The organism is Laspinema palackyanum D2c, from assembly GCF_025370875.1.
Taxonomy (GTDB): Bacteria; Cyanobacteriota; Cyanobacteriia; order Cyanobacteriales; family Laspinemataceae; genus Laspinema; species Laspinema palackyanum.
The window spans coordinates 310,455-360,671 of the sequence record NZ_JAMXFD010000004.1 but is presented as its reverse complement, the minus strand read 5'-3'; the positions used below and the strand labels follow the sequence as shown (position 1 = coordinate 360,671).

The following is a 50,217-nucleotide window of genomic DNA, read 5'->3' as shown; positions in this document are numbered from 1 at the left end:
CGACCGTACCTACCGTATTGAGTTCAAAATACATACTTACAAGTATCCGCCTGACTAAGTTTTGTCAGTCAACCAGGCGAGCAAGATGCTCGCACTCCACAAGAATGTACGCGAATAACTTTGGGAACCGTTATATAGCGACCCTAAATGAATTTGACAATTGCTCCAAGACTGAAAGTCTTGTAGTGCGAGCATCTTGCTCGCTATCTGTATGCCAGAATGATTTAGACGCGCTATATCAGCGATCGCCTCTAAAAGCGATCGCCCAATTGTTCTGCTGTACTAAATTGACGGACGGCGTGATAACCACCAAGCGGCGATTCCACCGCCAATCAATCCGAATAAATGACCTTCCCAGGAAACACCCGCTTGTATGGGTAATACGCCGATGATAATGCCCCCATACAATACACCGACGATGATGGATAGCAGAATTGAGGGTAAATTTCGTTCAAAAAACCCGCGCGAGAGGAGATAACCTAAATAGCCGAATACCACTCCACTGGCTCCGATATGCCATCCTGGAGAACCAAATACCCAAACCCCTAATCCACTGACTAACATGGTTATAGCAGTGACGACCCAAAAATCGCGAATTTCCCGAACCATGACGAACCAGCCGAGGGTTACAAATGGGACGGTATTGGCGATTAAATGGGGGAATCCTCCATGTAAAAACGGCATAAATAGAATGCCGCGTAGGGTGTCTGGGTGACGAGGCAAAACGCCATAAATGAGTAAGGTGTTTCGGAACAGGAAGAGGTTGAGAATTTGGACAATCCACATGATGGCGACAAAGCCACCCAAAATCAGAATTTGGGTTTTTAGGGTTTCGGCGATCGCTTTGACATTGTTTCTGCTCATTCTTCTACCTCTTAATAGACAATTGGCCTAGGTTTTGATTAGAAATTGTCGATGGGGACGGGTTCTAGTTTCTCTGCGGGTTCAAAGCCAAAAATTCTCGAATAAAAGTAAAATTCTCCATCTAAAGCCCGTTGAATATTTTCCGATCGCCGGAAACCATGCTGTTCACCTTCAAAGGGAAGATAGGCAACGGGAATACCTTTTTGTTTTAAGGCATTAACCATTGCTTCGGCTTGGTTTGGAGGAACAATTTGGTCTTCTAATCCTTGGAAAAAGATGACGGGGCAGGAAATGCGATCGCAAGCATGGATGGGAGAACGCTCGATGTAAATTTGCTTGGCTTCCGGATAGGGACCGATTAATTTATCGAGATAGCGGGACTCAAATTTATGAGTTTCTTTCGCCAAGGCTTCTAAGTCACTGACTCCATAATAGCTGGCACCGGCTTTGAAGACATCCCGGTAGGTGAGGGCGCAGAGGGTTGTATAACCGCCTGCACTGCCTCCGGCGATCGCCAGTCGGTTGCTATCTACCCATCCTTGTTCCCCGAGATATTTCGCGCCATTGGCACAGTCATCGACATCGACAATTCCCCAGCGATTCTCTAGGCGTTGCCGATACTCCCGTCCATATCCGCTACTGCCGCCATAGTTGACATCCAAGACGGCAAATCCCCGGGAGGTCCAATATTGAATGCTTAAACTGAGACTGCTGCTGGCGGAGGAAGTGGGTCCGCCATGACTTTTGACTAACAGGGGCGGTAATTCACCTTCGGGGGCCATGTAATCCTGATTATTGGGCGGATAAAAGATGCCGTATGCGGTTAATCCGTTTTCGGTGGGAAATTCTACGGGTTGGGGTTGGGAGAGGTAGGCGCGATCGACGGTTAAGGTGGTGGATTTGCGGATGATTTGCAGTTCGCTGCTGTCGAGATGGTATTGCGCGATCGCCGTGGGTTCGGTGGGGGAACCGCCGATGAATGCCACGCGATCGCCGTTGACTTGCAGGGAACTAAAGGAGGTGTAGGGCGTTTCGATTTCCTGGAGAATGCCGGTTGTTAGGTTAATACTGCCTAAATGCCAGATTCCGGATTGGGTGTAGGTGCAGATTAGGTGACTGCTGCTGGCAAATCCATAAGTAGACATCCCAAACACCCACTGGGGGAGTCCAAATTCTGCCGCCATTTCGCAGACGGGTTCAATTTTGCCGGTGGTGGGGTGCGATCGGTAGAGATTCCACCATCCTGAGCGATCCGAGACAAAATACAGAGTACCATCCGGCGACCATTGGGGTTGAAAAATTGACTCATCCACGCCTCCGGCGACTTGTTGGGTTTCGCCGAGAGAAGCATCAGGGTTGATTTGGGCGATCCACAGTTCGGTGCCATCCCAAGGCATATTGGGATGATTCCAACTTAACCAACAGAGATATTTGCCATCGGGACTGAGGCGGGGAGTGGCATAAAAGTCTTCTCCGGCGACTAAGACGCGGATATCTGCACCCTCTGCTAAGTTAATGCTGACTAAACTGGTGACGGGTTCTCCCGCGCTGGTATGGTCTTCTCGCACCGAAATTAAGCGTCCCCGGGGCGTATCGACGGTAAAATCGGCATAGCGCATATTCGCTTCGGGCGTGAGGGGTTGCGGTTCTTCTCCCTGGGATTGACGGTAGAGGCGCGAGTCGCTGAAGTTGGAGAAATAAACGGTGCCATTGCTGACGGTAAAAGCACCGCCGCCATATTCACAAACGCGGGTGCGAACGTTGAAGGGTGCCGGGACGATATCCTGGATTTCTCCTTGAGGCGATCGCGACACGAGAACATTTCTGCCTGCTTCTTGGGGTCGCATTTCCAACCAATACAGGGTTTGATTGTCCCAAAAAATTTGCCCGAGTCCAATACTGCCAGCGACGATCGCCGAAGAGGTAATCGGGGATTTCCAGGAACCATAAGGGGCAATTTGGGGGGTAGACATATTCTATCTCTTTCCGTCGAGGACATCAATCAAGTCACTATAGATACCATATCAAAAAGACTGTCATTCCCGAGTGAGGGAAATTCAGGCCGGGTTGGGATGAGACCCTTGGGGTCCTGAATGAAGTTTACCGGCGGAATTACTCTTCTTTTTTTGATTTAGGCAAACGTTTGATATAGTCACGAATGACTTCAGACATGGATACCCCACGTCGCTCTGCTTCTAATTGCAGACGCTCTTTTTCTTGGGTACTGATCCGAATTTGTAATAACTCATCTCGGGCCATTTTTAGGGCTGTGGTTTTAACGATAGGTACAAGCTAATTTAGTATATTGTAATTCCCGGTAACCCGGCAAGGGGAAACTAATTATTGTTTGCTTAAAGTTTAGAGGGGGCAGAGGAAATTAGAGTCAATTGGAAGTTACATCGGGTCGAGACGTAACTTCCAATTGACTTAGCGTCGTCCCGAGGGGAGATTTTCGCGATCGCCTTGTTCTACTTTTCTCAAGGTTTGGGTAGTCTTACCATTCCCATTGGAAAACGACTCCTGTTCTATAGTTTCTGTCAAAACCGTGTTTTCTGTTTCATCATGTCCTTTGTGCATTAACCGATATTGCGCTTTCATGGCAATAGTATAAAACACCGGAATGACATACAAACTTAATACCGTAGAAACAAACATTCCGCCAACAACGGACATCCCGATCGCCACCCGGGCCGCTGCCCCCGCCCCCGTGGCAAATGCTAGGGGTAACAATCCGAAAATGGTAGAAAAAGCGGTCATCAAAATGGGACGAAATCTCACCCTTGCCGAATCGATCGCCGCCTTGGTAATCGAGAGTCCTTCTTCCCGACGCTGATTGGCAAATTCCACAATCAAAATTGAGTTTTTCGTTGCCAAGCCAATCAGCATGATTAACCCAATTTGACTGTAAATGTTTAAATCTAGCCCCGCCATTAACAACGCGGAAAATGCCCCCAAAAGGGACAAAGGAACAGCCAAAAGAATGATGATTGGGTCAATGTAGCTTTCAAACTGAGCCGCTAACACCAAGAAAATAAAGACCAGGGATAACCCGAAGATAAATAGGGTCGATTGTCCAGATTCTCGATATTCCAAAGACTGACCCGAGAGAGTCACTCGCATATCAGCAGGAATAACGGAAGGAGCTAAATTTTCTAAGGCATTCAAGGCATCTCCCAAGGTAAATCCTTGGGCGGGAGAACCCGAAATTGTCGCCGCACGATAGCGATTATAGTGGTTAATTTGCGGGGGTGTCGTTGAAGGACTAACCGTCACTACACTACTGAGCGGAACAGACTGCCCAGACTGTGTGCGAATATAGGTTTGTTCGATATCTTGGGGAGAAGAACGGAATTCTTTTTCCGATTGGACCATGACATCATACCGGCGGTTTCCTCGGTTAAAATTGGTAATCTGCTGTCCCCCAAACATAATTTGTAAGGTTCGGGAAATATCCTGGACCGAAATACCTAAATTCGCTGCTTGTGCGCGATCAATGGTAATTAATAGTTCCGGTTTAGTCAGGGTTAAATCGGTGTCAACGTTCATTAATTCCGGCAATTCATTGGCTTTATTTGCCAATTCTTCTGAAACCCGAGCCAGTTCCTCTAAATCACTGCCTTGCAACACGAATTCTACAGGTTGACTAAACCCAGCGCCCGGTAAAGAAGGGGGATTAATGGGTAAAACGACCGCATCTGTAATCTGGGAAAACTGCCCGAATAAGCGACCAATAATGTCTTGTTGAGACTGACCCTCTTCGGTTCGTTCCGCCCAAGGTTGGAGGCGAACAAAGGCAAATCCCTGATTCACTTGACCGGGAGTCCCCCGACCAAATGCACCAATGGTTAAATAACTTCTAACTTCCGGGATTTTACTATACGCCTCTTCCACCTGCTGCATCACATTATCGGTGTAATTAATCGTCACCCCTTGCGGACCTCGAACAATCGTAAAAATTGCCCCTCGGTCATCGGTGGGAATGAATTCTTTAGGGACTTGATTAAATAAGAAAACGGTTAAAGCTAAGGACCCGATAAAGGCAATTACAACAATCGCTTTAAAGGGCATGATTTTTCGCAAAGACCACCGATATAACCGTTCCATGCGATCAAAAAAGAATTCGATAATCGCAAATATTCCGCCTTTCATTTCTGCATCTCGCTTTAAAATGCGGGCAGATAATGCCGGTGCTAAGGTCAAGGCAACAAAAGAAGAAATTACCACCGACCCAGCGAGAGTGAGGGCAAATTCGGTAAATAACCGCCCGGTATTTCCCCCAGAAAAACCGACGGGCATAAACACAGCAATTAACACCACGGTGGTGGCAATCACGGCAAATACAACCTCACCCACCCCCAGTATTGCGGCTTGGTAGGGTTTCATGTTTTTCTCTTGAATATACCGGACAATATTTTCGAGGACAACAATCGTATCATCCACGACTAACCCAGTCGCTAAGGTCAAAGAAAATAAAGTCAGGGTATTAATAGAATACCCGAGAATAAACATGATGGCAAATGCACCGATCAAGGAAATGGGAATGGTGACGGCAGGAATTAACGTCGATCGCCAGTCCCGTAGGAAAACAAAGATAATCAGAATAACCAACAATGTTCCCAGAAAAAGGGAAATCCACACTTCATCAATGGCGAGTTCTACAAATTCCGAAGTATCAAAAGCTACCTGATAATTTAACCCTTCGGGGAAATTTTTGGAGAGTTCCTCCATTTTTGCTTTGGCAGCGCGAGCCACTTCAATGGTATTGGCACTAGAGAGCTTTACTACCCCTAGAGAAACTGCCGGAATGCCCTTAAACCGAACGAACGAGCGATCGCTTTCTGCACCAATTTCCGCCCGTCCCACATCTTTAAATCGAATTTGCGTCCCATCAGGATTGCGCTGAATAATTAAGTCTTCATATTCCAACGGCGTTTGCAATCTCCCCAGAACCCGTACCGAATATTCCGATTGTTCTCCCTCGACTAAACCCCCGGGAATTTCTAAGTTTTCTTGACGTAAGGCACGTTCAATATCCAAAACCGTCAAATTCCGCGCTGCCAACTTCACCGGGTCGATCCATAATCGCATCGCATAGCGCCGTTGACCCCCGATAAAGATGTTACTGACACCAGGAACAGTTTCCATATTGTCTGTAATAAACTGTTCGGCATAGTCACTTAATTCGAGGGAGGTGTAATTTTCCCCAAATAAGGCAAACCACACGATGGGAGAAACGTCCCCTTCTTGTTTAGTGACTTGGGGAGTATCGACATCCTCGGGAAGTTGACGCACGGCCCGATCGACTCGCGATCGCACGTCTTGGGCGGCCAAATCAATATCGCGATCGAGGTTAAACTGGAGGGTAATCGAACTCACCCCTTCTCGACTTTGGGATGTGAGGGTTTTAATCCCTTCAATCCCATTCAGTTGACCTTCTAAAATTTCGGTGACTTCGGTTTCTACCACGAGGGGACTGGCACCGGGATACACCGTGGATACCGTCACAACAGGCGGATCAATGCTGGGAAATTCCTGCACCGGCAATCTTGTATAACCGACTAACCCAATTATGATAATTAACAGGGAACAGACGGAGGCGAAAACCGGGCGTTTGACAAAAAAAGTAGTAAACATTAGCGTTAGGGATTCGCGACAATTAGGGCTAGTTCCTGAACTATTTAAAGTGAGAGAAAGGTTCAAAATTTTTCACTCTCACTTTTATCAACTCACCGATGCTTAGGGCGAGGGTGCTGCCTTCGGGGAAGACTCGGGATTCGCGGAGGGTGGTTCATCGACAAGGGGACGAATCTGATCCCCATCCGAGAGGCGTTGTAAACCGGAAATGACGATGCGATCGCCGTTTGCCAGTCCTTCAATCACTTCCGCCCGATCGCCTTGGACCAATCCCAGGGTTACCGCCACTCGTTCCGCCGTCACCGGGTCCTCCCCTCGCGCCACAAAGATAAAGCGCTCCTCCCCTTGGAAGGTAATTGCCGTCGTGGGTACCACAATCCGATTGTTCCGTTCGTCCCAAACCAACTTAGCCCGCACAAACTGGCGATCGCGCAGTTGTCCTTGATTGGCAAAACTGGCCTTAGCTAAAATCGTTTGGGAATCGGAATTCACCGTGGGAGAAACAAAACTCACCTTCCCCACAGACAAGGGTTGTCCATTGGCATCGGTAATTTCCACCGGCATCCCTAACTTCAGATCCGCCCCCCGTTCCAGGGGAATCGACAGCCGCAATTCCAAAGCATCATTTTGGGTCAACGTCGTTAATTCCTGCCCGATACTGACGACATCTCCCACTTTCGCTGGAATATCGCCCACAATTCCCTCAAAGGGTGCGACGACATTGGCATCTTGTAACTGCACCTCCAACGCTCTCACTTGGGCGATCGCCTCCGCCACTTGTGCCTGAGCTTGGTCAATCTCCTCGGGTCGGGTCCCATTCTCTAATTGTCGTAACTCTTGCCTTGTTTCTTCAACTTCCGCTTCTGCGCGGGCAATCTCTTCCGGACGTGCGCCATTTTCTCGCTGATTCAGCAGTTGCTGGGCTTCCGCCACCTCCGCTTGAGCCTGAGCAATTTCTTCGGGACGCGCCCCCCGTTGCTGCTGGGCTAATGCTTGTTCCGCTTCCGTCACTTGTAATTCAGCGCCAATAATGTCCTCTTGACGCTGCTTTTCCAACTCCTCCACCCGTTGGCGAAAGCGCTGTAAATCCGCTTGGGCGCGTCGGCTTTCCGTAACCACTTCATCAAAGCGATCGCGGGAAATTGCCCCTTGATCCGCTAACTCCCGATTCCGTTCCACCCGTTCCGTGGTTAACTCCACCCGCGCCTGAGCATCCGCAATTTGGGCTTGAGCTTGGGCGATTTCATCCCCGCGACTCCCCGCCCGTAAGGATTCCAGACCCGATTTCGCCTGTTGTAACCGAGCCTCCGCTTGGGCAATCTCTTCCGGACGAGTCCCCGCGCGCAATTGAGCCAGTCGCGCCTCCGCTTGCCGCAAACGCGCTTGTGCCTGAGCAATCTCTTCTGGACGAGTCCCCGCCAGCACCTCCGCCAATCGGGCCTCCGCTGCGGCTAAACGGGCCTCTCCTTGAGCAATTTCCTCGGGTCGGGTTCCCGCTTGTAATTCTGCAACCCGAGATTGCGCCCGAGCTTGTGCCGCCTGTGCTTGGCGGAGTCTGGCTTCAATTTCCCGAGTATCAATCCGGGCAATAATATCCCCTCGGGAGACTTTATCCCCCGCTTTGACATTAATCTGACTCACCCTTCCCGCCATTTCTGGGCGCACCACTGCTGCCTGTTGTGCCTCTAGGGTCCCGACAAACTCTGATGTCTCCCTTAAAGTAGTCATTTCCACGGTCGCTAATCGCACCGCCACCCCTTGGGGCCGTTGGGGTGCGCCTTGCTGTTCGCTACTCGCCATTGCGGTTTGCCGCCATTGCCAGAAATACCAGCCAGCGCCACCCCCGGCGACTAAGATGAGGAAAAACAGAGCAGAAGCGAGCGATCGGCCCCGCCTGCTGCTCCATTTAAACCGGCGCTTTTTACCTCGTAACGGTTTGTCTTGCTGTTGCTCTAATTCGCTTTCGGGAGGAACAGAATTTACGGGTTCTTTAGTTTCCAGTTCTCCATTGGAAGGGTTTGTTGATTTCATGTTTTTCCCTGTTTTTGTTCGACTTTTTAATCAATAAGTTAAAGTTTTATGGGGGATGTATTAATTAAGGGATTTAAACCGATGACGAAACTTAGCGATCGCCTAAGTGATTTGCCCCTCCCTTTGCTTTCCCCCTATCCCCATGTCCCGACTGTTGCACCTCAATGGCAATTTGTTCTTGCACCCATTTTATTTCTGATTTGAGAACATCCAGATGTCGATTCCAGACAGCGACTTGATAGGAATCCTCCGGCAAAGGTTTTTCGCTGAAACTTTTGTATCGAGCGCGACAAAGCACTAAACGATGTTCCATTAATTCCAGCCTCGCCTCCGGTTCTAAATCGCTGAAAAAGAAACATTTAATCGCAAAACGAGCGCGACTTTTCACCCAGCTATCCTGGGGATGTTCGAGCATTTTCTGCCGCCAGCGATCGCACCCACTGGGAGTAATGCCATAAATCGTGCGACTGGGACCTGCGTCTCCAGATTCCCGGGCGATCGCAGCAATGTAACCCCGTTCCTCCAAGCGTTTCAGCAAGGGGTAAATGGCTCCATAGTTGACGCTCATGCAGCTACTCATAAATAGCTCCAGTTCTTGCTTCAACCTGTAGCCATGTAAGGGATGGCGCTGCAGCAGTCCTAAAGCAGAGAGTTCAAGCATTTATATCATTTTGATATATCCAGGCTACAGTATAGCCTAATTGATTAAATTTTGTTAAGTTTCTGGGTGATGTCCAGGTGAGCCGACAGGCAGGCATAGTGCAGCGACAGGAACTCATAGAGCGAACCTAAATCATTTTGACAATGGATCCAACAGCCGTTCCCCTTGGAGTGCCAGCATCTTGCTCGCTATTGTTATAGCAAATTGATTTAGACCCGCTATATATAGGGTCTTGAGTTCTTAATGTTTAACTGTAATAAGTTTTTTTTGCGGGTGCAGCCTTGGAAACCATATCTGTTAAGGCACTCATGGTTGCCTGCCCGACAAAGTTCTGGAGGGAGCGGTGATCATTCAAGAGTAGACTCGTCATTTTGATGACCACCACAGATTGAGCGGACAAGTTTCAGTCCTAGGGGGAGAACAGAGGGGGAAAATAAAAAAGCTATTCAAGTTGCATTTGCTTCAGCATGGCTTCAAATTCAGGAATGTTTACCTGAATGTCCTCTAGTCTGAGGTGAGGATCTTCAAATGGCTTGGGTCGTTCACCTGACCCAAATAGGTAATAATAATCTAAGCCAACTTGATTGGAAATGTTCCAATAACTGACACTAACATAATTGGGGGAATAAATCTCTAATACTTTAGTGTTTTTAGGACAAAAAATGAGATTTGTAAGTCCAGCACCATGAGGGGCAACTACACAGTTAGCGGTGGCAAATAACTCGATTTGCTCGGATAGGGAATAGTCTTCTAAAAAAACTTTTTCAAATCCTTTGGGTTGCAATCTATCAAATATTACCTCTTCATTGAGAAGCCGTCGGCTGCTGGCTTTGTTGCGGCTAATGTAGAGACGTCGGGTTTTTTGAGAGTCATCAGAATCAAGAATTGACTGGGGGACTAATTCTTGCCTGAGAAAATCAAAGACCCAGTTCCCAATGTTACAGGTTTGGTGACGAACAAAGGAGGGCACTAGCAAACGTTTCGCTTGTAGGTGAGGGTAATCTGCTGCGGTGATAATTTTCTCTTGGGGAATGTTGAGAAGATTGAGTGAGTCGCGCTGAAAGGCATGGGCTAGGTCATTGACGATAAAATAATCGATGTCTTCAAACCAATCTGGCGATCGCCGCAGTAGGGCATATCGAGGTAAAACATCGACGATCCAGTGAAAAAACGTGTTCGCACCGGCAGAACTTAATACAGCAACCGTTTTATCTAGGTAGGTAGGTGAAGGAATCTCTTGGTGGAAGATTGGATGTTTTTCAGGCTTATTTGGGTCAATTCTCATGTAAATTGACGCATCAGATAACAGGTAATTATCTGGAGTAATCACAGCGACGCCCTGGCAAAACCTTCCCCCTTCTACTGATGCTAGATAGGCAGGTCGGGACAGGGTTCCATAGTCTAGGGTGAATTTCCAGTACAGTTCGGCATCAATGGTTTTGGGTGCTTGGCGGCATAGGGTTTGAGGAGGATAGATGTTTTGTATTAAACCATTGGACTTGCGCTGGCGATCAGAGAGTTGGTTCCACCAGTCCCCAATTGTTGGATAAAACCCCTGCGGGGTATAGGATTTCTGGATTTTCTGTAAGAACGACTTGATATAGGATTTCACTTTGTTTGAGGCGTCACAGCCATAGATATGGGTCTTTAGCCTTATTATCAGATTTTGATAAATTTGTCAATAGACATCTCCAAAAACCAAACGAGTGAGTAAAAAAAGAAACAATATTTTCCCGGAAAAAAGAAACCTTATACCCTAAAAAATCTGTTGATTATTCTTCCTAAAAGAGAAGAGGAAGAGATGGTCAATATACAATTTTTAGGATTGGTCAAGTTTTATTGGAATGGAATCTGTGGGGATTGCCCCTGTAGTTAACCCGCGCAGGGGTGCTTGGTTTGTGGAGCCAGACCCTTGAGGGTGCGCGCTTATCTTGACATTTCCACCAACTCGGACATCCCATTAATTCAACCTAAAATTAATCCCTCAATCCCACTAACTGGCAATATCAGCGTTTTTAGACGTTAAACAAAAGAAAGCAAAAGTTCCCTCGACTATCCACTGTCGAGATAACAGTTCAATATTTTTAAACATCTGCCATTAGTTAGAGAGAAAAAACCCCCTATTGATAGATGTGCTTCCTTTTATATCCAAGTAGGTTTAAAGGGAGGTTGACCGTAGCCTCTGCCGAAGATGTTGCAGAAGTTTCACCAAATTCGACCATCGGAAAAGAGGGAGCGAGCAGAAGCCCAAGGGCACCAGCAGTTGGAAAGAGTGGCTTTGTCATCACGCTGAAGGAGGGGCAACCCATTTTAGTGATTAATGCCACATCCTCCAGTTGCTTAAATTCTTCTTTAAAAGTATGAGATAGGTTATCAAAAATGAAGACAATTAAATATACATTGTTGGTTTTGTTAGGAATTTTTGGCTTAATTCTCTTTTGGGGTTTGCTCGAACCGTACCTAATTGACACAGAAGAGGAAGTTGCAGAAATCCCTAATCTTCCCGCTGCTTGGGAAGGGAAGCGAGTTGCACTGATTGCTGACTGGCAAATAGGAATGTGGATGGACAACACCAGTACCATCAGCCGCATTGTGGAACAATTAATCGAGGAGCGTCCAGCACTGGTGCTAATTGCGGGTGACTTTATCTACCATCCAGGTGAAGATCCAAGGGAAGAGATTAGCAAGGCTGTTGAAATTGTGCGATCGCTTCCAGAAGCAGGCATCCCCACCTATGCTGTCTTGGGCAATCATGACTATGCAATGAAAAGCAAGCAAACAACGCCAAACAGACAGTTAGCGGCTCAATTGCATAAAGCGCTTGAAGCAGTGGGTGTGGAAGTCCTCCAGAACGAGGCGGTTGCGATCGGCAACCCAGCCCTAAGAGCAATTGCACCGTCCGAGAATGGCAACCCCACCGCAGCAAACACAGCCGACAACACCCCCCTATACCTAGTAGGCATCGGCGCACACTGGCCAAATAACGATAAGCCGAAAGTCTCGGTGAACTTGGTGCCAGAAGGAACACCCAGGTTGGTGATGATGCACAACCCAGATTCCTTTGAAGCGTTACCTCCTAACACTGCACCTTTGGCTGTGGCAGGACACACTCATGGGGGGCAAGTTCGTCTACCCTTCACTCCAGAATGGTCTTGGATGACTTTTAGTAAAGAAAATGAGGTAAAGGCTGACGGCTGGATTAAAGGATATGGGCAGTCAGGCAATCGTCTTTATGTAAACCGAGGAATTGGTTTTAGCATCCTACCGATACGGCTCAATTGCCCACCAGAGGTCACTCTATTCACACTTCGCTCATCTGTCTAACTCATTGGGATCAGAGGCTAAAGAATTACCGGAAAATCCGCTCACGAGGCGCGAACAGGAAATCTTGGCAATGATTGTAGCCGGACGGAGCAATCAGAAAATTGCAGACCTTCTCTACATTGATCCTGGTACTGTCAGAGTCCATTACACAGAAAAGAGTGGACTCTTTTCTAAGATCCACTCTCTTTTAAACTCTCTTAGCCCTAGCTTTAACAAGCTGGAGTTAAGTCCTTACTTTGCCGAGTCCTTATTGATTCTCTGGTCATGAATGACCACTTTGTCCTTGACTTCAGGACTGCCGGAGATGTGAATATCGCTCTCCTTCTCCTTATTTTTCTCGGCGGCGGCGTCGGCTAGATATTGGGCAGATGACTTAATATCATGCCCTGCACCTTTAGCAGATTGGGCTGCTTTTTGGGCCGAGGACTTAACATCCTGCCCTGTACCTGGAGTAAATGGGGTTGGATTTGGGGCCGAGGGCTTAACATCCTGCCCTGTACCTGGAGTAAATGGGGTTGGATTGGGGGCAGATGACTTAAAATCATACCCTGTACTTTGAGGGGATGGGGTTGTATTTTGAGTCGATGACTTAACATCCTGCTTAACCTCCTGCGCTGCACCTTTAGCAGATTCGGCTGCACTTTTAGCCGATGACTTAACATCCTGCTTAACCTCCTGCGCTGCATTCTTAGCAGAGTCGGCTGCGCTTTTAGCCGATGACTTCAGGGATTCAGCGGCACTCTTGCCAGATGACTCAAGGGAGTGGGCCGCACTTTTTATAGATGGCTCAACTGCTTTGGCTGTCTGTTTTACAGTCGATCGCAGATCCTTAGTTGCCCCTTCAATTTCCTGAGCTACAGCTTTGGCAGAAGGTTTAACTTCATCGGCAGTGCTCTTAATAGAGTCCGCTGCACTTTGTATAGAAGGCTTGACACCTTCCACTGTCTGCTTGACCGAATCTTTTACTTCTCTAATCGTAGGTTGGACTTCCTCGGATGCGCTCTTGACTGCATTTACTACAGAAGGCTTGGTTTCCTTAACTGTCTCATTGACAGATTCGGCTATACCTTTAATCGAAGGCTTGGTTTCCTCAACAGTCTCCTTGACTGCTTCTGCTGTAGCTTTGATAGAGGGTTTAACTTCCTCAGCAGTTTCCTTTACTACTGTGCCTAGATCTTCTACAGTGTGGGTAATACCGTCTGCGACACTGTGGGCTGCATCCCCTAAATTATCTACAGCACGGTTAACCGTATCAGCAGTACCCTTACCAATCATAGCGCCAGCAACGGAGCCTGCTACGGCACCAACGATTCCTCCAGAGCGAGCACCGAGTATCCCCCCGACTGCTGCTCCTGCTATCCTCGCACCTATGCCTGAACCTGATGATTCATCTTGCTTAGATTCTGTATTTTCGTTAGTCTCAGCCTGAATCTGCTGGTTCTCGCTATTGTCAACATTCTTTTCCGGCAAGTCAGGATTATATGCATAAGGCTTGTTAAAATTCGGGTTATTATCCGTCATAATGTCCTGGGTTATTACTACACTCCCTAGACTAACTCTTAATTTATAAGAAAATCTACTGCTGAAGAACTAGATTTAGCTGCTACTTAAGAAATAGATTCTTAAATGCGGGTTATTATCCGTCATAATGTCCTTGGGTATTACTACATTCACAAGGGTAACTATTTATTCCTAAAAAACCCTACTTCTGAAGAACTAGATTTGGCTCCTACTTAAGAAATAGATTGTCCAAGGTACTTACCGCTACAGCCCTAGGGAATCGCTGTTCATTCGAGATTGAAGAAGCGCCAGAGGTGCGATCGCACCTCTGGCGCACAGTCTTAGCTTAGCAATCCCAGAATAACTCATTGCTCCAGACTTGTTAACCGATTAATTGTTGATCTCTAAAACTAAGCGTTGTTGCACCCAGTTGATTTCTGATTTCAGAACATCCAGATGTCGATTCGAGACGGCGACTTGATAGAAATCCTCCGGCAAGGGTTTTTCTGAGAAACTTTTGTCTCGGGCGCGACAAAGCATTAACCGATGTTCCATTAATTCCAACCTTGCCTCCAGTCCTAAATCGCTGAAAAAGAACATTTAATGGTAAAACGATCGCGATTTTTCACCCAGCTATCCTGGGGGTGTTCGAGCATTTTCTGCCGCCAGCGATCGCGCCCAGGGGAGGTAAGGAGAGAAGCCTGTGAAACGATGGCATCAACACCGGAGGGATGGCAGTTTGCCGGTGGGGAACTGCGCCAGGTGAATTTACAGTTCGCATTACACCTAAAACTACAAAATAGTGCTACCTTACAAGAAGTAGTTGGTTATCCGTGAAAGCAGGTATTCCCAGGCATTCTATAGCCCCTCAATCTGGTATAAAAATGCAAAGAGTTCTCTCCTTTTTACTTTCGCCCAAATTTATTGGCATTCTGATTTGCCTTGTTGTTTTTTGCGCTATTTTTCCATTCTTTCTAGCCTTTGCTGGTGTGGGATTGGTTAACTTATTGGGGTGCGGGGGCTCCGGACCCGAAATTACTTGTCCAAACCAGATGATGGGAGAGATTTTGACCTATATGGTTTTGATGCACTGGTTGGCTCTAATTACTCTTCCCACAGGTTTGCTTGTCGCTGGGGTTTTAGTCATTATTCTGGTCTTGCGTTTGGTCATGCTCGAACGACGGCATTAAGAGGAATTTTTCAACACTTTACTCAACTCATGATATAGAGTAGTGGCTAGTTCGTTTAGGTGCGATCGCATCTTGCCGCCTTCCACTCTTCGCAATGTCGATCGCATCCCCCGCGACTCCCGGATGTATCGACGGGAAAGGTGTCGGTAGATCCGGGAGTTCCACAAACTGATTTAGCCGCGCTCTATAAACCATTTCCCCCAGAGGACACTTCAAACTCTTGTCCAAGGGTTATAACGGGGGATTAATACAACCTAAAATTAACCCATCAATCCCACTCACGGGCAATATCGATGTTTTTAATTGAGCGGCCAAATCCTCCACAGTCATATTATCCAAAAACCTCGTTTCTCCATGTTTTAACATCACATCCGGCAGCAAAATGGCATCGCCCAACCTTCTATTTTGCAACCCGTTCAGCAAATCTTGACCTGTTAAAACGCCAGTAACGCTCATGGTTTGTCCCCAGAAATCGCTACAGAGGGCTACCATTTCTATCTGTAATCCTTCTACGGAGTTGAGGCGGTCTACAATGGGTTGAAATGCTTTTTCTACGGCATTTCCGACTACCCAGGTGAATTGTCGCGAGGGAGATACGTTGGGCGGTAATAATTCAGTAGCAACTTCCTCAAATTCATCTAAGAATTGCCGGATTGAACCGACGCCATTGCCGATTTGGGGATAGTCTTCATAGTCAGATTCTAGGGGGACTTCTTCTCCGGCAATCAAAAACCATTCATCGGCTAACCAGGCAAAGGTTGACCCTAATGTTTTGCGGAATTTCGGTTGTAAAGCTTGTACTTGTTGGATGACTTCTCGGGCTTTTTCTGCGGTGACGGGGATGAGTTCATCTTCCTCGGGACGAAAGCGGGTTAAGCCGACGGGGACGACGGCTACGGATGCGACGGCAGGAATGTCTCCTCTGCCAAATTTGGCTAAGTCTAAGAGGGTAGTTTCGAGATGTTTTTCATCATTAATTCCGGGACAAACGACGACTTGAGCATGAATTTGTAGTCGTTTTTGTTGAAACCACTTTAATTGGTCGAGAATCTGGCTGGCGCGAGGATTTTTTAACAGTTGAGTGCGAATTTCTGGTTCCGTAGCATGGACGGAAACGTAGAGGGGAGAGAGGCGCATTTGTTCAATGCGGTTCCACTCTTTTTGACTGAGGTTAGTGAGGGTGAGGTAGGAACCATAGAGAAAACTGAGGCGATAGTCATCGTCTTTGAGATAGAGGGTATCTCGCATTCCCGGGGGTTTTTGGTCGATGAAGCAGAAGGGACAGCGATTGTTGCATTGAATCAGTCCATCAAATAAGGCAGACTCAAATTCTAATCCGAGGTCCTCATCGTAGTCTTTTTCGATTTCTAATTGATGGGTTTTGCCTCGGCGGTCTATGACTTCGAGTTCGAGGAGTTCATCGGAACAAAGAAATTGATAATCAATTAAGTCTCGGGGTTTTTGTTGGTTGATGGAAACGATCGCATCGCCCGGTTCAAATCCCATTTCGGCAGCGATGGAGTCGGGAATTACTTTGGTAATGATGGCGGGACGGATGGAGGATTCACTCATGGAATTTTAGCGGTTCAGGTAGATATTGGGTGGAGTTAAAAACCCGGTATCTCAAAGCAACCGGGTTTATAAGTTTGTCGGTTAAGGGGATGGCAAAATATAACTCATCCAAATGTTCGTAGTGACTCCTTCACCGAGTCATCTTTAAAGGAACCCCTGAAGGGGTTACTACGAACATTTTGGAGGTTTTATTTTTTTGAGGTCCCTAACTAAACCTTGTTCGCGGTTGCAGGGGAATCTCAATGACAAATTCGGTTCCGCTTCCCGGTGCACTGGTGCAGGTGAGTTCTCCGCCATGTGCTTCTACAACGATTTGATAGCTGATGGATAACCCTAAACCCGTCCCGGAACCCACGGGTTTGGTAGTGAAAAAGGGGTCGAAAATTCGCCTTAATACTTCATTGCTCATTCCCGGACCATTATCAGCAATACGGACGATCGCCGAGTGGCGATCGCTCAGTTCGGTGCGAATCTGAATTGTCGGTTTAGCCGTGTTTTCATCCTTTTCTAAGGCATAAATCGCATTACTCAAAATATTCATGAACACCTGATTCAGTTCCGAGGCATAACAAGTGACTCGGGGTAAGGTAGCATAGTCTTCTATCACCTCAATTCCCCGTTGTTCGCCTTCGCATCGCAGTCGGGGTTGCAAAATCATCAAGGTGCTTTGGATGCCTTCATGAATATCCACGGGTTTCATATCCGCTTCATCATGACGCGCAAAGTTTCGCAGGGACAGGACAATATTCCGAATCCGTTCTGCACCTCCTTTCATGGAATCGAGCAGTTTCTGCAAGTCTTCCACAATAAACTCTAGGTCGAGTTCTTCTAGGGTTTCGGTGATAATTGGGGTGGGATGGGGATATTCCTGCTGATAGGTTTCAATTAAATTTAGCAAATCTTGGACATATTGGGAAGCAGGGGTGAGGTTGCCATAAATGAATCCAACGGGATTGTTAATTTCATGAGCAACCCCGGCTACCATTTGTCCGAGTCCAGACATTTTTTCGCTTTGAATCAGTTGCGCTTGGGTGCGTTGCAGTTCATGCAAAGTTTGTTCAAGGCGGGTATTTTTTTCGTTTAACTCCTGGGTGCGTTGTTGGACTTTCTGCTCGACGGAGGCATATAATAGCGCATTTTCTAAGGAAATTGCTGCTTGTGCTGAGAGGAGTCTTAAGACTTCTAAGCGGTTGCTGGTAAAAGCTCCTGTAGTGAGATTATTTTCTAAGTATAGGATGCCAATTAATTGACCGCGATCGAGGATGGGGAGGCACAGAACCGATTTTAAGTTATGGGAAATAATATAAGGGTCTGCGGTGAATTTGCCATCGCTGGCGGCATCGGTGAGGACGACATCGGATTTGGTCCGTTCGACATAGTTAATAATGGTAACGGGGACTTGATCCGGTTCGAGCGATCGCCCTCCCAGGGTTCCCCGTGCAGATTGAGCGACGATCACTTCTTCGCGATCAACAGACGATTCAGCCGCAATGGTGAGTTTACCTTCTGTGGGTAAGATTAAACAGCCTTTTTGTGCACCGGCATTTTCGATGGAGATTTTCATCAGTTTTGCCAGTAATTTATCCAGAACAATTTCTCCCGAAATCGCTTGGGATGCTTTCATTACTGAGGCTAAATCCAGGATACCCGCATGATTATCCGTGGTGGTATGAATCGCGGTGGTGCGAGTGTCGATCGCCCCCGAACTTCGTGGCGATTTGGTCAGTAATTGCGGATAAATTGCCTCTAGTTCGGTAACTTTTCTCAATGCACCCCAGCGTTGATACCCATAATAGGCTTCCTGTAGATGAACTCGGCCATATTTTTGTTTATTCCGTTGGAACCAATATTGGGCCGCCAGTTCGTTAGCTAAGGCTTCATTTTGAATAAACTCATATTTGCGGGCGGATTCTATGGCGCGATCATATAAGTCGAGAGTTTCCTCTTCGTCTCCCGCAATCCGGGCAAGTTCTGCGGCTACTAACAGATATTTATGTTCAAAGTTGTCCGGACAATTGCCCGCCCAAACTTTCATCTGTTCTTGATTAACCGTAATTTTTTGCAAATGCTCGGTTTGTTCTTCCGGTGATGCCTCCGTACAAAGTGCACATAACAGCAGCGAGTGGTAAAAATTATAGTCGGTCGTTGGCAAAGTGCCGGTAATATAAAGCAGATATTTTTCCACTTCTAAGGCACAATTTTTGGCTTCCTCTAGGCGATTATAGAGATAGAGAACCTGTAATTTCCGGATTAAGTAATTACAGAGGGCATAAAATTTGTTCTCCTGGTAACAACTTGCCAAATACTCGGCTTCGCTGGTTTCTTCATATGAAAAATCTAGGGGGTCTGGTGTGATTTTCATTAAATTAAAGAGAGTCAGTTGCAACCCCAGGGCGAGGTCGCTTGAGATTTGATTTTTGGTTTTTTGGGCGAAATGAAAACAGGGAGTGGTTTCCTTACTAATTTGCCCCAGGTTTTGCCCCTCAAAATAAGCATTGAGAACTGTATTATGGAGAATATAGCCTGCATATTCTAAATCCCCCGACTCCAAGGACGCTTGATAGCCTTCTTTGTTGATCAGGTTGGATTCTTTGATATGTTTAAACCAAAAACTTAAACTATTGGCAAATCCAGCACAGGCTTTACTTTTTAGTTCAATACTTCCCCATTTTTCAATTAAATTTAGGGCTAACAATCCAAATTCATAGCCAGATTTATAGTCTCCTAAGACTGAATTGAGCAGGATTCCATAATTGGTAAAGGAAATACAAGATTCAGGGATACTGCCATATTCCAAAGATAAATTTACCCCTTTGAGGACGATCGCGATCCAGAGTTGCGGATCAATCAAGTAGGCTGGCGCTGCAACGGTGGTGAGGAGTTTTAAGGCGATTTTGGTCTCAGGTCGAGTAGTCTGAGGTTCATCAATTAACCGGGCAATCTCTTTCCCTTCCCATTGGGCTTTAGCGGCAGCAAATTCGGCCCCGATCGCCCCTTCTAAATCGGTTTCCGGTAACTCGATTCCCAGAAGTGCGAGGGCTTCTCGTCCGGTTTTTAACCCTTGACTGTATTCCCCACGCAAGACATATTGCAGTAACAGCAGATTCTTGACTTCGGCCTTTTCTAAATCTGAGGGGGTGCGGTTGAGAATTTCCTTGATAAAGGTTTCTGATTCTTCAAAGTTGCCATTGAGATACTCCACCTGTGAGCGCTGTTTGTAGAGTTCCAATGCCAACTCATAATCGCGGTCCCAAATGGTATCGTTGAGACGGTCCATCCCTGCTTTTAGATATTGCTGGGCGGCAACATAGGCCGTGGCATTTTTAGCTTTTTTGGCCGCTTCTAAATTTAAAGTTGCCAATTCTATGATTTCCGCCTCTTCGTGAATTAGCGATCGGCCTACATTCAAATGATCCACCAGTTCAAAGATTTTATCCGCCCAATATTCTTCCGGGGTACTGGCGACTAACATTCGGCCAATTTGGAGGTGAACTGCCTTTTTTTGGGAATCTTCAATTAAAGCATAAGCGGCCTGCTGTACGCGGTCATGTAAAAACTTGTAACTGAGAATTAATAGGGGATTAATTGAACTGGGGTCTGTGACTTCTTCCGGGGTGATGGGGAGGATTAATCCCTCAGCGATCGCCGGGGACATATCGGAAAACGTGCCAAAGGATTCCTTAGCATAAATTAAGGACAGGGTATTTAAGTCAAATTGGTTCCCTAAGCAAGACCCTAGACGGAGCACTTCTTGGGTCGCTTCCGGCAACTTCCGCAATTTGCTGACCATCAATTCGACCACATTATCTGTAATCCCCACCGCCTTAATTTGGTCAATATCCCATTGCCATCCGCCAATTTGGTTTGTCCCGGCATTGGGGTTAAAGGTGAGCAGGTTCTCTTGATACAGCGTCTTCAAAAATTGGTTGACAAAAAAGGGATTCCCTTGGGTTTTCTGCACCACTAATTCTGCCAAGGGTTGTACCGTGGTTCGGTCCTGATGCAACGTCTCACTAATCAGTTGGGTGATTTGGTCAATCCCCAACGGTGTTAAGGTCATTTGATTAATCGTCGCCCCTTGCTTCCGCAATCCATCCAAGGTGAGGGTCAACGGATGAGTGGGGTTGACTTCGTTATCCCGATAAGCTCCAATAGGAAATAGATATCGGGTCTGTTCATCGGTCATCATTAACTCAAGCAACTTGAGGGTGGCCGAATCTGCCCACTGCAAGTCATCCAGGAAAATGACTAAGGGATTTTGTCGAGTGCAAAAGACGCGAATAAAGTTTTGAAAAACTAAATTAAATCGGTTTTGAGATTCACTGGGTCCGAGTTGATTGACCGGATGCTGAAGACCAATAATTAGCTCAACTTCCGGGATAACATCAATAATAATTTGACCGTTTGAACCCAAAGCATTTAATAGTTTTTCTTTCCAAATTTCCAGTTGTTTTTCACTTTCGGTTAAAAGTTGTTCCACTAAATCTGAAAAAGCACTGACAATGGCTGAATAGGGAACATACCGTTGAAATTGGTCAAATTTTCCCGAAATAAAATACCCTTTTTTTTGGTTGATTTTATATTTGATTTCATCGACTAGGGCAGATTTTCCAATCCCGGAATATCCGCCGACTAAAATCATTTCCGTCTGCCCGCCCATGACGCGATCAAAGGCGTTCATAAACCGTTCGATTTCTGATTGTCTCCCATACAATTTTTTGGGAATTTGAAATTTATCAGAAATATCCATACGTCCCAGGGGGAACTCGGAAATGGCCCCGGTGGTTCTCAGTTGGCTGAGACATTCCTCTAAATCAGCTTTTAAACCCCAGGCACTTTGATAGCGGTCTTCAGGACTTTTTGCTAATAATTTGAGGATAATGTTGGAGAGGGCTTTGGGAACTTCTGGGTTATGGTGATGGGGGGGAACGGGTTCGATCGCAATGTGACAATGGACGAGTTCGATCGCATCGGTAGTTTCAAAGGGTAGGCGATCGCTCAGCAGTTCATAGAGGGTCACCCCCAAGGAGTAAAAATCACTGCGGCGATCAAGCGATCGGTTCATTCTGCCCGTTTGTTCCGGGGACATATAAGCGAGAGTCCCCTCTAAGGCATCGGACTTTTCCACCGTGGGATGTTCCCGGGTCAAAACCGTCGAGATACTAAAGTCAATGACTTTAAGTTGTCCCGTCACCGGGTTAAAGGCGATATTAGCCGGATTAATATCTTTGTGGATAATATTAGCCGAGTGCAGTTCCGCCAAACTCTCCGAGATTTTCACTGCCAGGTTGAGAAATCCGAGGAGGGTAAATTTTTGGGAGGTGATTAACTGCCTTAAGGATTCTCCCCCAAAATCCTCTAAGCTCATCATTAAGGTATTTTGATACTTTTCCAGGCTATAGGCTTTAATAACCCCAGTTAAATTAAGAGACCGAATTAATTCATATTCTTGTTGATAACTCGCTAGTTCCTGGTCCGTGGGATAGTCTTTATGGAGAACTTTCAGGATAACGGGTTGTCCATCGAACTCGCGGCGTCCTCGATAGACAAGGGTATTGGCACTTTCATAAATTTTTGCCAGAATTTGATAGCCTGGAACCGATAGCATCATTCAGTTCTCCTGATTAAGGTTCTGCTTCCCTATTATACGCTGAGTCCATGCCAAACTATCAGAGTTTGCCATCGCAGTAGGGTTCGCTGCAAGACAAGGTTGTAAATTAAGTCAGATTGATCGGTTATTGCTTTCATCCCTCGGTTATCTGCCTGAGGCACCCTAACGCTGATGGCATGGAATAACCCAATCAACCTATTGTTTTGAGCCCCTCCCTTAGCGGGTGGGAAATGAACAGTCTGATAGTCTGTATCCTTAACTAACCCTGTATCCAACCCAAGGCCAGAGCAATTAAAATGACACAGCCAAAGGCTATCCGATACCAGATAAAAACCCAGGTGCTCTGGGTTTTTAAGAAATTAATCAGCCATGCGATGGAGAGGTAAGAAAAGAGGGCGGATGAAATCAATCCTCCCACCAGGGGGACCATGCCGATGCTGTCCAAATTAGAGGTCAGCAGATCCTTGAGTTCGACTAATCCCGCTAAGGTAATGGCTGGAATGCCAAGCAAAAAGGAGAACCGGGCGGCAGTGGTGCGATCTAACCCCATGAATAATCCAGCAGTAATGGTAGAACCGGACCGAGAGAACCCGGGAACTACGGCGAGTACCTGGGCGAGTCCCATCAATAGACCATCTTTAAGAGTCAGTTGTCCGAAGTTGCGTTTTCGCACCCCAAACCGTTCAGCAATCCCGAGTAAGATTGCCATGAAGATCGAGACAATGGCGATCGCGGTGATAGTCCGAAGATTTTCCTCGTAAAACTCCGGAATCACATATTTGATAATTAACCCACATACAATAATGGGCAAGGAACCGACGAGAATGCCCAGAACAATCCGAAAGTCCTGGTCCTCATATTCACGCCGCACCAGGGCCCGCACTGCTCCATTGCCTAGGCTACTCAAATCGGGCCAAAAATACCAGAGTACGGACCCGATGCTCCCCAGTTGCAGAACAGCAGTGAAGGCAACCCCGGGATCTCCCCAACCCAGGGCCACGGGGACGACTTGTAAATGGGCGGTACTGCTAATCGGGATAAATTCGGTCATTCCCTGGACGAACCCGAGGACGATCGCCTGAAATAAATTGATCGAGGTTTCCGGTTCAGTCATCTCCAGGATGTCTGATGCAGTTTCCGTCGCGGCCAAGATTTGCGGACTCGATGTCAACCCAGCTAGGGAAGTGGTGATGTCGGTAACGTGACTGGACCCGAGTAATTCGCTGCTGAGTGCTTTGCCTGTGGTGGCGATCGCCATCCCGATGGCACCAAAACTCCCGAGGGTGAAAAACTGATTGCGTGATAGTCCCATGAATTTTTCCGATGTTATCTGTCTGTAAATCTAAATTTGACCTTCAAAGGGGATGGATTTATTCCAGGAGAAGTTCTTAATCTTCTTTTTTCCTAGATTCCTGGAGAGGAGATCACACTCAAGCCACTCTACCCCAGGGTTTTGTCCCCTGTTGACAATGCCGAGCGAGCAGAACAAACGCATTATATTCTCAATTGAGAATTTAAGATGTAGCCACAAGCTGGAACGCCAAATTTTGCATTGATTCTATAAAATCCCGGGTCATCCATCACCGATGGCCCCGGTTTTTCCTGTTCTTTTCCCCGGAATTTCAGGAATCGGTTAAAATTTAGGCAGGGAAATCCCCTAGGGGGGGATATTTCTTGTGATATCTTAAATAAGATGAAGTTAAGTAAAGAATATTAAAGAGTTGTTAAATAAATCGTGGTCTTCTTACACCGACCCTGGAGTAGCCGTGAAATCTGTAAGCCTCAGTCTGAATCCTTCGTTTAGCCCCATCGGGATCGCTCAACGGTGGCGGATGTTTGCCGCTGCCGCCTTTCTGGTATCCGTCCCCGTCTTCTTTGAAGCCCCCTTAGTGCGGCATCTGCCGATACTGGCGGTGGCGATGACTGTGGGTTGGTTAGGGCTGGCACAAGTGTTGCGATCGCGCGAGGGTAGCCAAATTTGGGGGGATTTATTAATCGGATTTACCGGCAGTTGGTTGGCGGGAGCCATCTACTGGGGATGGTTTCGATGGGAACCTGTGCTGCACTTACCCCTAGAGGCGATCGGGCTACCCGTGGCCCTGTGGTGTCTGTGGCGCGGCCAACTGGCGATCGGTAGCTGGTTCTATTTGGGGTCCTTATTTGGCACCACCGTCACTGACGTTTATTTTTATGTAGTAAACTTAATTCCGCACTGGCGACAGTTGATGCAAGTCGAACCGGAACTGGCGATTCCGATTTTTCAGAGTGCGATCGCCCTCGTCAACACCCCCTGGGGCTGTGGTTGGGCTGCGGTACTCGGAATTCTGTTACTAGCAGTTGGCAGTTTACCCTTACGCTCTCCTAGGCTAAAATGGTGGGCATTCGGGGGAGCCGTATTGAGTACAATTGTTGTAGACAGCTTCTTTTGGCTGGCCGCCCTAGCCGCCTGAAGAGTCGGATTAGAGCTTGAATCTTCCCTCTTACAGGGTTAAGCATCTAACTTAAAAAGGGGTAAGCATCGTTGAAGGGGGATGTGTTCAAAATCAACAAGACCACCCCACAACCCACTACTTTCAACAGACCTTTCCATGAGAAAGGTGTTGGACCTTCAGTCTAGGGTTACTCCTTTTAAAATTAAGAGCGTTACAAATCCATAACGTTGGTGCTTAACCTGTGGCAAATCTCCCACCTACTCCTCATCTTGTACTGCGAACTGACGCAGGGAACCGCTATCTCCCCTTAGTGGGAGGTAACTGCTGGACTATTGGACGAAGTGAAGATAATAATTTCGCGATCGGGGACCGCTGGATGTCCCGAGCCCATGCCATGCTGCAGTGCATGGACACGGGAGAATTTTATTTGATCGACCTCGGGAGTCGTAATGGCTCCTTTGTCAATGGCCGCCGCGTGAGTATCCCCGTGATCTTGCACAATGGCGATCGCCTGACTTTCGGACAAACCGATCTCGAATTTTTTTGCCCGGTAACTGATATCAGGGACGACTCAGAAGAGTTCATAACCGCCAAGGATTTTACCGTCACTGCCGCCTTGCACGTGCGCAGGTTAATCTCCGTGATGGTGGTTGATATCCGCAACTTTACAGTTTTGACCCAACAACTGGATGAGAAAATCCTCTCAGAAGTGATTGGCACCTGGTTCCGCTGTGCAGGGAATATTATTCGCGATCGCGGCAGTTGGGTGGATAAATATATCGGCGATGCCGTGATGGCAGTCTGGTTTCACAGCACCCAAGAAGTCAGTGACGAAGAGATGCTGCGAATCTTTCAGGCCCTCAATTCCTTGTATGAAATTACCGAAGACCTGAATAAACGCTATCCCCTGCCCTTTCCGCTGCGAATAGGGGCCGGAGTCAATACCGGATATGGCATGGTCGGCAATACCGGATCGGGCGATCGCCCAGACTACACCGCCTTAGGAGATACCGTCAACGCCGCCTTTCGCTTGGAGTCCGCCACTAAAGAAATTGGCCTAGATATTGCTCTGGGTGAAACCACCTATAAATACTGTCGGACCGTCCCTGGACATGAGGACTTGTTCAAGCAGCACAGCGTCCATCTCAAGGGGTACGAGAAGCCAACTATCACCTATGCTTGCTCCTTTGCCAACCTGGATGCCTTTTTGCGTTCCCAAGCGGCCAAACCCTAAAATTCCCCCGTTAAACCGAAGCCGAACTCAAGCCCATTGGGGCATAGGCTCGGCTGTTTAGGGGCAGTTGAGCCACTGCCCTGACTCTCAGGGGATCACGACCCTTGGGATACAGACCCTCTCGGGAAAAAATCTGCTGATTTAGCAGAAATCCAAAAAAAATCTGTAGGTAAAATGGTAGTCTCTATTAAAAGGCTGTTTATGAGAAACAAAGGAAAAAAGTTATGCAAAGATTGGTTCGCCTAGTGGCAGTCTTCGGCTTAGTCGTGGGTTGTCTGGGATGGTTAGGATTTCCTCAAAATGCAGCCGCTGCGGGCTGGAGCGGGATCTCCTGGCAATCCACCCTCTTAGTCTCCCAACCCCTGTATCGCAATCCCGTCGATGAGAAGCTGGCGACGGAGTTTGGCGAAAAAATTGACTTAAATAACACCAACGTTCGGGCTTTCCGGCAGTATCGGGGGCTGTATCCGACCTTAGCCGGGTTAATTGTCCAAAATGCTCCCTACGAGAAAATTGAGGATGTTTTAAGCATTTCCGGCCTGAGCGATCGCCAAAAAGAATTGCTACAAGCCAATCTGGATAATTTTACCGTCACCGACCCTGAAGTCTCGTTAATTGAAGGCGACGATCGCATCAATAACGGCTATTACTAAACCGGGTCCTGTTCCGGTAGAACAGAGCTCGTTAATTTCGTCCTTTGTCAATTAAGGTAATATAAAGAGCTTCTATAAGGCTGCTAAATCATGATGAGCGATCGGCTGTAGGCCCTTTTCCCCCGCTGCAAGACCCCAGAGGGTTAGGGAGAGATGGGCGCGACAGCGACCCGAATGCTCCATAATGATTTACCCTGGCCTATATAATCGGCTCAACTACTTGACAAGGGGCGATTTTTCATTGAGCAATCCGTCACAGTTTGATCCCGGTCTCAATCAGAGCATACCCACCGCTTTTGATGTATTGGTCGTCGGTGCAGGTGCTGCGGGTTTGTATTCAGCCTTGTGCATCCCCAATACTTACCGCGTGGGTTTGATTGCCAAAGATAGCTTGCCGGTGTCTGCAAGCGATTGGGCGCAAGGGGGTATAGCCGCTGCGATCGCCTCCGATGATTCCCCCAAGTTCCATATTCAAGATACCCTCGAAGCCGGTGCTGGGTTATGTGATCTGGAGGCGGTGAAGTTTCTCGCCGAACAAGCACCGGACTGTGTGCAAAACTTGCTAAAACTGGGAGTGGCCTTTGACCGAGACAATCAAGGCACCCTAGCCTTAACCCTAGAAGCAGCTCACTCCCATCGCCGAGTGCTTCATGCGGCAGATACCACGGGTCGAGCCATTGTCAGCGTCTTGAGCAGTCGCGTCTTGAGCTGTCCCCATATTCAGGCGATCGAAAATGCCGTGGTGTTGAATCTGTGGATGGACCCAGAGACCGAACGCTGTCAAGGGGTGCGCTTGGTCTATCAAGGTCAGATCTATTGGGTCCGTGCCGGTGCTGTAGTTCTCGCCACGGGCGGCGGCGGTCAAGTCTTCGCTCAAACGACTAATCCCTCCGTGAGTACCGGGGATGGGGTAGCAATGGCATGGCGTGCCGGAGCCCTGTTAAGAGATTTAGAATTTTTTCAGTTTCATCCCACCGCTCTCACCAAAGCAGAGGCCCCCAGATTTTTAATCAGTGAGGCGGTCCGGGGTGAGGGCGCTCATTTGCTGGACGATCGCGGATATCGCTTCATGTTTGATTACCATCCCGCCGGAGAACTGGCACCGCGAGATGTGGTCAGCCGTTCAATTTTTATGCATCTCCAGAATTGGGGAACTGATCCGAGCCCGGGATGCGTTTGGCTGGATTTGCGATCGATTCCCGATGAAACGATTCGCCATCGCTTTCCCAATATTATCCAGGTTTGTCAAACTTGGGGAGTGGATTTGTTTAAGGAACCCATTCCCGTGGCACCGGCGGCCCATTATTGGATGGGCGGGATTCAGACGGATTTGTACGGACGGACCTCGATTCCCGGTTTGTATGCGGTGGGGGAAACGAGTAATACCGGAGTGCATGGTGCCAATCGGTTAGCGAGTAATTCTCTGCTGGAATGTCTCGTATTTGGTGCTCAGTTAGGGGCGATTGAAATTGAGCCACATCCGGAAGCCTCGGGACCCCCCGAGACAGTCACTGTAGAGAGTAGTCGCTTGGGAGCCGATTTAGCGGCACAGCAGGCTTATATTCAAGAACTGCGGCGATCGCTACCGTTGCTGGTTTGGCAAAGTGCGGGAATTGTGCGCGGACAAGCGGCTTTAGAATTGGCGATCCGGCAAATTAACATTTGGCAAGCTGAATTTGCCGCCCTTCCTATTTCTCAATATTTATTAAATCCGGTGGGGGTTCATAGAGTCTCTTTTTCTATCCCCAATGCCAATGAACTACTCGTGCAATGGTCGGAAACCCGCAATTTACTGGATGCTGCGTACTTGATTCTTACCAGTGCCATGTTTCGGACCGAAAGTCGTGGCGGTCACTATCGGTTAGATTATCCCCATACGGATCCTAATTGGCAAGCTCATACGGTGGTTCAGAACCAATCCTGGCGCAGGGTTCCCTTGTGATTATTCTGCCCTTTCTCGCGATAGCTATTTCTTTCAAAGAGTCGTAGGTTTGGCTCTCCTATAAATATAAGATGAAGCGTCAGGAGTAGCCCAGATTGTAAAGCAACGGGAGGGTTTATCCCTAAAATCTTGAGGGCAAGTCTTAGAACTAAATGTAGCGGGTTCCGGCTCCAGGTGTTTCACCCTGGGGCTTGCCGTTACCCGGTCTTGGCGGTTCATATTCGGCAATGGAAATCTCCGGATTCGAGCCGGTTGTATTCCGGAGCGATTCGGGACTCAAACTTCTTTGCAAGCTCGTCACGACTAGGGCGGTCCCTAGTAAGCTGCTGATTGAAAATAGAGTGATTGTAGTAGACCGAAGGAACGTAAACATAACACCCTTGACCCCATATAATAACCTTCCTAGTAGATGTCCCCTGTTGATTTAGTTTATCAGTAGATTCACGGATTTGTCCAGTACCTGAAAATTTTTGTTGGGGTCCGTATCGTGGATTTACCGAGGAAGTTTTTGAGGGGTGATATCCTGCTGTGTCGCGGAAAACCTCGAATTTCAATGAAATTCACCAAAGTTGAACTCGGCACAGGTTCAGGGTTATCCGTATTTACTCTTACTCGGCTGTGGTGAATGGATCGCTGTTTTCTAAAATGTCTAGTAACCTTGACAATTCTGTTTATGTATTGATTGATTTAATTCTTAACATAGATTAATATTTTCCATAAACAATCCGAATATCCCCCCCGTTTAATTGCGGGTCTGGGGTGGCGAAATTAAGCCGATGTGGATTTACAGAGAACTCCTCGATCTCCTGGCTCCCGGCTCCTTCATCTTCCCCGGTCCTGAAGTTTAGGAAACTTCATAAAATTCATATTGATTTTTACCGAGTTCTTTAGAACGGTACATTGCCGCATCTGCAAGCTTAATTAAGGTATCTGCATCTTCCCCATTCAAGGGGTACAAGCTAATTCCGATACTAGCGGTGACCTGAATCGAGTTTTGGGCGATCGCCACAGGCTCCCCTAAGGTCGTCATAATTTTCTGTGCCACACTTGCCACATCTTGCGGGCGAGGAATGGCCGGTAAAATCACGGTAAACTCATCTCCCCCCAGACGTGCCACCGTGTCACTCCCCCGCAGACAGGCGCTCAGTCGTCTGGCCACTTCTTTTAATAATAGGTCGCCGCTGTCATGTCCGAGGGTATCATTGATTTGTTTAAATCCATCTAAATCAATAAACAAAACCGCAAGCATTTGGTTATTAATCGCCGCCCATTCTAAGGCTTGATTCAGCCGGTCTGAAAATAACTTTCGGTTGGGAAGATTGGTCAGGGTATCATGATAGGCTTGGTGGCGTAATCGGTCTTCTGAAACTTTTAATTCTTGATAAGACTGAGCTAACTCTGAGGCGGTTCGTTTGAGTTCTTCTTCCATTTTTTTGCGTTCAGTGATATCTCGAATCACCCCAACCAAGAAGACATTACCCGCTGAATCTTTATGCAAAGACCGTTTTGTTGCAATATAATGTATGCTTCCTGTGGCATCGGTTAACTTGGCTTCATTTTCATGAGGTAAACCTGTGGTCAAGACCCATTCATCTTCTTGCCAAAAAAGATTGGCTTCATCGGTGGAAAAAATTTCATAATCGGATTTTTCGAGAACCCCTTGTAAAGGATAGCCAATGAGTTGACAATAGGCTTGATTTAAGACAATCCAGCGATGGTTTTGATCCTTCACAAAGATGGGGTCGGGGATAGTATTGATAATTTGGTCTAAAAAGTCTTTGGATTCAGCAAAAGAGCGTTTTAATTTTTCTTCATGATAAGCAATATAAGAGGTGAGCAACCCCGCCGAACATAAGAGGGTTAAGAGGGGAGGAATTAAGGGGACCCACCAGCCCATGAAAAAGAGAACCGTTGCGGTCCCGAACAGGGTGACGGAAGCCAGGAGGATGGTGCCAGTAAGGCGAACCGGCGATCGCCAGGTGGAACTAATGAGGGCACCGGCGATCGCCCACAGCACAATCCACAGCCATTCAATGGGTTCAGACCAGAACAAAATTGAGGGAGGACGGTCATCTAAGGCTGCACTGAGGATTTGGCTGACAAAATTGGCATGAAGCTGGACCCCAAAAACTTTTTTAGGGGCCTGGAACAATACGGCACTATTGGGGGTGTAGAAAAAATCATTGAGACTCGTCGCCGTCGAACCGATCAAGACCACGCGATCGCGTACCCAATCTGCCGGGACCTCCCCCTGTAAAACCTGCCTCATGGACACCTCACGATAAGGAACCAGTTGAGACTGACCCGGGGACCCCACATGAAAATTAGCCAGCACTTGATATCCGCCATTATCTTGGCGGATATAGGGTCCATTATTGGGTTCAAACCAGGGAAAGGTTCGGGGACCCAGTTGGAAATGCTTGGGATGCTCAGGTGAGGGTTGAAGTTTAATCCCTTCGGCTTCCAGATAGAGCAAGGCGAGCTTTAAGGCAAAACTTTGGTAGGATTTCTCGTCACTCCATAGATAAAGCAGATTACGACGGAGTTTGCCATCGGAATCGATCGCCACATTGTTAAATCCCACCGCATCCAATTCGGCCAAGACTTTGGGAGGACGGACCCCAACTAGGTTGGTGGCGATGGGGACCTCTTCAATGCCAATTAGATTCGGGGTGGTAGCAAACACCTGTTGTAACTCAGCATGACCCGGTTCCACGGGAATATCTCGATAGAGATCCAGACCGATCGCCCGGGGAGAGTAGCTATCCAGTTTTTGCAACAGTTCGGCTAAGAGGCGATCGGAAATCGGCCAGGTTTGGAATTCCCGGATATCCGTTTCATCAATTCCCACAATCAGGATGCGCTCATCCGGGGGTTCCGGGGGACGCCACCGAAACATCTGGTCATAAGCGGCCCATTCCAGAGACTGCAACAGTCCCGTAGAGCGCAGAACCAACAGGAAGCCAGCTACACCGACAACAGCCTTAAAGGGAAGCCAGATGCTCCCACTCCAGTCGGGAAGTCTATGTTGCCACCGTTGCCGCAGGGAACTCCAGAGTAGTTTTGGACCTTTAAGGGGCTGAATTTTCATGAAATACCGGCTTTTGATGGAATTTAATCTGCTCAGAAGGAGGACTGGGATCCGGACTTTCCCAGTGCGAGTCCAGCCTCAAACCGCATTGGGAATTTCTCGGATCCAGGGGTTCAGGGTGGGTTAGGAACCCGGTGAGACATTTTTAAAGTTAGTTGGCCCTTGATAGCCCGATAATTCCGCTAATTCCGAGAGCGATCGCACCCCGGAATACTGTTCCCCGTTAATGATCCATGTGGGATATCCCTGAATTTGAGCCTCTCGGCAGAGTTGAGGCCGGGGATTTTGGCCTGCGGGATCGCATTCAACGTAGTCAATCTCACTCATCGCTTGTTTTCCAAACAGTTCCTTTTGTTCATGACAGAAAGGACACCAATAGGCACTATAATCTTTCGCCCCTACGGCAGTGAGATGTTGAGCTAAGGCGATTTCAGATTCACCGGATGAGGTGGAAATCGGCCAGCCTGCATTGGAGGGAGGGCGTCCAGCCGGACGCTGAACGATCGAGTTGTCTGCGGAAACTGTGGTCCCTGGGTTATTGACACTGGCATAGACCCCCAAGGCTCCAATCAGGGTAATCATGCCGACAATAATGCCGATAAAGAACAGTTGACCGCGATCGGGCCAATCTCGCCCAATAATGGTTAAGACAAACAGCAAGACTGAAAATACTGCCGAAACCAGACAATAAGGACAGACCGCTTGCAGGGTAAAAAACATGACATAAGTCAGGTATAGACTAAACACAACCATAGAGGAGGCGATCGCAAACATCAGCAACCAGGTTGTGTTGTCTACCTGCGACTTCAAATCTTTTTGGGTCTCTTCTTTGACCAAGAGGGGAGCAAAGGCCAAAATCGCCATTGTGGTATAACCTAAAAACCCAAAGAGGGTTAAGGGCAACCCAAAGATTTTGGCATATTCGCTTTCTAAGACAATTTGGCAGCCGGTGGTGGGACAAACTGCCGCAGCGGAGCCGGTAAACTCAACCACGGTCAAAAAAGCGGTTTCTAAAGCCCCCAAAACTGCGATCGCGCCGATGATATAACGCGACCAGCGGTAAATCCACGGAGTAGAACGTCGGCGTCTCATAAGAAAAATTTGGTAATGTGCAAACCGAGAGTTTTTAAACCTCGGAGGAAACGAGCATCACCAGGGTTTAAACCCAGTGAGCATTCATGATGACTATCACGGGGGTGACATTGCCTGGGGTGCTTTTGAGATGCACTTTCCACGGGACAATTACCGCCTCAAAGGTTTTACCCTGTACCCATAGTATTTTTGGGTTAGGTACCCCTTCCCTGGCGGGAGTGATACCCCCTTAACTCATGTTATCGGTCGGTACTAGGGTTGAACAGACGGTCTGAACTGAGCTAAAACTGCTTCACTCTCCAGTTTTAGCGCCAGGAACTCGCGAATCATTCTTTGAGATCCGGCTTCGGGTCAGAAGGGGACAAGTTTTTGTCCGGGGAAGCATCTTCCCATGAGCAGTCGGGAGCATCTTGCTCTGTTGTCTTTAATTTGGGCCTAAAGATGTTAGGGATGATGCCCCTTTTCCGGAGAGCGACTGGTTCAGAATCGCTACTCTCGACGAAGGAGCCCTCTTGATTGCTCAAGCCGCAAAGCCAGGACAATTTGATTGTGGCATATTCACTTAGGGGGAAGGGGGAATGATCCAGATGGAAGGAGGAACCCGGCAGGATGAAGGGGAGGGATAGGGGGATGAAGGGGGAGGGATAGGGGATGGGGGATGAAAAAGGATGTCAGGAAATCGGATGACTAGAGCAGAAATCGGGCTCAAAATGCTGGATCAGGATGAGGGATGAATTTTTCCCCTGCATCCTGATGTCTTCCTCAAGTTGTTTTCAAAAGGCCCTCACCCCGAATGAAGCTTGATAGCCGCCAGTGACGAGGGTGGAGTTTCTAGGGAGAGACTCCGGCGAGTGGCTTCTACAAACTGACTGACTCGGATCGGATCAACGGGTTGTTCCAGTTGTCCATGTCGTTTGAGGGAACTACAGACAATGACCCCATTGGCTGCCTGCATTAAGGTAGAAATATTCTCCCAGTTGGCACCGCTGCCAATAAAGACCGGAGTGCCTTTAGCCGCAGCGATCGCCAGTTCTAAATCTTCAAAAGAAGGCGGGTTCCCGGTGGCCCAACCGGAGAGAATCACCCCATCGGCTAAACCGCGCTCAATGGTTTCTTGCACAGCAGTGGTGAGGTTGGGGGAACCCAAGGGCCGCGCGTGTTTCACCAAAACATCCGCCAGAATTTTCACCTCGCTGCCGAGTTCTCGCCGATAGCGTAGCAGTTGGTGCGCTTGTCCTTCGATTAAGCCTTGATCCGTCGCCATGACCCCAGTGAGGACATTGACTCGGATAAAGCTCGCACCGACACAGGAGGCGATCGCCAATCCACTCAAGGCGTCATTTCGCAAAACGTTGATTCCGATCGGCACCGTTACCAAGTTCATCAGCCGATCCACGATCAGGGTCATGGCACTCACGACGGCTGGATCGACCTGGCCGTTCGTAAAGGGAGCATCAAAGAAATTTTCGACAATAATGCCATCAACCCCGCCTGATGCCAACGCTGTGGCCTCTCGCTCGGCTCGCTCAATGACAGTTTTGAGGCTGCCCCCCCACCTCGGAGAGGTCGGCAGGGGCAGTAAATGGACAACACCAATAATCGGATTCGGGGTTTTGAAGAGCTGTTTTAAGTCCACGTTGTTACTATCTCGGACGCCACAAGAACGTTCGGTCAACCAATATACTGACCAAGACTTTTAAGTAAGTCTTGACCCGCTTAAAGCGGGACTGTTGGATTCCGGCCTGGAGTGCGATCGCGATTCCTCTAGCCTAATAAATTAAGCCGGTATCGCTAGGTCAGACCCAGGCAGGTTTTTACCAACTGAGGACCCGAGGCGTGCCTCGGATTGCCTCCCTGAGTCGTTAGACTCACTCGTGCCACTATGTTCATTGTACTGCCGTGGCGAACGAAAGCTATCAAGTCATTACATCTGGTAGATGTAATGACTTGGGAAAATTACATCTACCAGATGTAATGACTGAAACCGCCCAGGTTAAGTTTTGTAGCATCGGCCCCAGTATCGGGACAAATACGGAGAATAGGGCGATCGCCCTTCCCGGGGATAAAATGTTGATACCTGTTTTAATCCAGGGTTTTTTTGGGGATGTTTTGCCGCAAATGTCCGGAAGAGTCTCCAAAAGCAATGAAAAATTTAAGGATTGACATCCGTGCAATCACTGAGTTAAGATAGAACTCGAAAGCACAAGCGACATCCCCTAGGCCGTCGCTACTACCAGAATTAGAAGTTCCAAGGGCATGACAAACCCCCAGCGCCTCAATCGGGGACACCCCTGGAAGCATTCACAGTGTTCATTGTTCACCCTCGGTCTGGGTTAGAGATACTCTAGCCCAGCTTTTTTTTGGAAATTATTCTGGAATCCTCAAGGGCAGTAGCGATCGCCTAAAATTCCGATTACCATAAAAAAATCAACCCACCGGGTACTGTACGGCCCCAGGCATCGATTATGACTGTAGCAAAACCCATTGCAGCTCGCTCCAAAAAAACGCGCATCCCCCATCGCATCGCCAACTGGCTGGAAACTCACTGGGTCACCCCTGCTTATGCCGGTTGGTTACTCTTAATCCTAGCGATATTTTTCTTTGGCGCGGCCACGAATACAATGGCCGGATGGCTATATGTGATCAGTGGCGTGAGTTTTGCCTTGTTGGGAACGGCTGCAATTTTGCCGGTGCGATCGCTGCGGGATTTACAAGTCCAGCGCGCTACCATTGAACCCGTCAGCGCCGGGGAAGACCTCACCCTGGACCTGGCGATCGCCAATCAGACAGCCAAGCCAAAAACCTTGGTCCAAGTCGAGGACCTAATTCCTTTTGTCTTGGGAAAACCCATGAAAGCTGCGATCGAAGAAATCCCCCCTAATAGCATTCATCATTGGGTCTACTACTACCCCACCCAACGGCGCGGGATTTATCGCTGGCATGAGGTCCAGTTAAGATCAGCCACTCCCCTGGGGTTATTTTGGTGCAGGCGATCGCGCCAGGTCCCGGCTATGGCAGTGGTCTATCCTCAAGTTTTACCCCTGAGTCACTGTCCTCTGGTCGATCGCATGGGTCAAGAAGATAGCCTCCTGGTTCATAGCGATCGGCGCGCTGAAATGGCAAGCGAAGGCATCACCCGCACAGTCCGACCCTACCGATATGGAGACCCCACTCGCTTAATCCATTGGCGCAGCAGTGCGCGCTTCGGGGAACTGCGGGTCCGCGAATTAGAAGTTTCTACCGGGGGACAAGAAGTGATTATTGCCCTCGATAGCGGCAGTTTTTGGAATTTTGAAGATTTTGAAGCAGCGGTAATTGCGGCAGCTTCTTTATACTGCTATGCCGAACGCTGCCAACTCAATGTCCGACTCTGGACGGCAGGAACCGGGTTGGTGCATGGCAATAACCGCGTCTTAGAAGCCTTAGCTGCCACTCAATCTTCAGAAAAAGAGCCAACCGTAGGAGAACCTCCCTTTTTACCCTTAATCTGGCTGACTCAAAATAGCGCCAGTGTGAATCAGTTACCCCGAGGCAGTCGCTGGGTCTTCTGGCCGTCGGAGGGTCAAAAAGCCCCAGTGAATCCCAATTTTCTAGGTATAGAAATTCAAGCGGATAAACCCTTGCAGCTTCAGTTGCAGTCATCGGAAGGATGAAGGTGAAACACTCATCCTTGATGGTTTTATGGGGTTTGAGTGGCTAATACCGCTTCACAAATAGGCGATCGCAGGGCTTCTACATAACTCGGCCACCCAATTAAAATCGGTTGTTTGTGGATTAAGGTATCGGAAGAGAGGGCGGAGGGTTCAAAACTCAGGGGTTTTCCCTCTAAATCACAACAGACTAACCCGGCAGCTTTAGCAAGGGCCACGGGACCGGCGGTATCCCACAGTTTGACTCGACCATTGAGATAGAGATAGAGTCCGGCGCGTCCAAAAATGACTTCCATCACTTTCAAACCAAAACTGCCGAGGGAGGAATAACAGACTCCCGGGACTAATTGGGCGATCGCCTCCCCAAAATTCCGTTGGTCCCGGTCCCCCAGCATAATCGGACAAGCGGAGGAGTTCGGTGGCGGAGGTTCTACGGGAGATAAGGGTTCCACTGCTGAACCCCCGACCGCTTGAAACAGTCCCCAATCTGTCCCGCCATAATACATCTGATCTAAAGCTGGGGCGTAAATCCAACCGGCGATCGGTTGAAAATTTGAGAGTAAGCCAATCATCACGGAGTAATGGGGCTTACCTTGAATAAATCCTTCGGTCCCATCCAAGGGATCAATGCACCAGAGTTGTTGGCGATCGCCATTAAATGCCAGTCGCGATCGTTCGTTTTCTTCCGTAATAATTCCATCTTGGGGAAATAACTCAGAAAATCCTCTGGTTAACAGGCAGTCGAGTTCCCGATCCACACTGGTGACATAATCTTCTGGCCCTTTTTCCGATACCGAGTAGGGTTGTTTCGCCAACGCTTCAGCCCGGGTCCCACATTGGTAGATTAATTCTCGGATTTTTCGCTCTAGCTCAACGGAGAAAGTTTGCATATAAGCAGTATCAATAGGATTTGACTCAGGCTTATTCTAACCCCAGGACTTGTTTCTGAATAATCTTGGGGCTAATCACACGATTGTGTTTTCGATGGGTGATTCCCAGGAGTCATAAATGAGTCGAGGGCCAATCAGGATGGATTGAGGCGATCGGCTTTAGATGAAGTTGTTCATCTGGTCGATTGCCTGGTCTAGCAACTGTGCCAGGTCAAATTTTTCCTCGGCAGCGAACTGGGAACGAAATTTCTCTCAGTGGGCTTTGGCCTCTTGTTGTTTTCCTTGCAAGGCTAGAATGCTGGTGATGCTGTACGGATCCTCAATATCCTCCGGCTGATGGGAAATTCTCTCCTCATACTCGTCTAACTGTTGTTGAGGTTTTTGATTTCCCCCCAGCATGAAACCGAAGAGTTCTCCGGGTTAAGGAACCAAAGATTTCGGATCGGTTGTTTCTGTTGGTTCTATCCCCAAAAAGCTGTGAATTTCTTGAGTGAGCTGGAGTTTTTTATCATATCCGGAACTGTTATAGGGCATTAAGGCAAAGGTTTCTTCAGAGGTGAGCATCACTTTGATGACATAGGATTTGCGACCAGTCTTGCGACTAACACTCGTTTCCACATAACACCGGGCAATATTCCGGAGGGGATGTTCAATCCGTTTGGTCCCCAAAAGTCCTCGCCAAGTCAGAATAAATTGATCGGAGAGTTTATCCAATTTTAGGATAATGATTTCGCCGAAGCCGGTAATGATTAACAGACCTAACCCACACAACGAGAGGAAGGATCTAATCATCAACCCAAACATATTTCGAGAGATCGCCAAGTTGAATTGGGTTGAATCTTGCACAAATTGGTTGATCAGATCGGCTTGTTTCTGATGAGAGGGGCGATCGGAACTCCAAAAATCATGAAGGGGAATGAGTTTTCCTGGGAGCAGGAGAACGAGTTGGTAAGGGGTATTCCTGCCCCTGCTGTTACGCGAGACAACCTTGGCCCCTTGTAAGTCTTTTAGAGGAAAGGTTTGGCGGCGGGTTTGCCAGAAACTGGACTGGGTGATTTCACAGTGCCCAGAATCGGGCAGGCGATCGCAGATCATACGGTATCTCCCTATCTTTTGACTCTCAGCCACCCCGATACTTATCACTATCCCCCCAGCCATCCAAATCAACAAGGGGATGATGTGTAGTTTTAACTGAGTTGAGGTTCGTTGTATAATTTTCATCTCCACTCCCCCGATATTCCTGGCCGCAATTCTATCTCTCCCTAAACAGAAAAAACGGGCTAACCTATGGTAGGTTAACCCGTAATTCAAGGGAACGCGCTCTATGTTTACTGAACAACGAGCTTAACGTTAGCGTTTTGCAGACCGGGACGACGAACTTCATTGAGAGTCTTATTAACCGCGTACTTCTGGTTAATGGCGTTGATCAGTTCGGTCTGGTTGTGCTTCTTAGCAACACCCCACAGGTCAGCGATCAAGTCGTAGGTGCCGTCGCTGTTGCGAGACCAGCCCAGATCATATTCGCCTTCGAGAACTGCAACCAAGTCGGAACGAACACGCTGGCCGTTGTAACCACGAACGTCCGCATCGGATTTAACGCTGATGCCTAAGTCGCGCAGAGAAGTCTTGAGGATTTCGGCATCGGTGATTTTGGTACGAAGAGTGCTAAAGTGAGACATTGGATTTCCTCCAGTAAGATAGTTAAAGAAACGACAACATTTGGGTTTGAAGGGAACCGCGATAGCGGTTTTCGGACACTGCTAACCCGATATATGTGGGTTAGCCTTTGCTCCTGGAAAATCCAGGAGAAAGCCTTTAGAACTCCATGCGCTGGTATTCAGCGACGGAAGAAGCAGCTGGTCTAGCTCGCTGTCTGGCCCAATCTCTCAGGGCAGAGACCTGTTCGGTCATCGTCTTCGACAGCGGTAGCGTAGACTTAATCGAAGCGATGATGTCTAGCTGCGTAAATTCTCTGTCTTGAGCAAACGCCTCGTACATGGCTGCAATCACAGCTTGTTCGATTTCTGCCCCGGAAAATCCATCCGAGACTTTCGCCAATTGCTCGATATCGAAGCGATCGATCTCTCGACGCCGTTTGCTCAAGTGAATCTTAAAAATTTCTTGGCGTTCTTCGTTGTTAGGCAGGTCAACGAAGAAGATTTCATCAAATCGTCCCTTTCTGAGGAACTCACCCGGTAGCCGTTCGACACGGTTGGCTGTAGCCATCACGAACACGGGGGAGGTTTTTTCTTGCATCCAGGTCAGGAATGAACCAAAGATGCGACTAGAGGTGCCTCCATCAGAGTCCGATGACCCACCGCTTCCACCAAATGCCTTATCTAATTCATCGATAAATAGCAGCACTGGGGAAATGGATTCGGCTGTTTTCAAGGCGTTGCGAAGGTTGGCTTCCGATCGCCCCACCATCGAACCGTCATACACTCGACCCATATCCAATCGGAGTAAGGGTAAACCCCATAGGCGGGCGGTCGTTTTGGCAATCATTGACTTGCCGCAACCCGGAACCCCCAGAATTAACATTCCTTTCGGTTGAGGTAAACCATATTCTCGCGCCCTTTCAGTAAAGGCATTGGACCGTTGTCTGAGCCAGCGTTTCAGTTCTTCGAGACCGCCGACGGAATCTAGGGTTTCATCCTCTTCTATATAATCGAGAATCCCATTACGTCGAATGAGTTGTTTTTTCTCGGATAGAACGATTTCTACTTCAGATTCTGTCAGTTTCCCACTGGTGACTTGGGCTTTGCGATAGACTTTTTCGGCTTCATCTCGCGTTAGACCTAGGGCGGCTTTTAAAAGTTTTTCCCGCGTTTCAGTCGTGATTTTGCGAGTCCGACTCGTCTCTAGTTGCTGGGATAGCACCTGATTGAGTTCTGCCAAATCCGGCAGAGCAAAGTCAATGACGACGACTTCTTTCTCAAGCTCGATGGGAACTTGCTGGAGCGGTGACATTAGGATGATGGCTTTTTGCGTGCCTTTAAAGCTGGCGATCGCATCTCTCAACCACCGAGTGGTTGCTGGAGAATCGATAAACGGATGTAAATCTTTGAAGATAAACAAACCAGGCTCGCGTTGCCTTACCACCCACTCAATGGCCGCTTCTGGCGACACAGTATTGTGTTGGGTAACGTTGCGGGGTTGACCATACTCCACGATCCCGTGCGTCACAGTCCAGATAAAGACTTTACGCTGGGGCTTGATCTGAGCAATCGTTGCGATCGCCTGCTCGGCCCGTTCTTCCTCGGAGGTCACGAGGTAGATTAAAGGATATTGAGCTTGGATTAAGATATTGAGCTCTTCTTTCATGACCATCGACCTTCTACAAACGGTGCCAACAATATTGCTAGATCTTTATTGCCCCTGGGTTTGGATGCGGAGCATTAAATTTACTTCCCGGTGGAAGTGTTTGGGTTTAGCAGGGAACGAGTTGTTCCTCACCTTGTTGATCGGTGTTCGCGGTGACCGCTGGCACTTTCTCAACCGTCAACCCTTCGTCAGCCAATATACTCGGCTGGTTTTTGAGGGATACCATTTCTCCATCGCGCATCACGATTGAGCTGGTGCAGTCGGGACAGTTATAGACCCTATGGGTGCGCCCGTGGAATGACTCTAGTTCGTCTACCACGCCGGGATGAGTCAGGTAAAAATCTATGGCTCGTTCGGCAATGGTTGACATTGGCTCGGAGTCTACTGCGGCTCGTATTTTGAGCTGGCGATGCAGTTCTGGTGGCAGATACAATGTAACCTTTTGCTTGTCTTGCATAGGACGCTGAATTGATTTACCCGGGTATGTGAACCATGTTAGCGATTCCTTTTCAGACTGTCAAGATGCTAAACCACTTTGATGGCACTATTGTAATATTTCGTTACAATTGCCGGGGGAAATTCAGGGGAGTTGAGGGCCATTTTTCCTCGGTTTTACGCTATTAGTAGAGATGAAATGCCGTGTTAATACTAGATATGGTGTCAACGACCTTGATGCGGGGAAATGCGGTTATGGGAGGCGATCGGGCTTCAAAATGGGAGTTCAGAGGATCCAAAAACCCGATAATAGGATCCATTTTGCATAAAAACCCGCAGGCTGAAGCCTGGGGCTACACGGACGAAGCCTGCCTACGCAGGCTGAAGAGTTAAGTCTTTGACAACCGGATGAGGAGCCAACCCGTCCACTAGAGGCTCCATTATCTCTGTAGGGGCGATTCGCGAATCGCCAGTCCATATTTACAGGCGATTCCCGAATCGCCTCTACATTTATAGATGCAGTCCATAAAAACCCGCATGAGGAGCCAACCCGTCAAATAGAGGCTCCATGATCTCTGTAGGGGCGATTCGCGAATCGCCAGTCCATATTTACAGGCGATTCCCGAATCGCCTCTACATTTATAGATGCAGTCCATAAAAACCCGCATGAGGAGCCAACCCGTCAAATAGAGGCTCCATGATCTCTGTAGGGGCGATTCGCGAATCGCCCCTACATTTATAGATGCCTAAATAAAAACCCGGCTATACGGACGAAGCCAGCCTTCGCTTTTCTGGAGAATTTTATAGACCTTTGACAACCGGATTTCGTATCAACCGTTATATGTGGGTTCTGTCCGTGGGTAAGTCACTTGACCCGATCGCCACTTAGGAGCGATCAATCAATCTATTACTCTCCTGTGCGCCTTATGATTGCTGTAGGGACTTTGAACAGAGCCGCGAACGAACTGTAGAGGTGCTTGCGAAAACGGGCGGCCCCACCTGAGTAGATGGCCGTTTACCCATTTTAGAAGTCCCTTCTCCGGTTCGGGAAATTTCAAAGTAGGAGAGGATGGATGGAGTTAGAAAATTATTTTGATAAATTAGCTGCCGATGATATTCGCCTGAAAGGAACGCGGATCGGCATCGAGCATATTCTGTATCAGTATATTCATCGCGGTCAAACCCCAGAGGCGATCGCCGAACAGTTTCGCACGGTCACCCTAGAACAAGTTTATGCGACGATTTTGTACTATTTACAGAACCAAGAGGCGATCGCTGCCTATCTGAGCAATTGGTTGACTTGGAGCCACCAGATGCGGGAAGAACAACGGAAAAATCCCCCTCCATTTATCGAGAAGCTACGCCAGTTTAAAGCTGAAAAATTGGCTGCTGGCGATCGCAGCATCGTGCGGATGTAACCATTGAAGGCGCAACCTCAAGCCTTGACTAGGCTGATGGACAAGAAACTGGGACGGTTTGCTCAATTCCCGATAGGTGGATCCGTCCCCGGTGGGTAGAAATGGTGCTGACAAGGCGTAAATCCTCATCTGCTGGGTCCAGCCTTGCCAGACCAATGCCAGGGAATGTTAGGGGAGTTGGCGATCGCCTCGTTATGGTAGAATCGTGGGGCTTCCTAGTCAATTGCTTATGACCCTTGGGCGATCGATTTGTCGAATAGCGATTTTTGGGACAATTTGTGTTGGGGCTTCCCTCTTCTTGCCGGAGGTGACCCTCACGGTCGCTTTTTTATCTACAGACGAAGGTAAAAAGTTTTTGACAAAAGTAGCCGCCGGAATGATTACCAGTGTGACGGCGGGAAATACGGCAAATGCTATTGATAATTTTGACCCAAGTCGTTCTGATTACGTTCGGTTACAAAATGAGGATTTAATTCGAGTTTCTGGGAAGGCGATCGCGCAAATTATTTCTATCGCTTCCGAAAATAGAGCATATAATGGACACACTCGCAACCATCTCAAAAAGATAGCCGCCAAAGCCACAGAAGCATGGGTTAGCTTGGCACGTTCTGAATTTGCTAATTCTAAATATAAAGAGTTAACCGAGGGAGAAATTCCTTTAGTTATTACTCCTACCGAAGACGGATTAACCCAAGCTAAAATTTTGAAAGTTGAAGAGTGGCGCACTATTTTTGCAAAATTAGATTTAATGGCGGTACCCCAAGGCAAAGGGGTCGATTTAACGAGTGATGTGCGCCAATATGTGGCGGAATTACTCCATGAAGAATTTCCAAAAATCTTGCGAGAAGCATTAAAACAAGATTTCAAGGCAGACGGTAAAGCCTTTGCTGGATTAATGATTCAACTGATGACTGGAATTCGGCAAGAAGTATTAACGACTCAACGAAAAATTCGTAAACATCGCAAAACGAGCCTCACCCTCTTAAAAGAATTGCGACAACTTAAAAAGCAGTTAACCGGAACTGAACAACAGATAGAGAAAGTATTTATCGCTATTTCTGACCAGATGCAGACCGGGTTTGAGAAACTTTGCCAGGAGTTTGGAGTTGTTGAGACAAACATCAACAAAACCCTGCAACAGTTGCAAGATGTTTTGACCGAAAGACTCGATGAGCAATCCCAAAAACTCGACGATATCATCGAGTTAATTCAGCCTCACCCCAGCCAAAGTATTGAGAATAAATTACTGAAAGCCTTACTACAGTTAGATTATGATAAACAGGCAAATTTGTTTAAAGAATTTGTGGAGAATCATCAAATTGGAGCCTGTTTAATTCATGGTTCACTTGAAACAGCACCGCGTTGGCTGCTCAATCGCCTGATTCGGAACGTACCCAATGGCAATACATCAAATTATGTTAAAAAAATTAAGTTTTCTCGCCGAACTCATAATAGCTCGTTAGATAGTATTTTTCAAGAAATTAGTCGCAAATTTGGAATCAATAAAACCAGTTCAGTCACAGCAATTCATCAGAGTATTTGTGAGCTTTGGCAATCTCAAACGGTAATTTTAATTGTTGAAAATACTCAGGACTTCGAGGAATCTTATCTTGAGGCATTCCTGCAAGAATTTTGGCAACCCCTCGCTAATTTAGCAAATCGAATGGGAACGCCTGATGAAAATTACAGCTTACTTTTATTTTTGCTTGATGAAGATGGATTTACAAATGAGTGGAACATTACTTGCACTCAAGACCCAACCTCAAATCTGGTCCCAGAAACATTGATTAAATTTATGGAAATACAGCCACTAAAACGCAAGCAATTATCGACTTGGCTAGAATTATATTGTTGTGCGGAAAACCTAATACAATATAGAGAGAGTTTAGTGGATGAGGTTTTTCGAGACAGTGAAAATGGAGTTCATCAATATCTCTTTGAAAAAATTTGCTCTCTCTGTCAAATTACCTGGGAAGAATGTGAGTCAAAATGGCTGAAATATTAAAACCACCCACAGAAAATCTGCACTATACCGGAAAAGTGCATCCTCCTGATGACCATCGGGATGATAATGGACAGCGAGTTTATCCCTATTTCCCCAGTGAGGAACTGATTGAAGCGGTTAATTTAGCCATTACCTTACAGCGTCCTTTGCTGCTGCAAGGGGAACCCGGTTGTGGTAAAACTAAATTAGCGCAAGCTGTCGCCTATGAGCTGGGATTACCCTATCTCTGCTGGACGATTAAATCCACCAGTCGCGCCCAAGATGGACTCTATACCTATAATAATTTAGGCAGACTGCGGGACTCTCAATTACTGACTTTCGGTCAATTCAGTACCCCAGAAGAAATCAAGCAGATTAAGGACCCTAAAACTTATATAGAATGGGGTAAAATTGGGGAGGCTTTTATTAGCGAAAAACCTACGGTTTTATTGATTGATGAAATTGATAAGGCTGATATTGATTTTCCCAATGATTTATTATTGGAGTTGGATGAAAAACGCTTTACTATCCCGGAAACTAAGGAAGAAGTAATTGCTAAACATCCTCCGATTATCTTTATTACCAGTAATCAGGAACGAGATTTACCGGATGCTTTTTTGCGACGCTGTTTATTTCATTATATTCAGTTTCCCAACACAGAACAGTTAATTCAGATTATTATTGCTCGTTTTTTTGGGGTTCCCCAGGATAAATCAACCATTTCAGAACCGGAAAATCAGTTTATTCAAGAAGTGGTAGCGAGGTTCTCGAAATTGAGGGAATTTTTGGGCGAGGAAAAACGACAAACGGGTAAAAATATCAGTACCAGTGAGTTGATTGATTGGTTTGATGTCCTGCGTCGGCATCCTCATGATGAAGTCCTGAAACAGTTACAGGGTCAACTTCCCTATTTAGGGGTTTTACTGAAAAATTGGGAGGACCACCAGCGTTATCTAAGTAAATTTAGGGGGAATCATGAAAATTAATGATTTACCCCTGCGAGAGTTATTTGATAAGCTGCGTCAAGCGGGTTTTGTATTGGGGATTGAAGACTATGAATTGCTGTTAGAAGCCTTAATGAAAGGGTTTGGACTCCCTGACGAGGCTACGTTAAAAAGACTCTGCAAAACGTTGTGGATTAAGTCGGTTGAAGAAGAGAAAATTTTCGATGATTATTTTGCCAAGGTAATATCTAAACCCTTTGATAATCCCTTGGTGACATTAGAGAAACCTGTCACCGAACAAGCACCGATTCCGACAACACAGCCACAAGTCCAATTGACCCCAACAAAGTCTCTACTGAGGTCCTGGTTAGACTCTCTCAAAAAAAATCTCACTAAACCGACTAATGAGCCATTAAAAAATCAACAATTAGAAGCAGAAAATCAACCGATTCCAGAAAGTCAAGAACAACCACCAATTCAGCCATCTTATCAAGTTGACAGCAGAGAATCTGCTGATCCAGAATTTTCGCCAGAGGTAGCGTTAGAAATGGATGATGTAGTGCAGTTAGCAAAAACTAAAACCCGTGAACAATTCGACTCGGATGGGGATTCGTCTTTTTTGTTGTTTTCGGATTATTTACCGTTAACGAAAAGACAAATGAAACAAACTTGGCGTTATTTACGCCGTCCCATTCGAGAGGGTCCGTTAGTTGAATTAGATGTGACAGCAACTATAGAAAAGATTATCCAAGATGGGTTTTTCTTGGATCCAGTTTTAGTGCCGAAACGGAGGAATCGAGTTGAGTTGGTTTTGCTGTTGGATGTTGATGGTTCAATGGTGGCTTTTCATTCTTTAGGGGATAGAATTAAAGAAACTGCCATGCGGGGGGGACGCTTAGGGGCATCGCGGGTTTATTATTTCCATAATTGTCCGGTGGATTATGTTTATGGGGGTCCGGGATATTCTCCAGCGGTGAGGGTGGAGGAGATGTTAAGCGGGTTATCTCCCAATCGCGCCTGTCTGCTGATTTTTAGTGATGCGGGAGCGGCACGGGGGGGCTATAGTGAAGATAGGTTAGAATTGACTGAGCGATTCTTGCAGCAGTGTCAACAACGCTTACGTTATCTGGTTTGGGTGAATCCTGTACCGAAGGAACGGTGGGGAATGACGACGGCTCGGGAAATTGCTAAGTTAATCCCGATGTTTGAATGCGATCGGCTTGGATTACAAAATGCCGTCAAGGTATTACGGGGTAATCCAGGAAATCAATCATAAATTTATAGTGTTTTCATATAAACACAATTAATAAGGGGGACTTTGAATCTAAAACCAAAGAGAAATTACTCACAATTATAATTGATTTTTTAGGAGATAATTAAACCATGAATGAAATTATTTTTTTAGTAGAACATGATGTTGAAGAAGGATATGTCGCTCAAGCATTAGGAGTGTCAATTATCACTCAAGCCGATAATTTAGATATGCTTAAATTAGAGGTTAGAGACGCGGTGCATTGCCATTTTCCTAATGAAGAATTACGACCCAAAATTATCCGACTTCATATTGTTCAAGAAGAGGTGATTGCCTCATGAAACTACCGAGAAATTTATCGGGTCAGGATTTAGTAAAGGCCCTTAGAGTATTTGGTTATGAAGTCAGCCATCAAACAGGGAGCCATATTCGACTAACAACACAATATAATGGAGAACATCATCTTACTATACCCGCTCATAATCCTCTAAAGATTGGTACGTTAAATGCCATCTTAAAGGGCATATCTAATCACCTCAATATAAATCGAGAGGACTTGCTAACTCAATTATTTAGATAATTACTTTTCTTGGATAAACATAAAATTCAGTGTTGAATTACCGCAAATAGGATGCAATCAGGATACTTCACCCAACAAATAAATTTTAATTTCAATAAAAATCTAGGCAATACTCATGAAACTGAAAGACGAATTGCAACAAAGACGAGATGAAATTTTAGCTATTGCACAACAGCATGGCGCGTTCAATGTGCGGATATTTGGTTCCGTGGCGAGGGGAGAAGAACGGGAGGATAGTGATATTGATTTTTTGGTGGAGATGAACAGTCATTGCAGTTTATTGGATAGAATTGCCTTAATCCAAGACTTAGAGGACTTGTTACACCGAAAAGTTGATGTCACGACGGTTAAAAACTTACGGGAGTATTTTAGAGAACGGATTATCAATCAGGCGATTCCGCTATGACAGATGATGAAATATATTTACAAGATATTTATCAACGCATCTGTCGGATTGAGACTTATTCAGAGGGAGGGAGAATAGAATTTATGCAATCTCTTTTGATTCAGGATGGGGTGATTCGTAGTTTTGAAGTGATTGGAGAAGCCGTTAAGCGACTTTTTCCAGAGTTGAGGCAAAGTTATCCAGAGATTCCTTGGCGCAGAATGGCGGGATTGCGAGATGTGCTGATTCACGACTACGACGATATTAATTTAGAAGAAGTTTGGAATGTTGTTGAACAGAATTTACCGGAATTGAAACAAAAAATATTAGTAATTTTATCGGCACTTAATTATGAAAATTAAAGAACAATTGCAACAAAGACGAGATGAAATTTTAGCCCTTGCACAACAGCATGGGGCGTTTAATGTGCGGATATTTGGTTCCGTGGCGAGGGGGGAAGAACGGGAGGAGAGTGATATTGATTTTTTGATAGATTATGATTTAGCTAAAATATCTTCCTGGTTTCCGGTGGGACTGATTCAAGATTTAGAACAACTCTTAAATCGCAAAGTTGATGTAGTCACGACTAAATCATTACATTATTTTATTCGGGAAAAAGTTATAGCAGAGGCGATTAGTTTGTCAGATTTTGGCAATCATTAAAGGATTAAAATGGAATCCCACTCATGAAACTGGAAGCCGCTCAACGTCGGATTAATGCTTTTAAAAAAAGGTTTGGTGACCCTCACCTTTTTTTGGCTTATCATGCGGCTTTACCTTTAGCCCTAACTCCCGATTTGCTTTATCGGATTTGGGCAAATTTTCGGCGGGATATTCATGATAATTTTATTGATATTCCTTGGATTGCGGTTTCCGATTTAATTCTATCCAGTTTATGTGATGATGTGGGGCATGAATTGTATGAAATGGATGCCACAGTCCGCCAAGAATTGTTAGACCAGTTCAAAGCTAATCCTCGATTTACAGAAAAACGCCTCAAGGAAGTGGCGAGTTTTTTATTGCAGTATGTGCAGCGCGATTTAGACAGTCAAGATAGTTATGACCGGGAGTTTGCCCAGTCGCAAAGTTGGGCGGCTTGGGCTTATAAAAAACCAGAGAAATCGGTGGAGTTATTGGCAGCGGCTTTCCAGCGGGCGTATGAAGAAAACCCCAGGGATTTAATGCGGCTTTCTACCCTGACGGAGATGATTCATCAACCGATTGAGGAGTTTGACCGCCTGCGAATTTTTGCAAGGGCGATGGGTCATTATCGACGCCAGAAGTTTGAGGAAGCGAAGGCAGAAATTGTCAAGTTACCGACTGAGGGTGGGGGGGTTTCTTTGGGTCGCAATATTGTGATTCCCCTTCCCCGGGAGTTGTTACCTGTTATCAAAAATGTCGAGGATGAAAGAAATCCGAAGAAAATCGCTGAGTTGCTGAAAGTTCTTGCAAATACTCAATTTGAATATACCCGTAGGCAGGCGATTGAGAGTTTAGGGGAAATCGGTGTCGGAAATCCTCAAGCTATTGCTGGGTTGATTCAAGTTATTCAAAATACTCATGATGAAGTTAACCGTAGGCAGGCGATTGAGAGTTTAGGGAACATCGGTGTCGGAAATCCTCACGCTATTGCTGGGTTGATTCAAGTTATTCAAAATACTCAGGATGAATATACTGGGCTGCTGGCGATTGAGAGTTTAGAGAAAATCAACCCCGGAAATCCTCAATCTGTTGCTGGGTTGGTTCAATTTATTCAAAATACTCAAAGTGAATATACCCGTTGGCTGGCGATTGAGAGTTTAGAGAAAATCAACCCCGGAAATCCTCAATCTGTTGCTGGGTTAGTTCAGTTTATTCAAAATACTCAGAGTGAATATACCCGTTGGCTGGCGATTGAAAGTTTAGGCAAAATCGGACAAGGAAATCCTCAAGCTATTGCTGCGTTGCTTCAAGTTATTCAAAATACTCAGGATGAATTTACCCGTAAGCAGGCGTCTGAGAGTTTAGGCAAAATCGACCCCGGAAATCCACAAGCTATTGCTGCGTTGCTTCAAGTTATTCAAAATACTCAGGATGAACTTACCCGTAGGCGGGCAGCTGAGAGTTTAGGCAAAATCGACCCCGGAAATCCTCAAGCTATTGCTGGGTTAGTTCAAGTTATTCAAAATACTCAGGATGAATATACCTGTAGGGAGGCGGCTGAGAGTCTAGGGAAAATTGACCCCGGAAATCCTCAAGTTATTGCTGGGTTAGTTCAAGTTATTCAAAATACTCAGGATGAATATACCTGTAGGGAGGCGGCTGAGAGTCTAGGGAAAATCGGACAAGGAAATCCTCAAGCTATTGCTGGGTTGCTTCACGTTATTCAAAATACTCAGGATGAAGATACCCGTAGGCGAGCGGCTGAGAGTCTAGGGAAAATTGACCCCGGAAATCCTCAAGTTATTGCTGGGTTAGTTCAAGTTATTCAAAATACTCAGGATGAATATACCTGTAGGGAGGCGGCTGAGAGTCTAGGGAAAAT

At 47.0% G+C, this 50,217-nt stretch carries 43 protein-coding genes; 20 read left to right on the top strand and 23 right to left on the bottom strand.

What is annotated here, in order from left to right; all coding sequences use genetic code 11:
• Nucleotides 1–282 precede the first annotated feature (282 nt).
• The 7 genes from NG795_RS08225 to NG795_RS08195 all read right to left on the bottom strand — a co-directional run bounded on the left by NG795_RS08225 (nucleotide 283) and on the right by NG795_RS08195 (nucleotide 10,802).
• A complete protein-coding gene (locus NG795_RS08225; RefSeq protein WP_367288165.1) occupies nucleotides 283–864 on the bottom strand; it encodes a rhomboid family intramembrane serine protease in 582 nt (193 codons plus the stop codon).
• Between the two features lie 38 nt (nucleotides 865–902).
• The gene (locus NG795_RS08220) at nucleotides 903–2,837 is read right to left on the bottom strand and encodes a S9 family peptidase (protein WP_367288164.1); all 1,935 of its coding nucleotides are present in this window, start codon (nucleotides 2,835–2,837) and stop codon (nucleotides 903–905) included.
• 139 nt (nucleotides 2,838–2,976) lie between these two features.
• Complete coding sequence (locus NG795_RS08215) at nucleotides 2,977–3,123, bottom strand: ribbon-helix-helix protein, CopG family (protein WP_367288163.1); 147 nt, start codon at nucleotides 3,121–3,123, stop codon at nucleotides 2,977–2,979.
• 168 nt (nucleotides 3,124–3,291) lie between these two features.
• Nucleotides 3,292–6,498 (bottom strand): efflux RND transporter permease subunit, encoded by a 3,207-nt coding sequence (locus tag NG795_RS08210; RefSeq protein ID WP_367288162.1) that lies wholly within the window; start codon nucleotides 6,496–6,498, stop codon nucleotides 3,292–3,294.
• A gap of 102 nt (nucleotides 6,499–6,600) precedes the next feature.
• Nucleotides 6,601–8,529, bottom strand: a complete 1,929-nt coding sequence (locus NG795_RS08205; protein WP_367288161.1) for an efflux RND transporter periplasmic adaptor subunit — start codon at nucleotides 8,527–8,529, stop codon at nucleotides 6,601–6,603.
• Between the two features lie 91 nt (nucleotides 8,530–8,620).
• Nucleotides 8,621–9,190, bottom strand: a complete 570-nt coding sequence (locus tag NG795_RS08200) for a PadR family transcriptional regulator (protein ID WP_367288160.1) — start codon at nucleotides 9,188–9,190, stop codon at nucleotides 8,621–8,623.
• Between the two features lie 442 nt (nucleotides 9,191–9,632).
• Nucleotides 9,633–10,802, bottom strand: coding sequence for a glycosyltransferase family 61 protein (locus NG795_RS08195; RefSeq protein WP_367288159.1), 1,170 nt, complete (start codon nucleotides 10,800–10,802; stop codon nucleotides 9,633–9,635).
• A 767-nt stretch (nucleotides 10,803–11,569) separates the two neighbouring features.
• Here NG795_RS08195 and NG795_RS08190 point away from each other — a divergent pair.
• Both NG795_RS08190 and NG795_RS08185 read left to right on the top strand, forming a co-directional pair.
• The gene (locus NG795_RS08190; RefSeq protein ID WP_367288158.1) at nucleotides 11,570–12,514 is read left to right on the top strand and encodes a metallophosphoesterase; all 945 of its coding nucleotides are present in this window, start codon (nucleotides 11,570–11,572) and stop codon (nucleotides 12,512–12,514) included.
• Nucleotides 12,438–12,782, top strand: coding sequence for a response regulator transcription factor (locus NG795_RS08185; protein ID WP_367288157.1), 345 nt, complete (start codon nucleotides 12,438–12,440; stop codon nucleotides 12,780–12,782). The genes NG795_RS08190 and NG795_RS08185 overlap by 77 nt, the downstream gene beginning before the upstream one ends.
• Here the strand turns inward: NG795_RS08185 and NG795_RS08180 are convergent.
• A complete protein-coding gene (locus NG795_RS08180; RefSeq protein ID WP_367288156.1) occupies nucleotides 12,746–14,035 on the bottom strand; it encodes a hypothetical protein in 1,290 nt (429 codons plus the stop codon). The genes NG795_RS08185 and NG795_RS08180 overlap by 37 nt on opposite strands.
• A gap of 369 nt (nucleotides 14,036–14,404) precedes the next feature.
• Nucleotides 14,405–14,614 (bottom strand): hypothetical protein, encoded by a 210-nt coding sequence (locus tag NG795_RS08175; RefSeq protein ID WP_367288155.1) that lies wholly within the window; start codon nucleotides 14,612–14,614, stop codon nucleotides 14,405–14,407.
• A gap of 3 nt (nucleotides 14,615–14,617) precedes the next feature.
• On the opposite strand from NG795_RS08175, the gene NG795_RS08170 reads away from it, so the two are divergent.
• Both NG795_RS08170 and NG795_RS08165 read left to right on the top strand, forming a co-directional pair.
• A complete protein-coding gene (locus NG795_RS08170; RefSeq protein ID WP_367288154.1) occupies nucleotides 14,618–14,851 on the top strand; it encodes a hypothetical protein in 234 nt (77 codons plus the stop codon).
• A complete protein-coding gene (locus NG795_RS08165; protein ID WP_367288153.1) occupies nucleotides 14,848–15,204 on the top strand; it encodes a hypothetical protein in 357 nt (118 codons plus the stop codon). The genes NG795_RS08170 and NG795_RS08165 overlap by 4 nt, the downstream gene beginning before the upstream one ends.
• 231 nt (nucleotides 15,205–15,435) lie before the next feature.
• Here NG795_RS08165 and NG795_RS08160 read toward each other — a convergent pair whose 3' ends face one another.
• From NG795_RS08160 to NG795_RS08150, 3 genes are all read right to left on the bottom strand, one after another.
• Nucleotides 15,436–16,776 (bottom strand): TIGR03279 family radical SAM protein, encoded by a 1,341-nt coding sequence (locus NG795_RS08160; RefSeq protein WP_367288152.1) that lies wholly within the window; start codon nucleotides 16,774–16,776, stop codon nucleotides 15,436–15,438.
• A 205-nt stretch (nucleotides 16,777–16,981) separates the two neighbouring features.
• A complete protein-coding gene (locus NG795_RS08155; RefSeq protein ID WP_367288151.1) occupies nucleotides 16,982–22,387 on the bottom strand; it encodes a trifunctional serine/threonine-protein kinase/ATP-binding protein/sensor histidine kinase in 5,406 nt (1,801 codons plus the stop codon).
• Between the two features lie 259 nt (nucleotides 22,388–22,646).
• Nucleotides 22,647–23,699: an undecaprenyl-diphosphate phosphatase gene (locus NG795_RS08150; protein ID WP_367288150.1), complete on the bottom strand. Its 1,053-nt coding sequence runs from the start codon at nucleotides 23,697–23,699 to the stop codon at nucleotides 22,647–22,649.
• A 454-nt stretch (nucleotides 23,700–24,153) separates the two neighbouring features.
• On the opposite strand from NG795_RS08150, the gene NG795_RS08145 reads away from it, so the two are divergent.
• From NG795_RS08145 to nadB, 4 genes are all read left to right on the top strand, one after another.
• Entirely contained in the window at nucleotides 24,154–24,837 is a 684-nt protein-coding gene (locus tag NG795_RS08145) for a DUF3120 domain-containing protein (RefSeq protein ID WP_367288149.1), read from the top strand.
• A 223-nt stretch (nucleotides 24,838–25,060) separates the two neighbouring features.
• Nucleotides 25,061–26,053 carry an adenylate/guanylate cyclase domain-containing protein gene (locus NG795_RS08140; RefSeq protein ID WP_367288148.1) on the top strand — a complete coding sequence of 331 codons (993 nt, stop codon included), beginning with the start codon at nucleotides 25,061–25,063 and terminating at the stop codon, nucleotides 26,051–26,053.
• Between the two features lie 224 nt (nucleotides 26,054–26,277).
• Nucleotides 26,278–26,706, top strand: a complete 429-nt coding sequence (psbU, locus tag NG795_RS08135) for a photosystem II complex extrinsic protein PsbU (RefSeq protein ID WP_367288147.1) — start codon at nucleotides 26,278–26,280, stop codon at nucleotides 26,704–26,706.
• A 184-nt stretch (nucleotides 26,707–26,890) separates the two neighbouring features.
• The gene (gene nadB / locus NG795_RS08130) at nucleotides 26,891–28,648 is read left to right on the top strand and encodes an L-aspartate oxidase (protein ID WP_367288146.1); all 1,758 of its coding nucleotides are present in this window, start codon (nucleotides 26,891–26,893) and stop codon (nucleotides 28,646–28,648) included.
• 148 nt (nucleotides 28,649–28,796) lie between these two features.
• Here the strand turns inward: nadB and NG795_RS08125 are convergent, their stop codons facing one another.
• From NG795_RS08125 to btpA, 4 genes are all read right to left on the bottom strand, one after another.
• Entirely contained in the window at nucleotides 28,797–29,021 is a 225-nt protein-coding gene (locus NG795_RS08125; RefSeq protein WP_367288145.1) for a hypothetical protein, read from the bottom strand.
• 471 nt (nucleotides 29,022–29,492) lie between these two features.
• The gene (locus tag NG795_RS08120) at nucleotides 29,493–31,739 is read right to left on the bottom strand and encodes a CHASE2 domain-containing protein (RefSeq protein WP_367288144.1); all 2,247 of its coding nucleotides are present in this window, start codon (nucleotides 31,737–31,739) and stop codon (nucleotides 29,493–29,495) included.
• Nucleotides 31,740–31,862: 123 nt separating this feature from the next.
• Complete coding sequence (locus tag NG795_RS08115) at nucleotides 31,863–32,831, bottom strand: vitamin K epoxide reductase family protein (protein ID WP_367288143.1); 969 nt, start codon at nucleotides 32,829–32,831, stop codon at nucleotides 31,863–31,865.
• Between the two features lie 784 nt (nucleotides 32,832–33,615).
• Nucleotides 33,616–34,467, bottom strand: a complete 852-nt coding sequence (gene btpA / locus NG795_RS08110) for a photosystem I biogenesis protein BtpA (RefSeq protein WP_367288176.1) — start codon at nucleotides 34,465–34,467, stop codon at nucleotides 33,616–33,618.
• A gap of 338 nt (nucleotides 34,468–34,805) precedes the next feature.
• Between btpA and NG795_RS08105 the strand changes: the two genes are divergently transcribed.
• Together NG795_RS08105 and NG795_RS08100 are read left to right on the top strand one after the other, a co-directional pair.
• A complete protein-coding gene (locus NG795_RS08105) occupies nucleotides 34,806–34,994 on the top strand; it encodes a hypothetical protein (protein ID WP_367288142.1) in 189 nt (62 codons plus the stop codon).
• A 302-nt stretch (nucleotides 34,995–35,296) separates the two neighbouring features.
• The gene (locus NG795_RS08100) at nucleotides 35,297–36,484 is read left to right on the top strand and encodes a DUF58 domain-containing protein (RefSeq protein ID WP_367288141.1); all 1,188 of its coding nucleotides are present in this window, start codon (nucleotides 35,297–35,299) and stop codon (nucleotides 36,482–36,484) included.
• A 26-nt stretch (nucleotides 36,485–36,510) separates the two neighbouring features.
• Here NG795_RS08100 and NG795_RS08095 read toward each other — a convergent pair whose 3' ends face one another.
• The 6 genes from NG795_RS08095 to NG795_RS08070 all read right to left on the bottom strand — a co-directional run bounded on the left by NG795_RS08095 (nucleotide 36,511) and on the right by NG795_RS08070 (nucleotide 41,152).
• Nucleotides 36,511–37,371 (bottom strand): 3'(2'),5'-bisphosphate nucleotidase CysQ family protein, encoded by an 861-nt coding sequence (locus NG795_RS08095; RefSeq protein WP_367288140.1) that lies wholly within the window; start codon nucleotides 37,369–37,371, stop codon nucleotides 36,511–36,513.
• A 252-nt stretch (nucleotides 37,372–37,623) separates the two neighbouring features.
• Entirely contained in the window at nucleotides 37,624–37,770 is a 147-nt protein-coding gene (locus tag NG795_RS08090) for a hypothetical protein (protein WP_367288139.1), read from the bottom strand.
• A 21-nt stretch (nucleotides 37,771–37,791) separates the two neighbouring features.
• Complete coding sequence (locus NG795_RS08085; RefSeq protein WP_367288138.1) at nucleotides 37,792–38,592, bottom strand: hypothetical protein; 801 nt, start codon at nucleotides 38,590–38,592, stop codon at nucleotides 37,792–37,794.
• A gap of 107 nt (nucleotides 38,593–38,699) precedes the next feature.
• Entirely contained in the window at nucleotides 38,700–39,050 is a 351-nt protein-coding gene (locus tag NG795_RS08080; protein ID WP_015149336.1) for a DUF1257 domain-containing protein, read from the bottom strand.
• A 136-nt stretch (nucleotides 39,051–39,186) separates the two neighbouring features.
• Complete coding sequence (ycf46, locus tag NG795_RS08075) at nucleotides 39,187–40,695, bottom strand: stress-responsive protein Ycf46 (protein ID WP_367288137.1); 1,509 nt, start codon at nucleotides 40,693–40,695, stop codon at nucleotides 39,187–39,189.
• A gap of 106 nt (nucleotides 40,696–40,801) precedes the next feature.
• Nucleotides 40,802–41,152 carry a slr0373 family blue light stress response protein gene (locus NG795_RS08070; RefSeq protein WP_015149338.1) on the bottom strand — a complete coding sequence of 117 codons (351 nt, stop codon included), beginning with the start codon at nucleotides 41,150–41,152 and terminating at the stop codon, nucleotides 40,802–40,804.
• Between the two features lie 1,051 nt (nucleotides 41,153–42,203).
• Between NG795_RS08070 and NG795_RS08065 the strand changes: the two genes are divergently transcribed.
• A complete protein-coding gene (locus NG795_RS08065; RefSeq protein ID WP_367288136.1) occupies nucleotides 42,204–42,548 on the top strand; it encodes a DUF433 domain-containing protein in 345 nt (114 codons plus the stop codon).
• A 28-nt stretch (nucleotides 42,549–42,576) separates the two neighbouring features.
• Here NG795_RS08065 and NG795_RS08060 read toward each other — a convergent pair whose 3' ends face one another.
• Nucleotides 42,577–42,771, bottom strand: coding sequence for a hypothetical protein (locus tag NG795_RS08060; RefSeq protein WP_367288135.1), 195 nt, complete (start codon nucleotides 42,769–42,771; stop codon nucleotides 42,577–42,579).
• Between the two features lie 6 nt (nucleotides 42,772–42,777).
• On the opposite strand from NG795_RS08060, the gene NG795_RS08055 reads away from it, so the two are divergent.
• From NG795_RS08055 to NG795_RS08015, 9 genes are all read left to right on the top strand, one after another.
• Entirely contained in the window at nucleotides 42,778–44,553 is a 1,776-nt protein-coding gene (locus NG795_RS08055; protein ID WP_367288134.1) for a hypothetical protein, read from the top strand.
• Nucleotides 44,538–45,518 carry an AAA family ATPase gene (locus NG795_RS08050; RefSeq protein WP_367288133.1) on the top strand — a complete coding sequence of 327 codons (981 nt, stop codon included), beginning with the start codon at nucleotides 44,538–44,540 and terminating at the stop codon, nucleotides 45,516–45,518. Before NG795_RS08055 ends, NG795_RS08050 begins: the two co-directional genes overlap by 16 nt.
• Nucleotides 45,508–46,752 (top strand): CoxE, encoded by a 1,245-nt coding sequence (locus tag NG795_RS08045; RefSeq protein ID WP_367288132.1) that lies wholly within the window; start codon nucleotides 45,508–45,510, stop codon nucleotides 46,750–46,752. Before NG795_RS08050 ends, NG795_RS08045 begins: the two co-directional genes overlap by 11 nt.
• A gap of 107 nt (nucleotides 46,753–46,859) precedes the next feature.
• On the top strand, nucleotides 46,860–47,069 hold the full coding sequence (locus NG795_RS08040; RefSeq protein WP_367288131.1) for a 2-oxoisovalerate dehydrogenase E1 subunit beta: 210 nt from the start codon (nucleotides 46,860–46,862) through the stop codon (nucleotides 47,067–47,069).
• Nucleotides 47,066–47,308 carry a type II toxin-antitoxin system HicA family toxin gene (locus NG795_RS08035; protein ID WP_367288130.1) on the top strand — a complete coding sequence of 81 codons (243 nt, stop codon included), beginning with the start codon at nucleotides 47,066–47,068 and terminating at the stop codon, nucleotides 47,306–47,308. The genes NG795_RS08040 and NG795_RS08035 overlap by 4 nt, the downstream gene beginning before the upstream one ends.
• A 115-nt stretch (nucleotides 47,309–47,423) precedes the next feature.
• Complete coding sequence (locus NG795_RS08030; protein WP_367288129.1) at nucleotides 47,424–47,714, top strand: nucleotidyltransferase family protein; 291 nt, start codon at nucleotides 47,424–47,426, stop codon at nucleotides 47,712–47,714.
• Nucleotides 47,711–48,055, top strand: a complete 345-nt coding sequence (locus NG795_RS08025) for a HepT-like ribonuclease domain-containing protein (protein ID WP_367288128.1) — start codon at nucleotides 47,711–47,713, stop codon at nucleotides 48,053–48,055. The genes NG795_RS08030 and NG795_RS08025 overlap by 4 nt, the downstream gene beginning before the upstream one ends.
• Nucleotides 48,045–48,356, top strand: a complete 312-nt coding sequence (locus tag NG795_RS08020; RefSeq protein WP_367288127.1) for a nucleotidyltransferase family protein — start codon at nucleotides 48,045–48,047, stop codon at nucleotides 48,354–48,356. Before NG795_RS08025 ends, NG795_RS08020 begins: the two co-directional genes overlap by 11 nt.
• A 23-nt stretch (nucleotides 48,357–48,379) precedes the next feature.
• A partial coding sequence (locus NG795_RS08015; protein ID WP_367288126.1) for a HEAT repeat domain-containing protein occupies nucleotides 48,380–50,217 on the top strand: 1,838 nt, incomplete at its 3' end.

Bases quoted from the DNA above. Each gene is read 5' to 3' on its own strand.
- NG795_RS08225 (WP_367288165.1), bottom strand. From the start codon at position 864: ATGAGCAGAAACAATGTCAAAGCGATCGCCGAAACCCTAAAAACCCAA.
- NG795_RS08220 (WP_367288164.1), bottom strand. From the start codon at position 2,837: ATGTCTACCCCCCAAATTGCCCCTTATGGTTCCTGGAAATCCCCGATT.
- NG795_RS08215 (WP_367288163.1), bottom strand. From the start codon at position 3,123: ATGGCCCGAGATGAGTTATTACAAATTCGGATCAGTACCCAAGAAAAA.
- NG795_RS08210 (WP_367288162.1), bottom strand. From the start codon at position 6,498: ATGTTTACTACTTTTTTTGTCAAACGCCCGGTTTTCGCCTCCGTCTGT.
- NG795_RS08205 (WP_367288161.1), bottom strand. From the start codon at position 8,529: ATGAAATCAACAAACCCTTCCAATGGAGAACTGGAAACTAAAGAACCC.
- NG795_RS08200 (WP_367288160.1), bottom strand. From the start codon at position 9,190: ATGCTTGAACTCTCTGCTTTAGGACTGCTGCAGCGCCATCCCTTACAT.
- NG795_RS08190 (WP_367288158.1), top strand. From the start codon at position 11,570: ATGAAGACAATTAAATATACATTGTTGGTTTTGTTAGGAATTTTTGGC.
- NG795_RS08180 (WP_367288156.1), bottom strand. From the start codon at position 14,035: ATGACGGATAATAACCCGAATTTTAACAAGCCTTATGCATATAATCCT.
- NG795_RS08175 (WP_367288155.1), bottom strand. From the start codon at position 14,614: ATGTTCTTTTTCAGCGATTTAGGACTGGAGGCAAGGTTGGAATTAATG.
- NG795_RS08170 (WP_367288154.1), top strand. From the start codon at position 14,618: ATGGTAAAACGATCGCGATTTTTCACCCAGCTATCCTGGGGGTGTTCG.
- NG795_RS08160 (WP_367288152.1), bottom strand. From the start codon at position 16,776: ATGAGTGAATCCTCCATCCGTCCCGCCATCATTACCAAAGTAATTCCC.
- NG795_RS08155 (WP_367288151.1), bottom strand. From the start codon at position 22,387: ATGATGCTATCGGTTCCAGGCTATCAAATTCTGGCAAAAATTTATGAA.
- NG795_RS08150 (WP_367288150.1), bottom strand. From the start codon at position 23,699: ATGGGACTATCACGCAATCAGTTTTTCACCCTCGGGAGTTTTGGTGCC.
- psbU (WP_367288147.1), top strand. From the start codon at position 26,278: ATGCAAAGATTGGTTCGCCTAGTGGCAGTCTTCGGCTTAGTCGTGGGT.
- nadB (WP_367288146.1), top strand. From the start codon at position 26,891: ATGATTTACCCTGGCCTATATAATCGGCTCAACTACTTGACAAGGGGC.
- NG795_RS08125 (WP_367288145.1), bottom strand. From the start codon at position 29,021: ATGTTTACGTTCCTTCGGTCTACTACAATCACTCTATTTTCAATCAGC.
- NG795_RS08120 (WP_367288144.1), bottom strand. From the start codon at position 31,739: ATGAAAATTCAGCCCCTTAAAGGTCCAAAACTACTCTGGAGTTCCCTG.
- NG795_RS08115 (WP_367288143.1), bottom strand. From the start codon at position 32,831: ATGAGACGCCGACGTTCTACTCCGTGGATTTACCGCTGGTCGCGTTAT.
- NG795_RS08105 (WP_367288142.1), top strand. From the start codon at position 34,806: ATGACTGAAACCGCCCAGGTTAAGTTTTGTAGCATCGGCCCCAGTATC.
- NG795_RS08100 (WP_367288141.1), top strand. From the start codon at position 35,297: ATGACTGTAGCAAAACCCATTGCAGCTCGCTCCAAAAAAACGCGCATC.
- NG795_RS08095 (WP_367288140.1), bottom strand. From the start codon at position 37,371: ATGCAAACTTTCTCCGTTGAGCTAGAGCGAAAAATCCGAGAATTAATC.
- NG795_RS08090 (WP_367288139.1), bottom strand. From the start codon at position 37,770: ATGCTGGGGGGAAATCAAAAACCTCAACAACAGTTAGACGAGTATGAG.
- NG795_RS08085 (WP_367288138.1), bottom strand. From the start codon at position 38,592: ATGAAAATTATACAACGAACCTCAACTCAGTTAAAACTACACATCATC.
- NG795_RS08080 (WP_015149336.1), bottom strand. From the start codon at position 39,050: ATGTCTCACTTTAGCACTCTTCGTACCAAAATCACCGATGCCGAAATC.
- ycf46 (WP_367288137.1), bottom strand. From the start codon at position 40,695: ATGAAAGAAGAGCTCAATATCTTAATCCAAGCTCAATATCCTTTAATC.
- NG795_RS08070 (WP_015149338.1), bottom strand. From the start codon at position 41,152: ATGCAAGACAAGCAAAAGGTTACATTGTATCTGCCACCAGAACTGCAT.
- NG795_RS08065 (WP_367288136.1), top strand. From the start codon at position 42,204: ATGGAGTTAGAAAATTATTTTGATAAATTAGCTGCCGATGATATTCGC.
- NG795_RS08055 (WP_367288134.1), top strand. From the start codon at position 42,778: ATGACCCTTGGGCGATCGATTTGTCGAATAGCGATTTTTGGGACAATT.
- NG795_RS08050 (WP_367288133.1), top strand. From the start codon at position 44,538: ATGGCTGAAATATTAAAACCACCCACAGAAAATCTGCACTATACCGGA.
- NG795_RS08045 (WP_367288132.1), top strand. From the start codon at position 45,508: ATGAAAATTAATGATTTACCCCTGCGAGAGTTATTTGATAAGCTGCGT.
- NG795_RS08040 (WP_367288131.1), top strand. From the start codon at position 46,860: ATGAATGAAATTATTTTTTTAGTAGAACATGATGTTGAAGAAGGATAT.
- NG795_RS08035 (WP_367288130.1), top strand. From the start codon at position 47,066: ATGAAACTACCGAGAAATTTATCGGGTCAGGATTTAGTAAAGGCCCTT.
- NG795_RS08030 (WP_367288129.1), top strand. From the start codon at position 47,424: ATGAAACTGAAAGACGAATTGCAACAAAGACGAGATGAAATTTTAGCT.
- NG795_RS08025 (WP_367288128.1), top strand. From the start codon at position 47,711: ATGACAGATGATGAAATATATTTACAAGATATTTATCAACGCATCTGT.
- NG795_RS08020 (WP_367288127.1), top strand. From the start codon at position 48,045: ATGAAAATTAAAGAACAATTGCAACAAAGACGAGATGAAATTTTAGCC.